This window comes from Streptomyces sp. NPDC007084, assembly GCF_040703595.1.
In the GTDB taxonomy this organism is placed as follows: domain Bacteria; phylum Actinomycetota; class Actinomycetes; order Streptomycetales; family Streptomycetaceae; genus Streptomyces.
Genome location: NZ_JBEYFY010000029.1, coordinates 44,561 through 99,230, shown reverse-complemented (window position 1 = coordinate 99,230; position 54,670 = coordinate 44,561). Strand labels below are relative to the sequence as shown.

At 73.0% G+C, this 54,670-nt stretch carries 49 protein-coding genes and 1 riboswitch; of the genes, 22 read left to right on the top strand and 27 right to left on the bottom strand.

What is annotated here, in order from left to right:
- Positions 1–93: 93 nt before the first annotated feature.
- Positions 94–651, bottom strand: a complete 558-nt coding sequence (locus AB0912_RS22875) for a hypothetical protein (protein WP_366702581.1) — start codon at positions 649–651, stop codon at positions 94–96.
- Positions 652–673: 22 nt separating this feature from the next.
- Entirely contained in the window at positions 674–1,678 is a 1,005-nt protein-coding gene (gene rsmH, locus AB0912_RS22870; protein ID WP_366702579.1) for a 16S rRNA (cytosine(1402)-N(4))-methyltransferase RsmH, read from the bottom strand.
- Between the two features lie 425 nt (positions 1,679–2,103).
- On the opposite strand from rsmH, the gene AB0912_RS22865 reads away from it, so the two are divergent.
- The 4 genes from AB0912_RS22865 to AB0912_RS22850 all read left to right on the top strand — a co-directional run bounded on the left by AB0912_RS22865 (position 2,104) and on the right by AB0912_RS22850 (position 7,765).
- Positions 2,104–2,652, top strand: a complete 549-nt coding sequence (locus AB0912_RS22865; protein WP_366702577.1) for a carbonic anhydrase — start codon at positions 2,104–2,106, stop codon at positions 2,650–2,652.
- A 324-nt stretch (positions 2,653–2,976) separates the two neighbouring features.
- Complete coding sequence (locus AB0912_RS22860) at positions 2,977–4,014, top strand: MoxR family ATPase (RefSeq protein ID WP_366702575.1); 1,038 nt, start codon at positions 2,977–2,979, stop codon at positions 4,012–4,014.
- Positions 4,014–5,378, top strand: a complete 1,365-nt coding sequence (locus AB0912_RS22855; RefSeq protein ID WP_366702573.1) for a DUF58 domain-containing protein — start codon at positions 4,014–4,016, stop codon at positions 5,376–5,378. The genes AB0912_RS22860 and AB0912_RS22855 overlap by 1 nt, the downstream gene beginning before the upstream one ends.
- Positions 5,375–7,765, top strand: a complete 2,391-nt coding sequence (locus AB0912_RS22850) for a DUF3488 and transglutaminase-like domain-containing protein (RefSeq protein ID WP_366702571.1) — start codon at positions 5,375–5,377, stop codon at positions 7,763–7,765. Before AB0912_RS22855 ends, AB0912_RS22850 begins: the two co-directional genes overlap by 4 nt.
- A 200-nt stretch (positions 7,766–7,965) precedes the next feature.
- On the opposite strand, the gene AB0912_RS22845 is transcribed toward AB0912_RS22850, so the two are convergent.
- The 3 genes from AB0912_RS22845 to AB0912_RS22835 all read right to left on the bottom strand — a co-directional run bounded on the left by AB0912_RS22845 (position 7,966) and on the right by AB0912_RS22835 (position 10,186).
- Positions 7,966–8,364 (bottom strand): DUF3040 domain-containing protein, encoded by a 399-nt coding sequence (locus AB0912_RS22845; RefSeq protein ID WP_366702569.1) that lies wholly within the window; start codon positions 8,362–8,364, stop codon positions 7,966–7,968.
- A gap of 274 nt (positions 8,365–8,638) precedes the next feature.
- On the bottom strand, positions 8,639–9,409 hold the full coding sequence (locus tag AB0912_RS22840; RefSeq protein ID WP_366702567.1) for a methyltransferase: 771 nt from the start codon (positions 9,407–9,409) through the stop codon (positions 8,639–8,641).
- Between the two features lie 219 nt (positions 9,410–9,628).
- Positions 9,629–10,186, bottom strand: a complete 558-nt coding sequence (locus AB0912_RS22835; protein ID WP_366702565.1) for an SAV_6107 family HEPN domain-containing protein — start codon at positions 10,184–10,186, stop codon at positions 9,629–9,631.
- A gap of 173 nt (positions 10,187–10,359) precedes the next feature.
- Between AB0912_RS22835 and AB0912_RS22830 the strand changes: the two genes are divergently transcribed.
- The 5 genes from AB0912_RS22830 (at position 10,360) to AB0912_RS22810 (ending at position 16,512) form a co-directional block, all read left to right on the top strand.
- A complete protein-coding gene (locus tag AB0912_RS22830; RefSeq protein WP_366702563.1) occupies positions 10,360–11,199 on the top strand; it encodes an ATP-binding cassette domain-containing protein in 840 nt (279 codons plus the stop codon).
- Positions 11,171–13,255, top strand: a complete 2,085-nt coding sequence (locus AB0912_RS22825; RefSeq protein ID WP_366702561.1) for a YhgE/Pip domain-containing protein — start codon at positions 11,171–11,173, stop codon at positions 13,253–13,255. Before AB0912_RS22830 ends, AB0912_RS22825 begins: the two co-directional genes overlap by 29 nt.
- Before the next feature lie 35 nt (positions 13,256–13,290).
- Positions 13,291–13,917: a TetR/AcrR family transcriptional regulator gene (locus AB0912_RS22820; RefSeq protein ID WP_366702559.1), complete on the top strand. Its 627-nt coding sequence runs from the start codon at positions 13,291–13,293 to the stop codon at positions 13,915–13,917.
- A gap of 358 nt (positions 13,918–14,275) precedes the next feature.
- Complete coding sequence (locus AB0912_RS22815) at positions 14,276–14,914, top strand: DUF4126 domain-containing protein (RefSeq protein WP_366702557.1); 639 nt, start codon at positions 14,276–14,278, stop codon at positions 14,912–14,914.
- 86 nt (positions 14,915–15,000) lie between these two features.
- On the top strand, positions 15,001–16,512 hold the full coding sequence (locus AB0912_RS22810) for an NAD(P)/FAD-dependent oxidoreductase (RefSeq protein WP_366702555.1): 1,512 nt from the start codon (positions 15,001–15,003) through the stop codon (positions 16,510–16,512).
- Between the two features lie 190 nt (positions 16,513–16,702).
- Here the strand turns inward: AB0912_RS22810 and AB0912_RS22805 are convergent, their stop codons facing one another.
- The 5 genes from AB0912_RS22805 to AB0912_RS22785 form a co-directional block, all read right to left on the bottom strand.
- Positions 16,703–17,713: a hypothetical protein gene (locus AB0912_RS22805; RefSeq protein ID WP_366702553.1), complete on the bottom strand. Its 1,011-nt coding sequence runs from the start codon at positions 17,711–17,713 to the stop codon at positions 16,703–16,705.
- A 55-nt stretch (positions 17,714–17,768) separates the two neighbouring features.
- The gene (metF, locus tag AB0912_RS22800; protein ID WP_366702551.1) at positions 17,769–18,692 is read right to left on the bottom strand and encodes a methylenetetrahydrofolate reductase [NAD(P)H]; all 924 of its coding nucleotides are present in this window, start codon (positions 18,690–18,692) and stop codon (positions 17,769–17,771) included.
- Between the two features lie 801 nt (positions 18,693–19,493).
- Positions 19,494–20,153 carry a thiamine phosphate synthase gene (thiE, locus tag AB0912_RS22795; protein WP_366702549.1) on the bottom strand — a complete coding sequence of 220 codons (660 nt, stop codon included), beginning with the start codon at positions 20,151–20,153 and terminating at the stop codon, positions 19,494–19,496.
- Between the two features lie 90 nt (positions 20,154–20,243).
- On the bottom strand, positions 20,244–20,615 hold the full coding sequence (locus AB0912_RS22790) for an Rv2175c family DNA-binding protein (RefSeq protein WP_366702547.1): 372 nt from the start codon (positions 20,613–20,615) through the stop codon (positions 20,244–20,246).
- Between the two features lie 76 nt (positions 20,616–20,691).
- Positions 20,692–21,924: an FAD-dependent oxidoreductase gene (locus tag AB0912_RS22785; RefSeq protein WP_366702545.1), complete on the bottom strand. Its 1,233-nt coding sequence runs from the start codon at positions 21,922–21,924 to the stop codon at positions 20,692–20,694.
- A gap of 188 nt (positions 21,925–22,112) precedes the next feature.
- Positions 22,113–22,225, top strand: a riboswitch (TPP riboswitch).
- Here AB0912_RS22785 and thiO point away from each other — a divergent pair.
- The 5 genes from thiO (at position 22,223) to AB0912_RS22760 (ending at position 27,432) form a co-directional block, all read left to right on the top strand.
- Positions 22,223–23,389 carry a glycine oxidase ThiO gene (gene thiO / locus AB0912_RS22780; RefSeq protein ID WP_366702543.1) on the top strand — a complete coding sequence of 389 codons (1,167 nt, stop codon included), beginning with the start codon at positions 22,223–22,225 and terminating at the stop codon, positions 23,387–23,389. Its footprint overlaps the riboswitch before it by 3 nt.
- The gene (thiS, locus tag AB0912_RS22775; protein WP_366702541.1) at positions 23,386–23,586 is read left to right on the top strand and encodes a sulfur carrier protein ThiS; all 201 of its coding nucleotides are present in this window, start codon (positions 23,386–23,388) and stop codon (positions 23,584–23,586) included. Before thiO ends, thiS begins: the two co-directional genes overlap by 4 nt.
- Before the next feature lie 2 nt (positions 23,587–23,588).
- Positions 23,589–24,383: a thiazole synthase gene (locus tag AB0912_RS22770; RefSeq protein ID WP_366702539.1), complete on the top strand. Its 795-nt coding sequence runs from the start codon at positions 23,589–23,591 to the stop codon at positions 24,381–24,383.
- A gap of 137 nt (positions 24,384–24,520) precedes the next feature.
- Positions 24,521–26,461 (top strand): Stk1 family PASTA domain-containing Ser/Thr kinase, encoded by a 1,941-nt coding sequence (gene pknB, locus AB0912_RS22765; RefSeq protein WP_366702537.1) that lies wholly within the window; start codon positions 24,521–24,523, stop codon positions 26,459–26,461.
- A 101-nt stretch (positions 26,462–26,562) separates the two neighbouring features.
- The gene (locus AB0912_RS22760; RefSeq protein ID WP_366702535.1) at positions 26,563–27,432 is read left to right on the top strand and encodes a deoxyribonuclease IV; all 870 of its coding nucleotides are present in this window, start codon (positions 26,563–26,565) and stop codon (positions 27,430–27,432) included.
- 2 nt (positions 27,433–27,434) lie between these two features.
- On the opposite strand, the gene AB0912_RS22755 is transcribed toward AB0912_RS22760, so the two are convergent.
- Positions 27,435–28,067, bottom strand: a complete 633-nt coding sequence (locus AB0912_RS22755) for a sulfite oxidase-like oxidoreductase (protein WP_366702533.1) — start codon at positions 28,065–28,067, stop codon at positions 27,435–27,437.
- Positions 28,068–28,224: 157 nt separating this feature from the next.
- Here AB0912_RS22755 and bfr point away from each other — a divergent pair, with 157 nt between their 5' ends.
- The gene (bfr, locus tag AB0912_RS22750) at positions 28,225–28,704 is read left to right on the top strand and encodes a bacterioferritin (protein WP_366702531.1); all 480 of its coding nucleotides are present in this window, start codon (positions 28,225–28,227) and stop codon (positions 28,702–28,704) included.
- A gap of 33 nt (positions 28,705–28,737) precedes the next feature.
- On the opposite strand, the gene AB0912_RS22745 is transcribed toward bfr, so the two are convergent.
- The 3 genes from AB0912_RS22745 to AB0912_RS22735 all read right to left on the bottom strand — a co-directional run bounded on the left by AB0912_RS22745 (position 28,738) and on the right by AB0912_RS22735 (position 31,963).
- Complete coding sequence (locus AB0912_RS22745; protein ID WP_366702529.1) at positions 28,738–29,055, bottom strand: (2Fe-2S)-binding protein; 318 nt, start codon at positions 29,053–29,055, stop codon at positions 28,738–28,740.
- A 187-nt stretch (positions 29,056–29,242) separates the two neighbouring features.
- Positions 29,243–30,595 (bottom strand): class II 3-deoxy-7-phosphoheptulonate synthase, encoded by a 1,353-nt coding sequence (locus tag AB0912_RS22740; RefSeq protein WP_366702527.1) that lies wholly within the window; start codon positions 30,593–30,595, stop codon positions 29,243–29,245.
- Between the two features lie 153 nt (positions 30,596–30,748).
- On the bottom strand, positions 30,749–31,963 hold the full coding sequence (locus AB0912_RS22735) for a glycoside hydrolase domain-containing protein (protein WP_366702525.1): 1,215 nt from the start codon (positions 31,961–31,963) through the stop codon (positions 30,749–30,751).
- Between the two features lie 224 nt (positions 31,964–32,187).
- Between AB0912_RS22735 and AB0912_RS22730 the strand changes: the two genes are divergently transcribed.
- Both AB0912_RS22730 and AB0912_RS22725 read left to right on the top strand, forming a co-directional pair.
- The gene (locus AB0912_RS22730) at positions 32,188–32,244 is read left to right on the top strand and encodes a trp operon leader peptide (protein ID WP_366702591.1); all 57 of its coding nucleotides are present in this window, start codon (positions 32,188–32,190) and stop codon (positions 32,242–32,244) included.
- A gap of 108 nt (positions 32,245–32,352) precedes the next feature.
- Positions 32,353–34,329: an anthranilate synthase family protein gene (locus AB0912_RS22725; RefSeq protein WP_366702523.1), complete on the top strand. Its 1,977-nt coding sequence runs from the start codon at positions 32,353–32,355 to the stop codon at positions 34,327–34,329.
- On the opposite strand, the gene AB0912_RS22720 is transcribed toward AB0912_RS22725, so the two are convergent.
- The 5 genes from AB0912_RS22720 to AB0912_RS22700 form a co-directional block, all read right to left on the bottom strand.
- Positions 34,281–35,276: a 2-hydroxyacid dehydrogenase gene (locus AB0912_RS22720; RefSeq protein WP_366702521.1), complete on the bottom strand. Its 996-nt coding sequence runs from the start codon at positions 35,274–35,276 to the stop codon at positions 34,281–34,283. The genes AB0912_RS22725 and AB0912_RS22720 overlap by 49 nt on opposite strands.
- A gap of 219 nt (positions 35,277–35,495) precedes the next feature.
- Positions 35,496–36,524: a 6-phosphofructokinase gene (locus tag AB0912_RS22715; RefSeq protein WP_366702519.1), complete on the bottom strand. Its 1,029-nt coding sequence runs from the start codon at positions 36,522–36,524 to the stop codon at positions 35,496–35,498.
- Positions 36,525–36,675: 151 nt separating this feature from the next.
- Complete coding sequence (locus tag AB0912_RS22710; RefSeq protein WP_366702589.1) at positions 36,676–37,323, bottom strand: response regulator transcription factor; 648 nt, start codon at positions 37,321–37,323, stop codon at positions 36,676–36,678.
- A 145-nt stretch (positions 37,324–37,468) separates the two neighbouring features.
- Positions 37,469–38,692: a DUF5931 domain-containing protein gene (locus AB0912_RS22705; RefSeq protein ID WP_366702517.1), complete on the bottom strand. Its 1,224-nt coding sequence runs from the start codon at positions 38,690–38,692 to the stop codon at positions 37,469–37,471.
- Positions 38,693–38,918: 226 nt separating this feature from the next.
- Positions 38,919–39,839 carry a 1-acyl-sn-glycerol-3-phosphate acyltransferase gene (locus AB0912_RS22700; protein ID WP_366702515.1) on the bottom strand — a complete coding sequence of 307 codons (921 nt, stop codon included), beginning with the start codon at positions 39,837–39,839 and terminating at the stop codon, positions 38,919–38,921.
- Between the two features lie 156 nt (positions 39,840–39,995).
- Here AB0912_RS22700 and AB0912_RS22695 point away from each other — a divergent pair, with 156 nt between their 5' ends.
- Positions 39,996–40,805 (top strand): alpha/beta fold hydrolase, encoded by an 810-nt coding sequence (locus tag AB0912_RS22695; protein ID WP_366702513.1) that lies wholly within the window; start codon positions 39,996–39,998, stop codon positions 40,803–40,805.
- A gap of 184 nt (positions 40,806–40,989) precedes the next feature.
- Positions 40,990–41,607 (top strand): hypothetical protein, encoded by a 618-nt coding sequence (locus AB0912_RS22690; RefSeq protein WP_366702587.1) that lies wholly within the window; start codon positions 40,990–40,992, stop codon positions 41,605–41,607.
- Between the two features lie 331 nt (positions 41,608–41,938).
- On the opposite strand, the gene AB0912_RS22685 is transcribed toward AB0912_RS22690, so the two are convergent.
- The 6 genes from AB0912_RS22685 to AB0912_RS22660 form a co-directional block, all read right to left on the bottom strand.
- A complete protein-coding gene (locus tag AB0912_RS22685) occupies positions 41,939–42,703 on the bottom strand; it encodes an endonuclease/exonuclease/phosphatase family protein (protein ID WP_366702511.1) in 765 nt (254 codons plus the stop codon).
- A gap of 234 nt (positions 42,704–42,937) precedes the next feature.
- Positions 42,938–43,891, bottom strand: a complete 954-nt coding sequence (locus tag AB0912_RS22680; protein WP_366702509.1) for an ROK family glucokinase — start codon at positions 43,889–43,891, stop codon at positions 42,938–42,940.
- A gap of 54 nt (positions 43,892–43,945) precedes the next feature.
- The gene (locus AB0912_RS22675) at positions 43,946–44,431 is read right to left on the bottom strand and encodes a DUF5304 domain-containing protein (RefSeq protein WP_366702507.1); all 486 of its coding nucleotides are present in this window, start codon (positions 44,429–44,431) and stop codon (positions 43,946–43,948) included.
- A gap of 122 nt (positions 44,432–44,553) precedes the next feature.
- Positions 44,554–45,723, bottom strand: a complete 1,170-nt coding sequence (locus AB0912_RS22670) for an ArsA-related P-loop ATPase (protein ID WP_366702505.1) — start codon at positions 45,721–45,723, stop codon at positions 44,554–44,556.
- Positions 45,724–46,120: 397 nt separating this feature from the next.
- The gene (locus tag AB0912_RS22665; RefSeq protein ID WP_366702503.1) at positions 46,121–46,561 is read right to left on the bottom strand and encodes an SRPBCC family protein; all 441 of its coding nucleotides are present in this window, start codon (positions 46,559–46,561) and stop codon (positions 46,121–46,123) included.
- Positions 46,562–46,684: 123 nt separating this feature from the next.
- A complete protein-coding gene (locus tag AB0912_RS22660; protein WP_366702501.1) occupies positions 46,685–47,521 on the bottom strand; it encodes a metallophosphoesterase in 837 nt (278 codons plus the stop codon).
- A 296-nt stretch (positions 47,522–47,817) separates the two neighbouring features.
- Here AB0912_RS22660 and AB0912_RS22655 point away from each other — a divergent pair, with 296 nt between their 5' ends.
- Complete coding sequence (locus AB0912_RS22655; protein WP_366702499.1) at positions 47,818–49,614, top strand: AMP-dependent synthetase/ligase; 1,797 nt, start codon at positions 47,818–47,820, stop codon at positions 49,612–49,614.
- A gap of 476 nt (positions 49,615–50,090) precedes the next feature.
- Here AB0912_RS22655 and AB0912_RS22650 read toward each other — a convergent pair whose 3' ends face one another.
- Positions 50,091–51,233: a glycosyltransferase family 4 protein gene (locus AB0912_RS22650; RefSeq protein WP_366702497.1), complete on the bottom strand. Its 1,143-nt coding sequence runs from the start codon at positions 51,231–51,233 to the stop codon at positions 50,091–50,093.
- A 116-nt stretch (positions 51,234–51,349) separates the two neighbouring features.
- On the opposite strand from AB0912_RS22650, the gene AB0912_RS22645 reads away from it, so the two are divergent.
- Complete coding sequence (locus AB0912_RS22645; RefSeq protein WP_366702495.1) at positions 51,350–52,555, top strand: glycosyltransferase family 87 protein; 1,206 nt, start codon at positions 51,350–51,352, stop codon at positions 52,553–52,555.
- Here AB0912_RS22645 and AB0912_RS22640 read toward each other — a convergent pair.
- Positions 52,516–53,835 (bottom strand): MATE family efflux transporter, encoded by a 1,320-nt coding sequence (locus tag AB0912_RS22640; RefSeq protein WP_366702493.1) that lies wholly within the window; start codon positions 53,833–53,835, stop codon positions 52,516–52,518. The genes AB0912_RS22645 and AB0912_RS22640 overlap by 40 nt on opposite strands.
- A 170-nt stretch (positions 53,836–54,005) precedes the next feature.
- Between AB0912_RS22640 and AB0912_RS22635 the strand changes: the two genes are divergently transcribed.
- On the top strand, positions 54,006–54,530 hold the full coding sequence (locus AB0912_RS22635; protein WP_366702491.1) for a PadR family transcriptional regulator: 525 nt from the start codon (positions 54,006–54,008) through the stop codon (positions 54,528–54,530).
- The last annotated feature ends 140 nt before the right edge of the window (positions 54,531–54,670 follow it).

Sequence of the window (54,670 nt, the reverse complement as noted above, 5' to 3'; positions counted from 1 at the left end):
CGCCGGGGCCCGGCCGGCGCCGGTCACCGGGGCGCACGGGCCGGGCGGGGCCGGGCACCCGGCGGCGGGGCGGTTCCCTGTCGGACACTTCCGTCACCTGCCGGGGGTCGTGGAGGGCTCTGTGGACGGGGAGGGGGCCTCGGTGGCGAGGGCGCCCGGGGAGGGCCGCCCGGCGTCGGGCGGCGCGGCGGAGCCCGTCGACGCGGCCGGATCGGGGCTCGGGCCGGCCGGGACCGGGGCGAGGACCTCGGGCGGCGGGGCCGCCGGGGTGCGGGCGGCGGACTGCCGGGCGGCGGACCCGGGGACGCCCAGGACCGTGCCGTCGGGGTTGAGGAAGGCCGGGTCGCCGCCGGGGACCATGCCGAGTTCCCGGGCGCGGCGCTGGAGGGCGTCGGGGGCGGAGTAGGCGTCCACGTCGCGCTGGAGCGCCTGCTCCTCGTCGGTCAGGCTCTTGGTGTCCTTCTGGAGGTCGTCGAGGCGGAAGGCGCCCTCGCTGAGGGCGGAGTTCAGGACCAGGAGCCCGATCAGGCCGCCGCCGAGCAGCAGGACGACCAGCAGGACGAAGGGGGTGCGGGCCGCCTGTCCGGAACCGGCCGGCAGGAGCCGCGCGAGCCGGGCGGCCCGCCCCCTGAGTTCGGGTTTCCCGCTCACTCGCCCTCCTTCTCCCCGCGCCTCACTCGGCGGCGTCCTCACGGATGCGTTGCGCTCCCCGCAGCCGGGCGGGTGCCGCTCGCCGGTTCTCGGCGACCTCTTCCTCGGTGGGAAGTTCGGCACCCCGGGTGAGGAGCTTGAGCCGGGGCTGGTACCGCTCGGGGACGACGGGCAGTCCGGGCGGCGCGGTGGTGGCGGCGCCGGCCGCGAACACCTGCTTCACCAGCCGGTCCTCCAGCGAGTGGTACGACAGCACGGCGATACGGCCGCCGACGGCCAGCGCCTTGACGGCCGCGGGCACGGCCCGCTCCAGGACGCTCAGCTCGCCGTTGACCTCGATGCGCAGCGCCTGGAAGGTCCGCTTGGCGGGGTTGCCGCCGGTGCGCTTGGCGGCCTGGGGCAGCGCGTCGCGGATCAGCTCCACGAGCCGGGCGCTGTTGGTGAACGGCTCCTTCTCGCGTTCGCGCACGACGGCGGAGACGATCCGCTTGGCCTGCTTCTCCTCGCCGTACGCGCGCAGGATCCGTACGAGTTCGCCGGGCGGGTAGGTGTTGAGGACCTCGGCGGCGCTCATGCCGGTCGTCTGGTCCATGCGCATGTCGAGCGGGGCGTCCTGCGCGTACGCGAAACCGCGGTCCGCCTCGTCGAGCTGCATGGAGGAGACGCCGAGGTCGAACAGGACGCCCTGGACGCGCGCGATGTCCAGGCGCTCCAGCACCTCGGGGAGTTCGTCGTAGACGGCGTGCACGAGGGTGGCCCGTTCGCCGAAGGGGGCCAGGCGCTCTCCGGAGAGGCGCAGCGCCTCCTTGTCGCGGTCCAGGGCGACGAGCCGTACGCCGGGGAACCGGGTGAGCAGTGCCTCGCTGTGCCCGCCGAGGCCGAGGGTGCAGTCGACGACCACGGCGCCGGGCTCGGCGAGGGCCGGGGCGAGCATGTCCAGGCACCGCCGGAGCATGACCGGGACGTGCCGCCGCCCCTCCGGTCGCTCGCTGCCGTCCTCGGTCGGAAGCGCTTCGCGCCCTTGCATTCCGGGCCCTCTCAGGTCCGGCGCGGCCATACGCACCGCCGGGTCCCCACCCGCTCGGGAAGGGGAGGCCCGCTGGCGCCGGATGAATGGCGTCAGCCGACCGGGAGCGGGAGGAGGCCGAGCCGTACGTACGCGCCGCGCACGTGGGGAGACGCCGGAAAGTCGCCGGGTCTCCAGGGAAAACAGTCCAGCGGGGAGAGCCTCGCCTCCCGCTTCGCGTCACTTTAGTCCACGGTGTCGCGCGGTCAATCAACCGGCATGCGCGTCGCGGGCGCCGCTCGGAGCGAAGCCGCGTACCGGCCGGAATCACCCGAACGGCCCGGCCGTCACCGCCCGTGTGGATTACCTCACAACAAGGCACGATGGCATTCTTTGTCCCCTCCCACAGCAGGACTACTCCCCGCGTGACCAGTAACGTCATGGCTATGACGACTTCTGCCTCCGTTCCCGTCGAACCCGAAGGCGCCATAGCCGCGGACCGCACCGTCACCGACCGCCTCGTCGGGGCGAACGAGCGGTACGCCGCCGCGTTCACCGACCCGGGGATGGACGCGCGCCCCGTACTGCACGTCGCCGTGGTCGCGTGCATGGACGCCCGTCTCGACCTGCACGCCGCGCTCGGCCTGGAACTCGGCGACTGCCACACCATCCGCAACGCCGGCGGTGTGGTCACCGACGACGTGATCCGCTCCCTGACCATCAGCCAGCGGGCGCTCGGCACCCGCAGCGTGGTCCTCATCCACCACACCGGCTGCGGCCTGGAGTCCCTCACCGAGGAGTTCCGGCACGAGCTGGAGATGGAGGTCGGCCAGCGCCCGGCGTGGGCGGTCGAGGCCTTCCGCGACGTCGACCAGGACGTACGGCAGTCGATGCAGCGGGTGCGCACCTCGCCGTTCCTGCTGCACACCGAGGACGTGCGCGGCTTCGTCTTCGACGTCACCACGGGTCTGCTCCGCGAGATCGACCCCGCCTGACCGGGTTCCGGCCCGGGGCCGGCGCGGGTCCCGCCCGCGTCCGGTCCGGGCCGGTGATCGCGCGCGGGAAGCCCCAGGTCGCCCCGGTCCTCGGCGCGTGGGACCCTCTCCTCACGAAAAACCCCGGCCGTACGGTGCCCAAAGGACCGTAAGAGCTGACATATCGCAGCCAGTTGTCCACAGGCGAGTGACACGAACCGGTAACGGCAACAAGAATGCGGATGTGGCGTCACGCGGAACTGTTCGCGCGTGGTGTCCGTGTTTCGGGGTGGGTGGGCCGGTCCGCACAGGGCGTCGGCCCGAGAAAGGGCCGAGGAGGGCCGGGTGACGACCTATGACGATCGAGCGAGCCTCACTGATCTGACCGCCACTGCGGAGCGTGTCCGCAGTTCGGTGGAAGGAGTGATCGAAGGCAAGCCTGAGGTCGTACGGCTTTCGCTGACCGTGCTGCTCGCCGAGGGGCATCTTCTGATCGAGGATGTCCCCGGCGTCGGCAAGACCATGCTGGCCAAGGCGCTGGCGCGGTCCATCGACTGCTCGGTGCGGCGTATTCAGTTCACCCCCGACCTGCTCCCCTCGGACATCACCGGTGTCTCCATCTGGGACCAGCAGCGGCGGGACTTCGAGTTCAAGCCGGGCGCGATCTTCGCCCAGATCGTGATCGGCGACGAGATCAACCGCGCCTCGCCGAAGACCCAGTCCGCGCTCCTGGAGTCGATGGAGGAGCGGCAGGTCACCATCGACGGGCAGACCTACGAGCTGCCCAGCCCGTTCATGGTCGTCGCGACCCAGAACCCGGTCGAGATGGAGGGCACCTACCCGCTGCCGGAGGCCCAGCGCGACCGCTTCATGGCCCGGGTCTCCATCGGCTACCCGAGCGCCGAGGCCGAACTCCAGATGCTGGACGTGCACGGCGGGGTGAACCCGCTGGACGACCTCCAGCCGGTCGCCCACGCGCACGACATCGTAAAGCTGATCGACGCGGTGCGCACGGTCCACGTCGCCGACTCCGTCCGCCGGTACGCGGTGGACCTGGTCGCCGCCACCCGCACCCACCCCGACCTCAGACTCGGCGCCTCCCCGCGCGCGACGCTGCACCTGCTGCGCGCCGCGAAGGCGTCCGCCGCCCTGAGCGGCCGTGACTTCGCCCTGCCGGACGACGTGCAGTCCCTCGCCGTCGCGGTCCTCGCGCACCGCCTGCTGCCCACGGCCCAGGCGCAGCTCAACCGGCGCACCGCCGAGCAGGTCGTCCAGGAGATCCTCCAGCACACCGCCGTGCCCGCCGCGCCCCACCAGCAGTCCGGCCTCACGCTGGGCCGGGGCGCGCCCGCCTTCGGCCAGCAGCCGCCCCGGAGGCTGTGATGAGCCACGGCGGCACGGAGCACACCGCCGAGGAGGACAAGGGCGGCCTGCGCACCGCGCTCGCCGGGCTCACCACCCGCGGGCGGTCGTTCCTGGCCGCCGGTGTGGCCGCCGCGATCTGCGCCTACGTCCTCGGGCAGAGCGACCTGCTGCGCGTGGGACTGCTCCTCGCGGTGCTGCCGCTGGTCTGCGCGACCGTGCTGTACCGCACCCGCTACCGGGTCGCGGGCAGCCGCAGGCTCTCCCCCGGCCGGGTGCCGGCGGGCTCGGAGGCCCGCGTCCACCTGCGCATGGACAACGTCTCGCGGCTCCCCACGGGCCTGCTGATGCTCCAGGACCGCGTGCCGTACGTGCTCGGCCCGCGCCCCCGGTTCGTGCTGGACCGGGTGGAGGCGGGGGGCCGCCGCGAGGTGTCCTACCGGGTCCGCTCCGACCTGCGCGGCCGCTACCCGCTGGGCCCGCTGCAGCTCCGGCTGACCGACCCGTTCGGGATGTGCGAGCTGACCCGCTCCTTCTCCACGTACGACACCCTGACGGTCATCCCGCGCGTGGAGGCGCTGCCGCCGGTGCGGCTGACCGGCGAGGCCAAGGGGTACGGCGACGGGCGGCAGCGGTCGCTGGCGCTCGCGGGCGAGGACGACATCATCCCGCGCGGCTACCGCTACGGCGACGACCTGCGCCGTGTGCACTGGCGGCTGACCGCGCGCTACGGCGAGCTGATGGTCCGTCGCGAGGAGCAGCCCCAGCGTTCCCGCTGCACCGTGCTGCTCGACACCCGGGGGGTCGCCTTCCGGGGCGCGGGCCCCGACTCGGCCTTCGAGTGGGCCGTCTCCGGTGCCGCGTCCACGCTGGTGCACATGCTCGAACGGGGCTTCTCGGTGCGGCTGCTGACGGACACCGGCAGTTCGGTACCCGGCGAGGGGGCGGACGGGTTCACCGGCGCGAACCAGGAGTCCGCGGACGCTGCCGGGCTGATGATGGACACGCTCGCCGTGATCGACCACTCGGACGGCGTGGGCCTGTCTCCCGCCTACGACGTGCTGCGCGGCGGGAACGAGGGGCTGCTGATCGCCTTCCTCGGGGATCTCGACGAGGAACAGGCCGCGGTGCTGGGCAAGATGCGCCAGCGCAGCGGCGGGGCGGTCGCGTTCCTCGTGGACAGTGAAGCGTGGGTGCGGGAACCGGGCGACCTGTCCGGCCCGTTGGACAGGAGCGAGGACAAGCTGCGCCTGCTGCGCGAGGCCGGCTGGACCGCCGTCACGGTGCCGCGGGGGGCGACCCTCGCCGGGCTGTGGCGGGAGGCGGACCGGCTGCGCACGCACGCGGCGTCGACGGGGACCAGCGCGGGGGGTGAGGGCCGATGAGCGGGCGAGCCCGGCTGACACTGTGCGCGACCGCGGCCACGCTGATGGCCGCCTGCGCGCTGCTGCCGCTGGTGGATCCGGCGACCTGGCTCTTCCAGGCCGCCTTCCTGTTGGCGGTGCAGAGCGGCGTGGGCGCGCTGACCCGGCGGGTCCCGCTGGCCCGGCCGCTGACCGTGGCCGCGCAGGCGCTGGTGACGCTGATGCTGCTGACCCTGGTCTTCGCCCGGCACCAGGCCGTCGCGCTGATCGTGCCGGGCCCGGAGGTCTTCCGGCACTTCGGCGACCTGCTCCAGGCGGGCACCGACGACGTCGGCAGATACTCGATCCCGGCCCCGCTCTCCGACGGCATCCGGCTGATGCTGGTCGGCGGTGTGCTGCTGATCGGGCTCGCGGTGGACGCGCTCGCGGTGACCTACCGCAGCGCCGCGCCCGCCGGCCTGCCGCTCCTCGCGCTGTACTCGGTCGCCGCGGGCCTCGCCGGCGGGGGCGCGGCCTGGCTGTGGTTCCTGCTGGCCGCCGCCGGCTATCTGATGCTGCTGCTGGCCGAGGGCCGCGACCGGCTCTCGCAGTGGGGCCGCGTCTTCGGCGGCGCCTCCCGGGCGCCCGGCCCCGAGCCGTCCACCGGCGCCGTCGCGCCCGTCAGGACCGGCCGCCGGATCGGCGCGGTCGCGCTGGGCATCGCCCTGGTCGTGCCGCTCGCCCTGCCGTCCCTGGACGGCGGTCTGCTGGACGGCGCGGGGCGGGGCATGGGCAAGGGCCCGGGAGGCGGCGGCACCATCTCCGCGGTGAACCCGCTGGTCTCGCTCCGCGACAGCCTGAACGTGGACGAGGACCGCACGGTCATGACGTACCGCACCAACACGAACGAGACGCAGGACCTGTATCTGCGGATCGTCGCGCTGGACGACTTCGACGGCACGGCCTGGAAACCGGCCCAGCGGCGCATCGAGGACGTGCCGAAGACGTTCCCGACGCCGATCGGACTCGGCGGCGACGTCCGGCGGTCCGCGATCCAGACCCGTATCTCGGCCGCCGAGTGGTACGGGCAGGACTGGCTGCCGATGCCCTACCCGGCCAGCAGGGTCGACATCAGCGGCTCCTGGCGGTACGAGCCGGTGGGGCGCACGCTCGTCGGCGACCACGGCCAGAACACCCGCGGTGTGCAGTACCAGGTGACGAGCCTGATGGTGCGGCCGACGGCGCAGCAGCTCGCGGAGGCTCCGGAGCCGCCGGCCGCGCTGAGGCGCGAGTTCACGAAGGTGCCCGAGTCGCTGCCCCCGGTCGTCGCGCGGACGGCCCGCAAGGTCACCGAGGGCTCGGACAACGCCTACGAGCAGGCGGTCAAGCTCCAGGACTACTTCGCCGTCAGCGGCAACTTCCGGTACGACACCCAGGTGCAGGCCGGCAGCGGCTCCGCCGCGATCGCCCGCTTCCTGAAGGAAAAGGAGGGCTTCTGCGTCCACTTCTCCTTCGCGATGGCGGCGATGGCGCGGACGCTGGGCATCCCGGCCCGGGTGGCGGTCGGCTTCACGCCGGGCACCCCGCAGGCGGACGGATCGATGTCGGTGGGCCTGCGGGACGCGCACGCCTGGCCCGAGCTGTACTTCGAGGGCGTGGGCTGGACCCGCTTCGAGCCGACCCCGAGCCGGGGCACGGCCCCGGAGTACACGCAGTCGGACACGCCGGGCAACGACCTGCCGGTGGTGCCGAGGCCCTCCGACTCGGCCTCCTCGGCGCCCTCCGCGGCTCCGTCGGCCAGCGAGAGCTGCTCGCCCCAGATGCGCAAGCTGCAGGCCTGCCCGGACCAGTCGACGGTGGCGCCGGTCGGCCCGTCCGACGACGACTGGCCCTGGTTCAAGATCCTCGGACTCACCCTGGCCGGACTCCTGGTCCTGGTCGTGCCGCTGCTGCCGACGCTGTGGCGCAGGAGGGTCCGGGCGGTCCGGCTCGGCGGTCACGGCCACAGCGAGACGGACGTGGCGGCGTACACGCTGGGTGCCTGGCTGGAGGTGACGGACACGGCGTGGGACTACGGGATCGCGCCGGAGGAGTCGCAGACCCCGAGAAGGGCCGCCGAGCGGATCGCGCGGCTCGGCGAGCTGGACCCGGAGGCCTCGGCCTCGGCGCACCGGCTGGCGATGGCGGTGGAGCAGGTGCTCTACGCTCCGCGTCCGCGCCCGGTGACGGGACTCGCGGACGACGCCCGGCGGATCGAGGCGGCCCTGCGTGCCTCGGCGACCCGCGCCGCCCGCCTCCGCGCACTCCTCGCCCCCCGTTCAGCCATCCGGGTGGCCTGGTCGACGAGAACGAGGTGGGCCGCCTTCACATCCGCATGGTCGACCCGGCTGGACACGGTCCTCCGCCGCCCGACGAGCCAGAACCCCTGAGCGACCGAAGGACATCACCGTGCGGGCGCAGCCGGGTCTCCCGGCTGCGCCGGCGTGCTGTGCGGGCGTGCTGTGCGGGCGCGGTGAACCCGGTGAAGGCGCCCCCGCCAGAAAAAAGCGCGTGAGGAGGCGTCCACCCACGAGGTGGACGCCTCCTCACGCGGAGGTCTCGCAGAGACCGTCGACTAGGACACCGGAGGTCAGTGACCGCCCTGTTCGTCGCGACGGCGCTGCCAGCGCTGCTCGATCCGATCCATCACGGAACGGCGCTGCCGGCCCTGACGACGAGCGGCGGGCGAGCCCGCCGCGGCCGGCTGTTCGCCCGGCTTGGGAGCCTTGCGCCAGCCGGTGACGGCAAGCACCGCGCAACCCAGCATGACGAGGAAGCCCACCACGCTCAGCCAGATCTGAACCGCGACCATTCCAGCCATGAGGAGCGCGATACCCACCAGGAAGCCCGCGACCGCCTGGTAGACCCGTCGCCGGGTGTACGTACGCAGCCCGCTTCCCTCAAGCGCTGTCGCGAACTTGGGATCTTCGGCGTACAGCGCTCGCTCCATCTGCTCGAGCATTCGCTGCTCGTGCTCCGAGAGCGGCACGGAGTCCTCCTCATCGTGCAGTCGCCGGGGCGACCGGGGGTCCCCTTCAGGATAGGCAGGGAATCGCCCCCGTGAAACCCGCCCCTCTACGCCAATTCGCCAACCGGAACCCGCCATGGCACCCCGATCCACTGAGGCGTGCATTCCCCAGTGAACGGCCCGTCATGCCGGACGGTCTCCCTCGATCATACGGCGCCGAGCACCCGATCGGGTGGTCTGTGGCGTACTCCATCTGACGCCAAGCCCCTGATCAGCGGCGCACCACGGCAGGCACTCAGCCCCCGGCGGTCCCGCGGGCCTCACCGAGCACATGGAGCTGTGTGGCCACGGAGTGGAAGGCGGCGAGTTCGGCCGCCGCCGCCTCCAGCTTCAGCAGGGCCTCCAGCGCGCCCGGCTCGGTGTCCACGAGGACTCCCGGCACCAGGTCCGCGAAGACCCGGACCCCGTGTACGGCGGCCACCCGCAGGCCCGCGCCGGTGACCAGGGAGGTGAGCTGGTCGGCGGTGAAGCGGTGCGGAACAGGATCACCCTCGCCCCAGCGTCCGTCCGGGTCATCGAGGGCGTGCCGGGCCTCCTTGAAGTGCCCGGCGAGGGCGCGGGAGAGCACGGCGCCGCCGAGCCCGGCGGCGAGGAGGCTGAGGACGCCCTCGGGCCGCAGCGCGTCCACCACGTTGCGGACGCCTTCGGCCGGGTTGTCCACGTACTCCAGGACTCCGTGGCACAGCACGACGTCGTAGCCGCCGCGCTCGACCACGTCGAAGAGGCCGTGCGCGTCGCCCTGGACTCCCTTCACCCGGTCGTCCACGCCGGCCTCGGCGGCGCGGCGCTCCAGCGCGAAGAGCGCGTTCGGGCTGGGGTCGACGACGGTGACCCGGTGGCCGAGGCGGGCGACGGGCACGGCGAAGTTGCCGCTGCCGCCTCCGGTGTCCAGGACGTCGAGCGACTCCCGTCCGGCGGCCTTGACCCGGCGGTCGAGGGCGTCCTTGAGGACCTCCCAGACCACGGCGGTACGGAGAGAAGCGCGGGGGCGCATCGGGTCCGACACGGCAGTTGACTCCTCGGCGCGGCACCGCCACATCTACGGCGGAGCGATCTTCGGGCCTCCCGGCAGGAGCGGGAGGCGGCAGGCGCCTCCACCCTATTGCCTCAGCCGCCGTGACCGGTCCCCCGTCTCACGCGGCCCGGCGCTCCCGGGCCCCGCTCCCCCGCCCGGCTCAGCCCGCGTCCGGAACCGGCCGGTCGGCCCGCCGCCGGAGCCGGCCTTTCACCCCGCGTCCGGGACCCGGCCTTCGCGGTCCGCCTCCGCGTCCTGGTCCTGGCGGGGCTGAGGCAGCACGGGCTGGAGCACGAGCAGGCGCTCGACGAGCCGCAGGAACATCGCGACGTCGCGTATCAGGTCGTCGGCGTCGCGGGTGCCGGCCGCTCCCCGGATGCCCGCCTCGGCGCGGGCGCGGCGGTCCGCCCCCGAGGCGAACAGCGCGCTCCACTCGGTCAGTTCGGGCGCGATCTCCGGGAGGACCTCCCAGGCGCTGCGGATACGGGCCCGGCGGCGGGAGGTGGGTTCCGGCCGGCCCCGGGCGGCGAGTACGGCCGCGGCTGTTCGAAGTGCCGCCAAGTGGGCAGTCGCATAGCGCTCGTTCGGTGTCTCCAGCGCCGCCGCCTCGTCGAGGCCGGCGCGGGCCTGGGCGAGCAGGTCGAGAGCGGCGGGCGGTGCGGTGGCCCGGCGGAGCACGGGGTGCACGTCGCCGGCGGGACCGGTCAGTGAGGGGGCAGGGCCGGTGGCGCGGCGCCGACGGGCGGCGGCTGCGGACGAGCTGGCCATGACGAACCTCCTGTCGTCGTGTGACGGCACTGTGGCCGTATGTGCCCATCGTGCGGTATGCCACTGACAATCCGTTCTGACCTGCGGTTTTGCTTCGATCGAAGGTTCGGAGTACTTTTTGAACTGACCAGTCAGTTCAAAAAGTTCGCGTTCGACATGGGGATGGGGAAGCTGTGGACGGTCCGCACGGACTGGGCGTCGCGGCCGAGGAGTTCGGGCTCGAAGGGCCACGCGGCTGGGCGTTCCGCGGCGTCCGGTTCGAGGCGGAGCCCGGATCGCTGGTGGCGGTCCAGGGGCCGTCCGGCTCCGGCCGCACCTGCCTGCTGCTCGCTCTCACGGGCCGGATGAAGGCCACCGAGGGGACGGCGGTGGTGGGCGCGTGGCGGCTGCCGAAGCAGTTGGGCGCGGTGCGCCGGGTGAGCGCGGTCGCGCACGTGCCCGGCGTCACGGACCTCGACCCGGCCCTGACCGTCGGGGAGCACCTGCGCGAACGGGCCCTGCTGCAGCGCCGGTTCGGCGGCTCGCTGCGCTCCCTGCTGCGCCCGCGCGGTGAGCGGGCGCGCGAGGCGAGGCTGCGGATCGACAGCGCGCTGACCGCCGCCGGGCTCGACCGGGAGACGCTCCCCAAGGGGTCCAGGACGGCCGTACGGGATCTGGAACGGCTCGAACTGCTGCGGCTCGACATCGCGCTGGCCCTGATCGGCCGCCCCCGGCTGCTCGGCGTCGACGACACCGACCTGAAGCTCTCGGACGCCGAACGCGCGGAGGCCTGGGCCCTGTTGGCCTCGCTCGCCGACTCCGGCATCACCGTCCTCGCGGTGTGCAGCGAGGCCCCCGAGGGCGTCACCGTCGTATCCACCACGGCCGCACCGGCGGACAGCGAGAACGACAGCCCCGGCCCCGACTCCACCGACACGGACACCCACACGGACACGGACACCGCCACCGACAGCGACAGCGGAGACGACGACAAGGAGGCGGCCGATGCGCTCGCCGAAACTGGCCGCTCTTGAACTCCGCCGCTTCGGCCGGGGCAAGCTCCCCCGGGCCGCGCTGGTCGCCCTCCTGCTGCTGCCCCTGCTCTACGGCGCCCTCTACCTGTGGTCGTTCTGGGACCCGTACGGCCGGCTCGACCGGATACCCGTGGCCCTGGTGAACGACGACAAGGGGGCGACGGCCGCCGGCAAGAGGATCGAGGTCGGCGACGACATCACCGAGGGGCTGCGCGACAGCGACACCTTCGAGTGGCACGAGGTGACCGCGGCCGAGGCGCGGCGGGGCATCGAGGACGGCACGTACTACCTGTCGCTGACCATGCCGGGCGACTTCAGCGAGCGGATCGCGTCCAGTTCGGGGAGTTCTCCCGAGACGAGCGCCCTCCAGGTGCGCACCAACGACGCGAACAACTACATCGTCGGGCAGATCTCCCGGACGGTGTTCAGCGAGGTGCGTACGGCGGCGTCCACGAAGGCCTCGCGCTCGTTCCTGGACAAGATCTTCATCTCGTTCTCGGACATCCACGGCAAGACCGTCCAGGCGGCCGAGGGGGCCGACGAGCTGAACGGCGGTCTCGGCAAGGCGAAGAAGGGCTCCAAGAACCTGGCGGACGGCCTGGGCGAGGCCAAGAAGGGCAGCGGGAAGCTCGCCGGCGGGCTGAGGAAGCTCAATACGGGCGCCGGTGACCTGGAGGACGGTTCGCGCCAGGTCGCGGACGGCACCCAGCGGCTGGCGGACAAGGTCAACGGGGTGGCGGGCGAGGTGGGCCCGTTCCTGAAGGACAACGAGAAGTCGATCGGGGACACCGCCCAGCTCGTCGCGGACTCGACGGCGGGGATCCGCCGCAATCTGAACACGCTGGTGAAGACGGCTCCACTGGCCGCCAAGGGGGCGCACAAGGCGTCCGACGCGCTGGACGCCGTCTATCACGCGCGGTGCGAGACCCTGCCGGTCCCCGACCCGGCGTGCCCCGAGCTGAAGAAGGCCAGGAAGGCGGCCTCCGACGTCGTCACGGTCGCCGACGACGTCAACACGCTGATCGACGACCAGGACGGCGACCTCGCCGCCATGGACCGGAACCTGAAGACGCTGGGGAAGCAGGCGCAGGCGCTCGCCGACCGTTCGCCGCATCTCTCCGAGGACCTGGACGACGCCGTCTCCAAGATCAACAAGTTGAACGAGGGTGCCGCGAAGGTCGCCAAGGGGGCGAAGCGGCTGCACTCCGGGCTCGGCACCGCGAAGACCGGCGCCACCGACCTCGACGGCGGCCTCGGCCGCCTGACGTCGGGCGCGAACAAACTCGACGGCGGTCTCTACAAGCTCGTCGGCGGCTCCGACAAGCTGGCCGGCGGACTGCACGACGGTGCCCGGAAGATCCCCGACTACGACAAGCACGACCGCGACCAGCGGACCCACGTCATGGCCGACCCGGTCCAACTGGCCTCCAGGGATCTGCACAAGGCACCCAACTACGGCACCGGATTCGCCCCGTACTTCATCCCGCTGTCCCTGTGGGTGGGCGCGATGGTGGCGTACATGCTGATCCAGCCGCTGAACCGGCGCGCGCTCGCGGCGGGCGCCTCGGCGTGGCGGATCGCGCTCGCGGGCTGGCTGCCGGTGGCCGCCGTCGGTGTCCTCCAGACCGCCGCCCTGATGGCGGTGCTGCACTGGGCGATCGGCCTCCAGATGGTCCGCGCGGCCGGCACGGTCGGCTTCCTGTTCCTGGTCGCCGCCTGCTTCGCGGCGATCGTGCAGTGGCTGAACGCCCGCTTCGGCGCGGCCGGCCGGATCCTCGTCCTCGCGCTCCTGATGCTCCAGCTCACCTCGGCGGGCGGCACGTATCCCGTCGAGACCAGCCCGGGGTTCTTCAACGCGATCCACCCCTTCCTGCCGATGAGTTACGTGGTCGAGGCCCTGCGCCGGCTGATCACCGGAGGCGGCCTGGGGCCGGTCTGGCTGGCCTGCGCCGTCCTGTCGGCGTTCACCGCGGCGGCCCTCGCGCTGACCGCCCTGTCGGCCCACCGCCGGCAGGTGTGGACCCTCGACCGGCTGCACCCGGAGCTGAGCCTGTGACCGCGCGCGCGGGCGCTCCTGTGAGAATCGGGGCCATGGACAGCAGCAGCACCACGGCGGGCGGCGGCCGGCGCGAGGCCACCCGGCAGAAGCTCTACGAGGCGGCCGTCACCCTGATCGCCGAACAGGGTTTCTCCGCCACCACGGTCGACGAGATCGCGGAACGCGCGGGCGTCGCGAAGGGCACCGTCTACTACAACTTCGCGAGCAAGTCGGTCCTCTTCGAGGAGCTGCTGCGGCACGGCGTGGGCCTCCTCACCGCCTCGCTGCGGGAGGCGGCCGAGGGCACCGCGCGGGACGGCGGCAGCAGGATCGACGCGCTGGACTCGATGATCCGGGCCGGTCTCGTCTTCATCGACCGCTACCCCGCCTTCACCCAGCTCTACGTGGCCGAACTGTGGCGCACCAACCGGGCCTGGCAGTCCACGCTGATGGTGGTCCGGCAGCAGGCGGTGGCGGTCGTCGAGGGCGTGCTGCGCGACGCGGTCGCCGAGGGCGAACTCAGCGACGAGATCGACATCCCGCTGACGGCGGCGGCGCTGGTCGGGATGGTCCTGGTGGCGGCGCTGGACTGGCAGGCGTTCCAGCCGGAGCGCTCCCTGGACGACGTCCACGCGGCGCTCTCCCTGCTCCTCCAGGGACGGGTCGGCGGCCACCGCTGAACACACGAGAGCGCCGGTCCGCGGTGGCCGCGTCCCCCGCGGGCCATGCGAACCGGCGCTCCGTCGTGCTCCCCCGTGCGGTCCTGGTCGAGACCCCGTTCGGTCGTCCGCCAGGGTTCCCCCGTGCCTCGCTTCCGCCGAGCCCGTCGGCGGAAGGAGCGGCCAAGGGCGCGTCCTCCGTTCCGCCGCCCCGTGTCGGCGGTGCCGGAGCCGCGCCCCTCTCCGTGCCCCCACTCTCTCGTTCCCGCAGGTCGGGCCCCATCCGTGCGCGTACTCATCTGCGTGTCTAGGTACGGATACTCAGGCCTGCGCACGGATGCCCAGGACGGGCGCGCGCCGAGTGGCTACGATCGCGTCCGTGTCCGTACTCCCCCTGGTCTTCACCAGCGGCTGGGCCAGCGGCATCAACGCGTACGCGGTGGTGCTGCTCCTCGGCGTCTTCGGCGCGACCGGGCTGACCGACGAGGTCCCGGAGACACTGCAGCGCCCCGAGATCCTGATCACCGTCGGTGTGCTGTTCCTCCTCGAAGCGGTCGCGGACAAGATCCCGTACGTCGACTCGGTGTGGGACTCCGTGCACACCGTGATCCGGCCCGCCGCGGGCGCCTGGGTCGGGGCGCTCCTCGCCGGGCAGAGCGGTTCCGTCTCGGACCTGTGGGCCGGTGTGCTCGGCGGTTCGACGGCGCTGGCCAGCCACACGGTCAAGGCCGGGGCCCGGATGGCGATCAACACCTCGCCGGAGCCGTTCAGCAACCTGGTGATGAGCACCGCCGAGGATCTCGGGGTCGCGGGCATCCTCACGTTCGCCATGTTCCATCCGGAGGCGGCGGCGGTCATCGCCGCCGTGCTGCTGGCCGTCGGCCTGGCGATGGTCTACTTCCTCGTCTCGCGCATCCGGCGGTTCATGCGCCGCCGGGCGCAGCGCCGCGAGGAGAGACGCCTCGCGCGGGCCGCCGGTCCGCCGCCCGACCGGACCGGGCCCGTGCACCGCGACTGACCTGGGCGGCCGTCGGCGCCTCGGGCGGACGGGTCCGGGCCGCCCTCCGGACGGGACTGTCGGTGGGGGCCGATAAAGTCGCCGGCATGGGACGGATTGCGGTGATCGGCGCCGGGATGGGCGCGATGGCGGCCGCCGCCCGGCTGGCCGTCGCGGGCCACCGGGTGGTGGTGTTCGAGCGGGCGGGGACGTACGGCGGTTCGGTGGGCCGCTTCGAGCGGGACGGCTTCGCCTTCGACACGGGCCCCGCCCTGCTGCCGCTGCCGGCGGTGTACCGCGATCTGTTCGTCAAGACGGGCAAGGAGCCGCTGGAGGAGTGCGTCGGCCTGGTGCAGGTCGACCCGTCGGCCCGGCACCTGTTCGCCGACGGCACCGAGGTCTCTCTGCCGAACGCCTCGCGCGCGGGGGTGCTCTCCGCGCTGGACGAAGCGCTCGGCGCGGGTGCGGGGGCGCGCTGGGGCGACTTCCTGGTGCGGGCCCGCGAGGCATGGGACCGCGCGCGCAGACCGCTGCTGGAGGAGCCCCTGTGGCCCAACTGGCGGGTGCTGGCCGAGCGCGACCCCTATCCGTCGGTGCCGCACAAGAGGCTGCTGCGCACCCGCCGGGCCGGCACGCTCGCCGAGGTCGCCGCCTGGGAGCTGCGGGACGCCCGTCTGGCGGCCCTCCTGGAGAGCCACGCCCTCGCCTACGGCCTCGACCCGCGCGTCACGCCCGCGAGCGCCGCGGTGCTGCCGTACATGGAGCACGCCTTCGGCATCTGGTACGTGCGCGGCGGTGTCCGGGAGCTGGCGCGCGCGGTGTACGAGCGGTGCGTGGCCCGCGGGGTCGAGTTCCGGTTCGGGACGCCGGTCGGGCGGATCGTGGAGAAGGACGGGCGGGCCGTCGGCGTCGAGGTGTCCACGGGCGGCGCCGGGACGGGCGGCTCGTTCGAGGAGGCGGACTTCGTGGTCGCCGGGGTGGCCCCGGGAATCCTGGACGGTCTCCTTCAGGGGGCGGCGGTCCGCGGCGGCGACGACGTGCAGACCGGGCCGGCCGGCGCCGCCCGGCTGACCGTCCTGCTCGCGCTGCGCGGCGGCCGGCCCACGGACGCCGTACACCGGACGGTCGTCCACAGCGCCGACCGGGACGGAGAGCTGGACCGGGTCTTCGGTGAGCGGCCGGGGGTGCCCGAGGCGCCGACCGTCGTGGTCTGCCGCCCGGACGACCCGGCCCTGATGCCCGACGGGGACCACGAGGCGGTCACGCTGACCGTGACGGTGCCCTCGGGGGCGCCGGTGTCCGATGCGGACGTGGAGCGGGTCCTCGACACCGCCGGGCGGGCCCTGCCGGAGCTGCGGGAGCGGCTGCTGTGGCACGAGGTGCGCAGACCCGCCGACATCGCGGAGGCGACCGGCGCCCCGGGAGGCGCGGTGCCCGCCCCGGCGCTCGCCGCGGCGGACGGGCGGCTGCTGCGCCCGGCCAACAGCACCCGGCTGCCCGGGCTGTTCACGGCCGGGGGCTGGGCGCATCCCGGCGGCGGCCTGCCGCACGCGGGCATGTCGGGCGCGCTGGTGGCGGGACTGATCGTGGAGGGACCGGACTTCCGGGGCTCGCAGTGACCTCGGTGACCGGGCTTCCAGGGCTCACCGTGGCCTCCGTGACCGCGGTCGCCGGGCCGGGCCTCGGTGCCGGGAGGCGCCCGCGCGCGCCGGGTGCCGGGCGGTACGGGTGCCGGGGCCGGTACGGGTGCGGGTGTCGGAGCCGGTACGGGTGCCGGTGTCGGAGCCGGAGCCGGTACGGGTACCGCGGTCAGTACCGGTACTGCTCGTCGTAGCCCGTGCCCGCGTTGCCGTTCCCGTTGCCCTGGTAGGGGTACTGCTGCTGCTCCGGCGGGAGTTCGCCGCCGTAGGTCTCGTCGGTGTCGCGCTGCTGCGGCACCCAGACACCGCCGGCCGGGGTCTCGCCGCCGTACGTGCCGTTGCCGTACTGCTCCTGGCCGTACCCCTGCTGCGCGTACTGCTGGTCGCCGTAGCCCGTGGTGTCGTACGAGGCACCGGTGTAGGTCTGGGTGCCGATGTACGGGTCGGAGTAGGCGGCGTACTGCTGCTGGCCGGTGTCGTAGCCGTACTGCTGCTGGTCGTAGCCCGTGTAGCCGTCGTAGGCGTAGGCCTGCTGGTCCTGGGGCTGGGCCGTCGCCGCGTACGCCTGCTGGTCCTGGGGGGCGCCGGTGTAGGACTGGTCGGCGGCGGCCGCGTAGGCGCCCGCGTCGTACACGCCGTAGGAGCCGGTGTCCTCGGGCAGCGGCTGCGGCTCGTAGACCGCGGTGGACTCGGCGGCCGTGGGCTCGCCGGCGCCCGGGGGCATGAACCGGTCGGACTGGGCGGGGGTGAACACGTCGTCCTCGGCGGCGTACGGGTCGTCGAGCCCGTAGGACGCCTCGCCGGTCGCGTCGGGTCCGGCGGCCTCCTGCGACGGGTCCGACGGGTTCGACGGGTCATCGGAGTCCTGCTCGCCGCGGCGGCGCTTGCTGGGCTTCGCGGGCTTGCCCGGACCGTCCTGCGTGGGGCGGCCGTTGATGGCCCAGCCCTGCGCGAAGCCCTTGCGGAAGGAGAGGGTCACATACGTCTGGCCGACGGTGAACGCGATCGCGCCCAGGCCGATGACCACGACGGAGTGCATCAGGACACCGAGCACGACCCCCAGGAAGCCGACGAAGGCGAGCAGCCGGAACCGCAGCCGCGCCTTGTACTGCAACAGCACCTCGCCGAGCAGCCACAGTGCGACGATGCCGAAGGCAAGATAGAGGACCGTCAAGCCCATGTACGCCCCTCTCCCAGTGGCCGCACGCAGTCTGTCGTACGCGGGTGCGACCGGTCTAGGCCCGCTGTGGGTGGTGCAGGCCCAGGTTCTCGTAGATTTCCAGCGTCGCCGTGGAGTTGTTCAGGGTGATGAAGTGCAGTCCGGGGACTCCCTCGTCCAACAGCCTGGCACAGAACTCCGTCGCGAAGTCGATGCCAATGGAGCGTACAGCCGCGGGATCGTCTTTGACTGTGAGGATCCGCTCTTTCAGGGCGTCCGGGAACGAGGCGTTCGAGAGCTTCGGGAGCCGCTCCAGCATGCGCACGCTCGTCACCGGCATGATCTCGGGGATGACCGGGGTCGCGCAGCCGGCCGCGGCGACGCGGTCGCGCAGGCGCAGGTAGGACTCCGGCTGGAAGAACATCTGGGTGATGGCGTAGTCGGCGCCCGCGCGGCACTTGTCGACGAAGTGGGAGACGTCGAGGTCCCACTCCGTGGAGCGGGGGTGCATCTCCGGGAAGGCGGCGACACCGACGCAGAAATCGCCCGACTCCTTGATGAGGCGCACGAGTTCGGCGGCGTAGGTCAGGCCCTCGGGGTGCGGCACCCAGTCGCCCATCGGGTCGCCCGGCGGGTCGCCGCGCACGGCCAGCATGTTGCGGATGCCGGCGTCCGCGTACTGCCCGATGATGTTGCGCAGTTCCGCGACCGAGTGGTTGACGGCGGTGAGGTGGGCGACCGGGGTGAGGGTCGTGTCGAGCACGATCTGCTCGGTCTCCCTGACCGTGCCGGCCCGGGTGGAGCCGCCGGCTCCGTAGGTCACCGAGACGAAGTCGGGGGCCACGGCCTCGACCCGTCGGAGGGCGTTCCACAGGTTCCGCTCACCCTTGGGGGTTTTGGGGGCGGAGAACTCGAAGGAAAACGTCTGTTTGCCGGTCGCGAGCATGTCGCGCACGGTGCGTGCGCGGTCAGTCCTGGTGGAGGCAGATCCGAGGGCCATAGTCGCAGGTTAGCCAGCGGGGGGCCGGGGCCCAACCGAAGCGGGGGAATTGTCTTGTCTGCCGGGTTCTTGTCCACCCCTCGGACAGGGGTGGGGGGCGTTCCCGGGCTTCGCCCGCCGGGTCCCTCGGGGTTCCGGGGCTGCGCCCCCTGACCTGCGCTCGGTTGTTGGATTGCCGTCCCGGTGTGGGGGCTGGCCGCGCCCCTGGAAGGGCCCCCGGGGTTCCGGGGCTGCGCCCCCCGGCCTGCTCACGGTTGCTGGGTTGCCGTCCCGCCGTGGGGGCTGGGCGCGCCGTTCCCCGCGCCCCTGGAAGGGCCCCGGGGTTCCGGGGCTGCGCCCCCGGCCTGCTCGCGGTTGCTGGATTGCCGTCCCGGTGTGGGGGCTGGGCGCGCAGTTCCCCGCGCCCCTGGGAGGGCCCCGGGGTTCCGGGGCTGCGCCCCCCGGCCTGCTCACGGTTGCTGGATTGCCGTCCCGGTGTGGGGGCTGGGCGCGCAGTTCCCCGCGCCCCTGGAAGGCCCCCGGGGTTCCGGGGCTGCGCCCCCCGGCCTGCTCACGGTTGCTGGATTGCCGTCCCGGTGTGGGGGCTGGGCGCGCCGTTCCCCGCGCCCCTGGGGCTGCGCCCCCCGGCCTGCTCACGGTTGTTGGATTGCCGTCCCGGTGTGGGGGCTGGGCGCGCCGTTCCCCGCGCCCCTGGGAGGGCCCCGGGGTTCCGGGACTGCGCCCCCCGGCCTGCTCGCGGTTGCTGGATTGCCGTCTGCCGGTGGGGGCTGGGCGCGCCGTTCCCCGCGCCCCTGGGGAGGGCTATGCCTCCTTTAGGCGCTTGGCGAATTCTGATGCCGCTGACGCGGGGTCGGGGGAGTCGGTGATGGCTCGGACTACCACCACCCTGCGGGCGCCTGCCGTCAGGACCTCGTCGAGGTGGGGGAGGTCGATGCCGCCGATGGCGAACCAGGGACGGGTGGTGCCTAGGGCGGCGGTGTGGCGGACCAGGTCGAGGCCGGGGGCGTGGCGGCCGGGCTTGGTGGGGGTGGGCCAGCAGGGGCCGGTGCAGAAGTAGTCCACGCCGTCCTGCGCGGCGGCGGCCTCGGCCTCCGCGGCGGAGTGGGTGGAGCGGCCGATCAGCACGTCGGCGCCGAGGATGGCGCGGGCGGCGGGAACCGGCAGGTCGCCCTGGCCCAGGTGCAGCACGTCGGCGCCGATCGCGTGGGCGACGTCGGCCCGGTCGTTGACCGCGAGGAGCTTGCCGTGCCGGGCGCAGGCGTCCGCGACGACCTGGAGGTGCTCCAGCTCCTCCGCCGCCTCCATGCCCTTGTCCCGCAACTGCACGATGTCCACCCCGTTGGCCAGGACCGCGTCGAGGAAGTCGGCGAGGTCGCCCTGGCGCCTGCGGGCGTCGGTGCAGAGGTAGAGGCGGGCGTCGGCGAGCCGGGCGCGCGCGGACGTGGCGGCTGTTTCGGGCATGCGTGGGTCCCCCCGTGATCGGTGCGCGGGCCGCGGCGGGCCGGGGTGGTCCCGGCCGCCGCGGCCCGTGCGCCGGACTGTCTGGTCAGGTCAGACGGCGAGCGCCTGGGCGCGGCGCTTCACCTCCGTGCCGCGATTCTCGCTCAGCGCCTGCGCGGGGGTGCCGGGCAGGCTCGGGTCGGGGGTGAAGAGCCATTCGAGGGCCTCTTCGTCGGAGAAGCCGTCGTCCCTCAGGAGCGTCAGGGTGCCGGCCAGGCCCTTGACGACCTTCTGCTCGTTCCCGTCGATGAAGGCGGCGGGGACGTGCAGCGCGCGGTTCTCACCACGGCGTACGGCGATGAGCTGGCCGTCCTTGACCAGCTGCCGGACACGCGTCACCTCGACGCCGAACTGCTCGGCGATGTCGGGGAGGGTGAGCCACTCGGGGACGAGAGCATCGATCTTTGCGTCAATCTCGGTCACGGGACAAGCCTGCCATCTTGGACCGACAGTCGGAAGCCACGGGCGTCCGACCTGGGGAGACGGACGCCCGCGGGACCTAGAGGGTGGCCGTCTTCAGCGGCCTCGACGGGTCCGCGAGCAGCAGCGGGTCCATGCCCGCGCCCGCCTCGATGAGCCGGCGGCCCTGGGCGAGATCCCTCGGGCGGCCCACGGCCAGGAGGGCGACCAGGCGTGTCTCGCGCAGCCAGCACACCGACCAGGAGCTGCCCGCGGGATCGCCGCGCCAGACCAGGGTGTCGGCGGGCGTGTGGTGGCCGACGTACTGCACGAAGCGGCCGAACTGCTCGGACCAGAAGTACGGCACCGGGTCGTAGGCGGCGGGCGCCTGTCCGACGATGTTCGCGGCGACCGTGCGGGGGCCCTGGAGGGCGTTGTCCCAGTGGTGGACGAGGAGGCGGTCCTCGTAGCGGCCGGAGGGGAAGGAGGCGCAGTCGCCGACGGCGTAGACGTCCGGCAGGGAGGTGCGCAGGTGGTCGTCGGCGAGGATCTCGCGGTCGGCGCCGAGGGCGATGCCGGAGCCGGCGATCCAGTCGGTCGCGGGCCGCGCGCCGATGCCGACGACCACCGCGCCGGCCGGGACCCGGGAGCCGTCGTCCAGGACGACGGCGCCGTCCTCGACGCGCTCCACGCGCGTGCGCGTGCGCAGGGTGGCGCCGCTGTCGGCGTACCAGGCGGCCATCGGGGCGGCCACCTCGGCGGGCAGCGCGGCGGCGAGCGGCCGGTCGGCGGCCTCGACGACGGTCACCGCGCAGCCCGCCTCGCGCGCGGCGGTGGCGAACTCGGCGCCGATCCAGCCGGCGCCGACGACCACGATGTCGTGCTGCGCGAGGAGCACGGGCCGCAGCCGGTCGGCGTCGTCCAGGGTGCGCAGCAGGTGCACGCCGGGCACGCCCTCGGCGCCGGGCAGCCGGATCGGTTCGGCGCCGGTGGCGACGACCAGGACGTCGTACGGGACGGGCCCGGCGGCGGTGTCGAGTTCGTGGTCCCCGGCGCGCAGGCCGAGCGCCTCAAGGCCGAGCCGCAGTTCGATGTCCAGGGCCGTGAAGTCGACGTCGAAGGCGGAGCCCTCGGCCTTGCCGAGCAGGACGGCCTTGGACAGCGGTGGCCGGTCGTAGGGCTGATGGGGCTCCGCGCCGATCAGCGTGACGGTGCCCGTGAAGCCCTGTTCGCGCAGGGCGACCGCGGTCTGCACCCCGGCCATGCCCGCGCCCACCACGACGGCCCGCCGCGCGGTGGACCCCTGTGCCTTCGCCTGCGTCTGCTCGCTCACCTGATCACCATAGACACCTGACAAACCGTCAGTCAGCGGACGTGCTCGGTGATCTGCTGCACAGCCGCGGGGTCGGGCCGTGCGCGGCCACCCCGGCACCCCGCGTCCGTCCCCGGCTCCCCGGGGGCGGGTGCGTCGGCGGAGGCTCCCTTACGGGCCGCTGTGGGGGCGGGCTAGGGTGGCGACCGTAAAGCACTCGCGGGAGCCCGGACGCACCGGGCTGAGAGGGAGGCTGGGCGGCCTCCGACCGTACGAACCTGATCCGGGTCATGCCGGCGAAGGGAGGGGCTGGACGCCCATGTCGCCTACACGTCCGTCCGACGTCCTCGTCATCGGGGGCGGGATCATCGGCCTGGTCACCGCCTGGCGGGCCGCGCAGCGCGGGTTCACCACCACGCTCGTCGACCCCGAGCCCGGTGGCGGGGCCGCGCAGGTCGCGGCCGGGATGCTCGCGGCCGTCACCGAGCTGCACTACGGCGAGGAGACCCTGCTCGGCCTCAACCTCGCCTCCGCGCGCCGCTATCCGGACTTCGTGGCCGAACTCACCGAGGCGGCCGGCCACGACCTGGGCTATCGCCGGTGCGGCACGCTGGCCGTCGCGCTGGACGCCGACGACCGCGCCCATCTGCGGGAACTGCACGCGCTGCAGAGCCGTTCGGGACTCGAGTCGCAGTGGCTGACCGGCCGGGAGTGCCGCCGTCTGGAGCCGATGCTGGCCCCCGGCGTGCGCGGCGGCCTGCGGGTCGACGGCGACCACCAGATCGACCCCCGGCGCCTGGCCGCCGCCCTGGTCACGGCGTGCGAGCGGGCCGGGGTGAGCGTCCACCGGAGCTGGGCGCAGCGCCTGACCGTCGTACGGGACCGGGCCACCGGTGTGGTCACGGCGGACGGCACCGGACTCGGCGCGGGCCAGGTGGTGCTGGCCGGGGGCAGCCTCAGCGGGCGGCTCGCGGGCGTCCCCGACGAGGTCCTGCCGCCGGTGCGCCCGGTGAAGGGACAGGTGCTGCGGCTGACCGTGCCGAAGCGGTACGCGCCGTTCCTGAGCCGCACGGTGCGGGCCGTGGTGCGCGGCGGCCACCTTTACCTGGTGCCCCGCGAGAACGGCGAACTCGTCGTCGGCGCGACCAGCGAGGAGCTGGGCTGGGACACCACGGTGACGGCGGGCGGCGTGTACGAGCTGCTGCGCGACGCGCACGAGCTGGTGCCCGGCATCACCGAGCTGCCGCTCACCGAGACCCGCGCGGGACTGCGCCCCGGTTCGCCCGACAATGCCCCGCTGCTCGGCCCGACCGCCCTGGACGGGCTGCTGCTGGCCACCGGCCACTTCCGCAACGGCGTGCTCCTCACCCCGGTCACCGGCGACGCCATGGCGCATGTCCTGACCACCGGCGAACTGCCCGAGGAAGCCCGCCCCTTCTCCCCCAGGCGGTTCGCCGCCACCGCCCGCACGGAGCAGCCCGTATGAACATCGTCGTCAACGGAGAGCGGAAGGCGATCGCCGCCGGTACCGCTCTCGGCACCCTCGTCGCGGCCCTCACCCCGGCTCCCTCCGGGGTGGCCGCCGCGCTGAACGAGACCGTCGTCCCGCGCGGTCAGTGGGCGTCCACCCCGCTGGCCGAGGGCGACCGCGTCGAGGTCCTCACCGCCGTACAAGGAGGCTGACCATGGCCGACGACCCCTTCGTCCTCGGGGGGACGACCTACACCTCCCGGCTGATCATGGGCACGGGCGGGGCGCCCAGTCTCGACACCCTGGAGCGCTCCCTGGTGGCGTCCGGCACGGAGCTGACGACGGTCGCGATGCGGCGGGTGAACGCGTCGGTGCACGGCTCGGTGCTGTCGGTGCTCGACCGCCTCGGCATCCGGGTGCTGCCGAACACGGCCGGCTGCTACACCGCCGGCGAGGCCGTCCTGACGGCCCGGCTCGCCCGCGAGGCGCTCGGCACCGACCTGGTCAAGCTGGAGGTCATCGCCGACGAGCGCACCCTGCTGCCCGACCCGGTCGAGCTGCTGGACGCCGCCGAGACCCTGGTGGACGACGGCTTCACCGTGCTGCCGTACACGAACGACGACCCGGTCCTCGCCCGCAAGCTGGAGGACGTCGGCTGCGCGGCCGTCATGCCGCTCGGCTCGCCCATCGGCTCGGGGCTCGGCATCCGCAACCCGCACAACTTCCAGCTCATCGTGGAGCACGCGCGCGTGCCGGTGATCCTGGACGCCGGGGCCGGTACGGCGTCGGACGCGGCCCTGGCGATGGAGCTGGGCTGCGCGGGGGTGATGCTCGCCTCGGCGGTGACCCGGGCGCAGGAGCCGGTGCTGATGGCGGAGGCCATGCGGCACGCGGTGGAGGCCGGACGCCTGGCCCGGCGGGCGGGGCGCATCCCGCGCCGGCACTTCGCCGAGGCCTCCTCCCCCACCGAGGGCATGGCGGCCCTGGACCCGGAGCGGCCGGCCTTCTGACCGGCCGTCCGGGCCGGCCTTCCGACCGGCCCGGACGACGTCCGCGCGGCCGGTGCGCGTCACAGGTCGGTCGCAGTCGTGCCCCGGTATCGGCCGAACGGGACGGTCCGACAGTGGCGGCTCGTAGACTCACCTGCGTGGATACGACCCTTCAGGACCCGCTTGTCGGACACGTGCTCGACGGCCGCTACCGCGTGGACGCACGGATCGCGGTCGGCGGGATGGCCACGGTCTACCGGGCCCTGGACATCCGCCTCGACCGGGTGGTCGCGCTCAAGGTGATGCACCCGGCGCTGGCCGCCGACGGGTCCTTCGTCGACCGCTTCATCCGCGAGGCCAAGTCGGTGGCCCGGCTGGCGCACCCCAACGTGGTGCAGGTCTTCGACCAGGGGACGGACGGGTCGTACGTCTACCTGGCCATGGAGTACATCGCCGGCTGCACCCTGCGTGACGTGCTGCGCGAGCGCGGCGCGCTCCAGCCGAGGGCCGCGCTCGACATCCTGGAGCCGGTGCTCGCCGCGCTCGGCGCCGCGCACCGCGCCGGGTTCGTGCACCGCGACATGAAGCCGGAGAACGTCCTCATAGGGGACGACGGCCGGGTCAAGGTCGCCGACTTCGGACTCGTGCGCGGGGTGGACACGGTGACGAGCACCACGGGCGCCGTCCTCGGCACCGTCTCGTACCTGGCGCCGGAACAGATCGAGCACGGCACCGCCGATCCCCGCGTCGACGTGTACGCGTGCGGGGTCGTCCTCCACGAGATGCTCACCGGCGCCAAGCCGCACACCGGGGACTCCCCCGCCCAGGTCCTCTACCAGCACCTCCACGCGGACGTGCCGCCCCCGTCGGCCACGGTGCCGGGAATGGCGTACGAGCTGGACGAGCTGGTCACCACCTCCACCGCCCGCGACCCCGAGGCGCGCCCCGCCGACGCGGTGGCGCTGCTGGGCCGGGTCCTCGAAGCCCGCGCGGCCCTCACCGCCGAGCAGCTCGACGCCGTGCCGCCGGGCGCGCTCGCGGTGGGCCACGACAACGCCCACGACCGTACGAGCGTGATCCCGCGTTCGCTGTCGATGCAGCGCCCGCTGCCGGTGAACGAGGACGAGGCGGGCGTCAACCGGACCGCCCGGTTCGAGAGCACCGGCTACCTCCAGGCCCCGCCGGACGCGCCGGCCCGGCCGCCGGGCCGGCGTCCGCGGCGCGGGATGCTGTTCGTCATCGCCGCGGTCGTGCTGGTGCTCGGGGTGGGCTCCGGTGTCTGGTACATCAACTCGGGCCAGTTCACCAAGGTCCCGCCGGTCCTCACGCAGACCGAGCAGCAGGCCAGAGACCGGCTCAAGGGCGCCGGGCTGGACGTCGGGCAGGTCAAGCACGCCTACAGCGACACCGTGAAGCGGGGCAGCGTCATCGGCACCGACCCGGGGGTCGGCGAGCGGATCAGGAACAACGACTCCGTGACGCTGACCGTGTCGGACGGCCCGGAGACGGTGAAGGTGCCCGACCTGTCGGGTGTCGCGCTCGACAAGGCGAAGGCCGAGCTGAAGGACGCCGGGCTCGCCGCGGGCATGGTCACCAAGGAGTTCAGCGACGACGTCCCGCGCGGCTCCGTGATCGGCACCGACCCGGACACGGGCACTTCGCGGCGGGCCGGTTCGGCGATCGCGCTGGTCGTCAGCAAGGGCAGCCCGGTGGAGGTGCCCGACGTCACCGGCTCGTCCGTCGAGGACGCCACCGCGGACCTGGAGGACGCCGGCCTGAAGGTGAAGATCGCCCAGACGCAGGTCAACTCCGAGTTCGACAAGGGCCAGGTCGCCCGGCAGTCGCCGGACTCCGGACGCGAGGCCGCCACGGGCGACACGGTGACGCTGACGGTCTCCAAGGGACCCGAGATGGTCGAGGTCCCCGACGTGGTGGGCGACAGCGTGGACGACGCCAAGCGGAAGCTGAAGGACGCCGGGTTCGAGGTGGACGAGGACCGCGGTCTCCTCGGCCTCTTCGGCGACACGGTCAAGGGCCAGTCGGTGGACGGCGGCGACACCGCCCCGAAGGGCTCGACGATCACCATCCGGATCCGCTGAGCCCGGAGCCGACCGGCTCAACCAGGCGGCGGTCCCCCGGCCGGCCGGAGGACCCGAGACCGCCCTCGGGGCGGTTCGGGGCGCGTGACACCCTGGTGGGCGTGACCAGCAAGCAGCTCCGCAACCCCGTCGGCGGCCATGTCCCGGTGGCCGGCGGCCTCAGTTCCGTCGGCCTGTCCTACGCCCGTGACCTCGCGGCCGAGACCGTGCAGGTCTTCGTCGCCAATCCGCGCGGCTGGGCGACCCCCGCCGGGAACCCGAAGCAGGACGAGGAGTTCCGCGCCGCCTGCGCGGCCGAGTCGATCCCCGCCTACGTGCACGCCCCGTATCTGATCAACTTCGGGTCGCACACCGAGGCCACCGTGGAGAGGTCGGTGGAGTCGCTGCGGCACTCGCTGCGCCGGGGCCGGGAGATCGGCGCGCTCGGCGTCGTCGTGCACACCGGGAGCGCCACCGGCGGCCGGGAGCGGTCCGTCGCCCTGCGCCAGGTGCGGGCGCGTCTGCTGCCGCTGCTGGACGAGCTGACCCACGACGACGACCCGTACCTGCTGCTGGAGTCGACCGCCGGCCAGGGCGCCTCCCTGTGCTCGCGCACCTGGGACTTCGGGCCGTACTTCGAAGCGCTGGACGCCCATCCCAAGCTGGGCGTCTGCCTGGACACCTGCCACATCTTCGCGGCGGGCCACGACCTGACCGGCCCGGCCGGCATGCACCAGACCCTCGATCTGCTGGTCGACACCGTCGGCGAGGGACGGCTCAGGCTGATCCACGCCAACGACTCGAAGGACGTCGTCGGCGCGCACAAGGACCGGCACGAGAACATCGGCTCCGGTCACATCGGCGAGGACCCGTTCCGGGCGCTGATGACGCACCCCGCCACCGAGGGCGTCCCGCTGATCATCGAGACGCCCGGCGGCAAGGAGGGGCACGCGGCGGACGTCGAGCGGCTGAAGAAGCTCCGGGACGGCTGACCTCAGAGCTCGGGGCCGTCCCCGGGTTCCTCCTGGTAGGAGTAGCGCTGCTCGCGCCAGGGGTCACCGACGTTGTGGTAGCCCCGCTCCTCCCAGAAACCCCGCCGGTCGGCCGTCATGTACTCGACGCCGCGGACCCACTTGGGGCCCTTCCACGCGTAGAGCTGCGGGACGACCAGGCGCAGCGGGAAGCCGTGTTCGGCCGTGAGCAGTTCGCCGTCCTTGTGGGTGGCGAAGATGGTGCGCTCGGCGGCGAAGTCCGCGAGGCGCAGATTCGAACTGAAGCCGTACTCGGCCCACACCATGACGTGGGTGACGGCGGGCGCCGGCGGGGCGATCTCCAGGATCGTCCGGGCGGGGACGCCGCCCCATTCGGCCCCGAGCATGCTGAACTTCGTGACGCAGTGCAGGTCGGCGACGACGGAGGCGTACGGGAGGGCGGTGAACTCCTCGTGGGTCCAGCAGTGCTTCTCGCCGTCGGCGGTGGCCCCGAAGACACGGAATTCCCAGCGTTCGGGGCGGAACTTGGGGACGGGACCGTAGTGGGTGACCGGCCATCCGCGCTGGAGTCGCTGTCCGGGCGGAAGCTCCGACAGTGCCGTTTCTCCCGTTTCTCTCTTTGCCGGCTGACCCATGCCTCCATCCTGACAGACCGGGGACGGTGCCCATGACCAGCCGACGGGGGATTCGGGCAACTGCTACTAAGCGTGCACTTACTGGACGGTTTTCGGTGGCCGGTGCAAAGATGCGGCGCAACCTGCCCAGTCCCCCCGCTTGGAAGGAGCCTCTGCGATGCAGGGCGACCCCGAGGTCATCGAATTCCTGAACGAGCAGTTGACCGGCGAGCTGACGGCGATCAACCAGTACTTCCTGCACGCGAAGATGCAGGAGAACTTCGGCTGGACGAAGCTCGCCAAGTACACGCGGCACGAGTCCTTCGACGAGATGAAGCACGCGGAGGTGCTCACCGACCGCATTCTCTTCCTGGACGGCCTGCCGAACTATCAGCGGCTCTTCCACGTGCGGGTGGGGCAGACCGTCACGGAGATGTTCCAGGCCGACCGTCAGGTGGAGGTCGAGGCGATCGACCGGCTGCGGCGCGGGATCGAGGTGATGCGGGCGAAGGGCGACATCACGTCCGCGAACATCTTCGAGTCGATCCTGGAGGACGAGGAGCACCACATCGACTATCTCGACACCCAGCTCGAACTGATCGAGAAGCTCGGTGAGGCGCTCTACATCGCGCAGCTCATCGAGCAGCCGGAGAGCTAGCCGGAGCACCGCCGGGCGAGCGGGAGGACCGGGTTACGCGGCCTCGCGGCCCGCGGTCTCGTGCGCGGCGCTCTCCTGGAGGACGGCCTCGTGCAGGGCGGCTTCGCGCTGCGCCGTCCCGTCCGCGGCGCGGACCTCGGCGAGCACCGGCATGCCCTGGTCGGCGAGCTGACGGCGCGGGCAGGTGCCCCGGCCGAGCAGTGCCTGGATCTGGCGGACGCACGACCCGCAGTCCGTGCCCGCCTTGGAGGCGGACGCTATCTGGCGGGGAGTGCAGGCGCCGTCCGCCGCGTGCTTCTTGACCTGCTGTTCGGTGATCCCGAAGCAACTGCAGACGTACACGCGGTTCACCTCCCGCCGAAATGGATGGGGCACGCCGTCCCGTTAATCGGTGAGGCTAACCTAACCTTACCCGGCGCTCCGGAGCCATAAAAGTGGGGTGGGGCGCGGATCGTATGTGATCCGCGCCCCACCCTTCGCGCTGGTAACAGGCGCCTCGGACGCCGGTCTGTTACCGGCGCCGGTACCGTCCGGCCCGCTACTGGTCGCGGTACATCTCGGCGACGAGGAAGGCCAGGTCCAGGGACTGGCTGCGGTTCAGGCGCGGGTCGCAGGCCGTCTCGTAGCGCTGGTGGAGGTCGTCGACGAAGATCTCGTCGCCGCCGCCCACGCACTCGGTGACGTCGTCACCGGTGAGTTCGACGTGGATGCCGCCCGGGTGCGTGCCGAGTCCCTTGTGGACCTCGAAGAAGCCCTTGACCTCGTCCAGCACGTCGTCGAAGCGGCGGGTCTTGTGGCCCGAGGCCGCCTCGAAGGTGTTGCCGTGCATCGGGTCGGTCACCCAGGCCACGGTCGCGCCGGAGGCGGTGACCTTCTCGACCAGCTCGGGCAGCTTGTCGCGGACCTTGTCGGCGCCCATCCGGACGATGAAGGTCAGCCGGCCCGGCTCACGGTCGGGGTCGAGCCGCTCGATGTACTGGAGCGCCTCCTCGGCCGTCGTCGTCGGGCCCAGCTTGATGCCGATCGGGTTGCGGATCTTCGAGGCGAACTCGATGTGCGCCCCGTCGAGCTGCCGGGTGCGCTCGCCGATCCACACCATGTGACCCGACACGTCGTACAGGTGTCCGGTACGGGAGTCGACGCGGGTCAGCGCCGACTCGTAGTCGAGGAGCAGCGCCTCGTGGGAGGCGTAGAACTCGACGGTCTTGAACTCCTCCGGGTCCGTGCCGCAGGCCCGCATGAAGTTCATCGCGTTGTCGATCTCGCGGGCGAGCTGCTCGTAGCGCTGGCCCGAGGGGGACGACTTCACGAAGTCCTGGTTCCAGGCGTGCACCTGGCGCAGGTCGGCGTAGCCGCCGGTGGCGAAGGCGCGCACCAGGTTGAGCGTGGAGGCGGACGCGTTGTACATCCGCTTCAGGCGTTCGGGGTCCGGGACGCGGGCCTTCTCGTTGAACTCGAAGCCGTTGACCGAGTCGCCGCGGTAGGTCGGCAGGGTCACGCCGTCGCGGGTCTCGGTGCCCTTGGAGCGCGGCTTGGAGTACTGGCCGGCGATCCGGCCGACCTTCACGACCGGCACGGAGGCCGCGTACGTGAGGACGGCGCCCATCTGGAGCAGGGTCTTGAGCTTGTTGCGGATCTGGTCGGCCGACACGGCGTCGAAGGCCTCGGCGCAGTCGCCGCCCTGGAGAAGGAACGCCTCTCCCTTGGCGACGGACGCCATCCGGGCGCGCAGCAGGTCACACTCGCCCGCGAAGACGAGCGGCGGATACGACTCGAGGTCCGCGATCACATCGCGCAGAGCCTCGGCATCGGGGTACTCGGGCTGCTGCGCCGCGGGCAGGTCTCGCCAGGTGTTGCCAGCGCTCGCGCTGGACTTAGCGTTCACGGTCACCCCGACAACATTACGGGGTCGTGTCGGGCGCCCTTTCACATGCTCATCAATTGAGACGAACCCCGCTCGATCGACGCGGCTCCGGGCGGCCGTACGACACTCGCCGCGGCCCCCGGAACCGGGCGGACCCGCCACATGATCCAAACGACTGCCCTAGTCGACGTCGAGGCGGTCGCGGTCGATGGAGATGGTCACGCCGCCGTGGGTCTCGGTGGTGTCGCCCACGTACTGGTGGATGCGCTGGTGCTTGGCCCACAGGGTGGCGGGGATCGACGCGTCGGAGGTGGTCGAGGTGCCGTTCCAGCGCGCGAAGTGGATCACGTCGGGCAGGGTGATCTCGCCGCGGTGCGCGATCAGGTCGGCGACCAGGGACGAGGTGTTGCCGTAGGCGCCGGCGCGATAGCCCAGCGTGTGCAGGCGCTCGGTGTAGGCGTTGATGTAGCCGAGCACCTGGGCGGTGACCGTCTTGCCGGGCTCGTAGTGCTCCAGGTCGTTGTAGAGCACCGTGCCCTTGCCGAAGCCGAGCGCCGCGGCCTGTGCCGCCGCGTCGTCGGCGGCTGCCGTGCCCTGGGACACCGGGCTGGTGATGGCCGCGCAGCCGCCCCCGCAGCTCCCGCCGTCCGAGGAGGGCTGGCGGCCGACGTAGAGCGGGATGAAGCGCCAGCCGCGGTTGTACTGGGTGCGCACCCAGTCGGCGGTCAGGCGCTGCTGGGCGCAGGCCCGGTTGAGGCCGCCGATGTACACGCCGACGGCCCCGTAGACGGAGTTGTCGCGCCAGGCGTCCATCGCGGACTGGCTCGGGGCGGTGCAGGCGTCGAAGCCCTCGCCGCGGAAGGAGGTCGCGTCGGCGGGCAGCGCGGTGACGGCGGGCCGCTCGGCGGGGGCACCGGGCGTCGCGGTGACGGGCAGGCCGGCGCCGCGCAGGATGTCCTGGATACGGCCGCGGTCGTAGCCGTAGGCAGCGGTGACGGTGATCTGGCCGGCGGTGGCCCGGTAGGTGCGGGCGGTGGGGTTCTCGGTGACGGCGCGGTCCGTGGCCTCGGCGGGCTGGACCAGCAGGGCTTCGGTACGGCCGCTGGCACGCGCCGGACAGTTCTGGTTGGCGCCGGGGGTGCCGAGGTAGAGGGCGTGCCGGTCGAAGCGGACGCAGGCGTCGGGATGTTTCTCCAGGTCCACGATCTGCCAGGAGGCGGGGATGGTGAAGGCGTGACCGCGGTAGGCGACCTGGGTGACGTCCTCGGAGTCGGTGGGGAACGGGGCCGATCGCGCGGTGCCGAGCGGCCCGGCGGCGAGGGTGGCCGCCGCGAGGAAGACGGTCAGGGTGCGGGCGGCGGTGCGGCGGGTCCGCGGTGAGCGGGCTGGGGGCATGCGGGGCGCTCCTCGGTCTGTTCGGTGGGTTCGGTCGGTTCGGTGGGTTCGGCCGGCTCGGCCGGCTCGGTGGGTTCGGCCGGCTCGGCCGGTTCGCTTGGCTCGGCCGGTTCGGTCTGTTCGGTCCGTCTGGCCATCCATGGCCGGTGACCGGCTCCGCGGAACGCCACGCGGAGGTGGTTCACGCTGTTGCCCGCCCCGGATCGTCGGGTAGGGTGCGGCGCATGTTCGCGCCTATGAACCAGAACTGGTGGTGGACCGCTCATCCGGCGGCCCACTGACTGCGCGTTCCACACACGTCGCGAAGGCCGCCCGAGGGGCGGCCTTCGGTGTTCGCGGACCCGGGTCGTTCCTCTCCGAATCGCACGCATCCGAGAGAAGGACCACCCGTGAAGCTGTCCGACCTGCTGGACGATCCCCGCCCCTTCGCCCTGCTGCGCCGCCGCACCCCCGGCCGCGACCACGAGGTCGTGGAACTGCTGCTGGGCCCGGTCCGCGAGGTGGAGCACCTCGCCGGCCTCCCCGGCGAATGTCTCGCGCTGATCCCGTTCCGGCAGATCCGCGAGCGCGGTTTCGACGTCCGCGACGACGGCACGCCGCTCGCCGTGCTGGTCCCCGAGGAGCGCCACGAACTGCCGCTCGGGCAGGCGCTGGAGGAGCTGCCCGCGCACGAGGTGCGGGTCGAGGGCGGCGGCTTCGACGTCGGTGACGAGGAGTACGCCGAGATCGTCGGACGGGTGCTGCGCGAGGAGATCGGGCGCGGCGAGGGCGCGAACTTCGTGATCCGGCGGACCTACGAGGGCCGCATCCCGGGGTTCGGGCGGGCCGACGCGCTGGCGCTGTTCCGCCGGCTGCTGGTCGGCGAGCGGGGCGCGTACTGGACGTTCGTCGTGCACACCGGGGAGCGCACGCTGGTCGGGGCGAGCCCGGAGGTGCACGTCCGGATGTCCGGCGGGACGGTGGTGATGAACCCGATCAGCGGGACGTACCGCTACCCGGCCGGCGGGCCGAGCGCCGAGGACCTGCTCGCGTTCCTCTCCGACGGCAAGGAGATCGAGGAACTCTCGATGGTCGTCGACGAGGAACTGAAGATGATGTGCACCGTCGGCGACAGGGGCGGGGTGGTGGTCGGGCCGCGGCTCAAGGAGATGGCCCATCTCGCCCACACCGAGTACGAGTTGCGGGGCCGGTCCTCGCTGGACGTGCGCGAGGTGCTGCGGGAGACCATGTTCGCGGCGACGGTCACCGGCTCGCCCGTGCAGAACGCCTGCCGGGTCATCGAGCGGCACGAGGTCGGCGGGCGCGGCTACTACGCCGGTGCGCTGGCCCTGCTCGGACGGGACGGGGGCGACGGCGGTTCCGGCGGCGCGGACGGCTCCGGTGGGGCGGGCGGCTCCGCCGGGGCGGGCAGCGTGGGCGGCGCCCGTGGAACGGGCGGCTCGGGTGGGGCGCAGACCCTCGACTCCCCCATCCTCATCCGGACCGCCGACATCGACGCGGACGGACGGCTGCGGGTGCCGGTCGGCGCCACCCTCGTCCGCGGGTCGGACCCGGCGGGCGAGGTGGCCGAGACACACGCGAAGGCGGCCGGGGTCCTGACGGCACTCGGGGTGCGCCCCCGCGCCGGGCGCTCGGACGGCGAGCCGCCGCGGCTCGGCGACGATCCCCGGGTCCGGGCCTCGCTGGACGGCCGGCGGGCCGCGCTGGCGCCGTTCTGGCTGCGGATGCAGGAGCGGTCGGCGGAACTGACCGGGCACGCGCTGATGGTGGACGCCGAGGACACCTTCACCGCGATGCTGGCGCATGTGCTGCGGTCGGCCGGGCTGGAGGTGACGGTGCGCCGCTACGACGAGCCGGGGCTGCGGGAGACCGTCCTCGCGCACCGGGGACCGGTGGTCCTCGGGCCCGGCCCCGGCGACCCCTCCGACCTCACGGACCCCAAGATGCGGTTCCTGCGGGCGCTCACCGCCGAGGTGATCCGGGACCACCGGGACGGCGTCCTCGGCGTCTGCCTCGGACACGAGCTGATCGCGGCCGAGCTGGGCCTTGAGATCGCCCGCAAGGACGTGCCGTACCAAGGGGCGCAGACCGTCGTCGACCTGTTCGGGCGGGCGGAGACCGTCGGCTTCTACAACAGCTTCACGGCGCGCTGCGACGACGAGGCGCTGGTGGAACTGTCGGCGCACGGCGTCGAGGTCAGCCGGGCGGCGAACGGCGAGGTGCACGCGCTGCGCGGTCCCGGTTTCGCCGGTGTGCAGTTCCACCCGGAGTCGGTGCTGAGCCTGAACGGCGCGGCGGTCGTCCGGGAGCTGGTGGGTCAGCTCCGGGGCACCAGCACGTTCTCCGAGCGGCGGCCCTCGGTGTAGTCCACGACGTTGCGGACGGTGGCGTCGACGATCTGGCCGACGGCGTCGGCGGTGTAGTACGCCTGGTGCGAGGTGACCAGGACGTTCGGGAAGGTGACCAGGCGGGCCAGGGTGTCGTCCTCGATGGCTTCGAGGGACTTGTCGAGGAAGAACAGCCCGGCCTCCGCCTCGTAGACGTCGAGGCCCACGCCGGTGAAGCGGCCCTCGCGGAGCTGGTCGACGAGGGCCAGGCTGTCGATGAGGCCGCCGCGGCTGGAGTTCACCAGGACGGCGTCGTCCTTCATCGTGCGCAGGGCCTCGGCGTCGATCAGGTGCCGGGTCTGCGGCATCAGCGGGACGTGCAGGCTGACCAGGTCGGACTCGGCGAGAAGGCGCTCCTTGGTGACGTACTCCATGCCGAGTCCGACGCAGGCGGGGTTCTCGGCGACGTCCCAGCCGAGCAGCCGCATGCCGAAGCCGTGGGCGATCCGGGTGAAGGCCTCGCCGATCTTCCCGGTGCCGAGGACGCCCGCGGTGCGGCCGTGCATGTCCCGGCCCATCAGGCCGTCGAGCCGGAAGTCGAAGTCGCGGGTGCGGTTCGCCGCCCGGACGACCCGGCGGTTGACGGCCATGCCGAGGGTCCAGGCGAACTCGGCGACCGAGTAGGGCGAGTAGTACGAGACGCGGGCGACGGTCATGCCGAGGCGCTCGGCCACGTCGAGGTCGATGTTGTTGAACCCGGTGGAGCGCTGGGCGACGAGCTGGGTGCCGCCGGCCGCCAGGGTCTGCAGGACCCGGTTGCCCAGGCCGCAGTTGACGCTGGTGGAGATCACCTCGTGGCCCGCCGCGATGGGCGCGGTGTCCTCGGTGAGGAAGACGTCGAGGCAGCGGACCTCGTGGCGTCCGGCGAAGGCCTTCTCGATCAGGGGCTTCTCGTCGGACTGGACGCCGAACGCCAGGATCTCCACCGGCTGCTCCCGTTCTGGAGGGTGATGGGCCGAAGCCCGAATATACGGCCCATACCCCCAGGTCGCAGCGGCGGACGGGTGCCGCCGCGAAGCCGCGGACGGGACGGATGTCCCGCTGGAGTCGGCGGACGAGTCCCGCTGTAAGACAGCGGACGGGACGAATGTCCCGGTGGAGTCGGCGGACGGGTGCCGCCGCGCAGACAGCGGAGGGTGCCGCCGTCAGCCGAAGAAGACGCCGACCTCCTCGTACAGCTTGGGGTCGACCGTCTTCAGGCGGGCGGTGGCCTCGGCGATGGGGACGCGGACGATGTCCGTGCCGCGCAGGGCGACCATCGAGCCGAAGGCGCCGTCCCGGACGGCCTCGATGGCGTGCAGGCCGAAGCGGGTGGCGAGCCAGCGGTCGAAGGCGCTGGGCGTGCCGCCGCGCTGGACGTGCCCGAGGACGGTGGTGCGGGCCTCCTTGCCGGTGCGCCGCTCGATCTCCTTGGCCAGCCACTCGCCGACCCCGGAGAGCCGCACATGCCCGAAGGAGTCCAGGGTGCCGTCCTTGAGGACCATGTCGCCGTCCTTGGGCATCGCGCCCTCCGCGACGACCACGATCGGCGCGTACGACGCCTTGAAGCGCGAGGTCACCCAGGCGCAGACCTGCTCGACGTCGAAGCGCTGCTCGGGGATGAGGATGACGTTCGCGCCGCCGGCCAAGCCCGAGTGGATGGCGATCCAGCCGGCGTGGCGGCCCATCACCTCGCAGACCAGGACGCGCATATGGGACTCGGCGGTGGTGTGCAGCCGGTCGATGGCCTCCGTCGCGATGCCGACCGCCGTGTCGAACCCGAAGGTGTAGTCGGTGGCGGACAGGTCGTTGTCTATGGTCTTCGGCACGCCGACGATGTCGATGCCGTACTCGTCGCCGAGCCGGGCCGCGACGCCGAGCGTGTCCTCGCCGCCGATCACGATGAGCGCGTCGACGTCCTGCTTGGCCAGGGTCTCCTTGATCCGGCGGATGCCGTTCTCCTGCTTGAGGGGGTTGGTGCGCGAGGAGCCGAGGATGGTGCCGCCGCGCGGCAGGATGCCCCGGACGGCGGGGATGTCCAGCCGGACCGTGTCGTCCTCCAGCGGCCCCCGCCATCCGTCCCGGAAGCCGACGAAGTCATAGCCGTACTCCTGTACGCCCTTGCGGACGATGCCCCGGATGACGGCGTTGAGCCCGGGGCAGTCGCCGCCTCCGGTCAGTACTCCGACCCGCATGGAAAGTCCCTTCGCCGATGGGCTGATGGACTCACGCTAAAGGTGACCCACGTCACTCCGGGATGGTGCGGATGGTCAATTCCGGTGCATTGTCCGGTGATTGATCAGTACTGATCACCCGAAGGAGCGCATCGGGTGGATATCGGGCGGTTTACGCGTCGTCCAGGCCGCGTTCGATGGCGTAGCGGACCAGCTCGACCCGGTTGTGGAGCTGGAGCTTGCCCAGGGTGTTCTGCACGTGGTTCTGGACCGTGCGGTGCGAGATGACCAGACGCTCGGCGATCTGCTTGTAGCTCAGGCCCTTGGCGACCAGCCGCAGCACCTCGGTCTCGCGATCGGTGAGCTGTGGGGCACGCGGCTCGTCGGGTCCCGCCGCGGTGACCGGCTCGGTGGCCAGCCTGCGGTACTCGCCGAGCACCAGGCCCGCGAGGCCGGGGGTGAACACCGGGTCCCCGACGGCCGTCCGGCGCACCGCGTCGGTCAGCTCCTCGGTGGACGCCGACTTGAGGAGGTAGCCGGTCGCGCCGGACTTCACCGCCTCCAGGACGTCGGCGTGCTCGCCGCTGGCCGACAGGACGAGGACCCGCAGGGAGGGGTCGGCGCCGACCAGTTCCCGGCAGACCTGGACGCCGGGCTTGGCGGGCAGGTTCAGGTCGAGGACCAGGACGTCGGGTGCCGCGGCCAGCGCGCGGCGCACGGCCTGCTCGCCGTCGCCCGCGGTGGCGACCACGTCGAACCCGGCGGCCTCCAGGTCCCGGGCGACGGCGTCCCGCCACATCGGGTGGTCGTCCACCACCATGACCTTCACGGGCCCCTCGCCCGTCCGCCGCTCCTCGCCCGTCCGCCGCCCCTCGCCCGTCCGCCGCCCCTCGCCCGTCCGCCGCCCCTCGCCCGTCCGCCGCTCCTCGGCCGTGCCGCCCGTCATCGCCGTCCCCTCGTGTCCGTCATCGTGTGCTCGCCTTTCCCCGTGAGACCTTCGGTACCTTCAGCTCGACCTCGGTGCCCTGCCCCGGGACCGACACCAGCTCCGCCGTGCCGCCCAGGTCGCGCAGCCGTCCGCGGATCGACAGCGCCACCCCGAGCCGGCCCTCGCCCTCGGCCTGGGCGAGCCGGCCCTCCGGGATGCCGGGCCCGTCGTCGCGTACGGTCACGACCACCTCGTCCGGCTCGTCCTCGACCAGGATCCAGGCCCGGGCGTCCCCGCCGACGTGCCGGCGGACGTTGTCCAGCGCGGCGCCGACGGCCGCGGCCAGCTCGCGGGCGGCTGCGGGGTCGAGCGGCACCGGGGCGCCGGGTTCGGAGAAGGTGACGCGCGCGGTGGCGTACGGGGCGAGCAGGGAGCGCAGGTCGACGGGGCCCGCGGAGTCCTCCGTGTCGGGTTCGTCCACGGCCCGGACCAGCGCGCCGAGGGCGGCGTCCTCCGACACCCGGGAGACGGGCACCATGCCGCCCGACACCAGCGTGCGCAGCGCGACCTCCTGCTCGCCCGCCATCCGGCCCAGCTCGGCCGCCTCGCCGCCGAGCGCGCTGCCGCGCCGCTGCACCATCGCGAGGACCTGGAGCACGCCGTCGTGGATGTCCCGGGCGAGCCGCTCGCGTTCGCGGGTGGCGGCCTCGATCTCCAGGGCGCGGGCGAGGGTGCGCTCGGAGGCGCGGGCCACCTCGACGACGTAGCCGATGGCGATGGAGGCGACCCAGACGAGGATCACGTTGTGCACGGTGTCGCGGGTGGGGGCGCCGCGCTCGGCGAGGTTGGCCACCGCGACGAGCGTGGAGGCGAACGCGGCCCAGCGCCAGCCGCCCTTGATCGCGAACGCCAGCACGGCGCCGGCCGTCCATATCGACGGCAGCGTAGGACCGCCCGCGTCGATGCGCGCTCCGGCGTCGGCGACGCGGGTGAGCATGATGCCGGCGAGCGCCACGGTGAGGTCGGCGGCGAGGAACGGCTTGGTGCAGTGGACCGCGCCGGAGACCCTCGGGAGGGTGGCCAGGGTCCAGACGAACAGCACGGCGAAGTAGGTGACGGCCACCCAGGGGCGCTCGAACTCGTCGTACGCGGTGGCGAACAGGCCGACCGCGTAGAACATGGTGAGCACCCGGTAGGCGGTCAGGGCACGCCACAGCGGCTGCTCGACCGACATCCTCATGACTCTCTCGCGCTTGGCCATGCTCCCCCACCCCACACTGCCGACGTCCAGACGGACGCTTCCGGCGGCCGGAACGTTCCCACCACGCCGGTCCGCCTGGCCTACCGCCGCCCGCCGGAGGACCGCCGGAGGCCAACGGAGGCCGCCGGAGGTCCGCCGGGCGGCGGGCCCGCCGCCCTACGCCCTCCCGCCGGGCGCCCTCGCGACCGCCACCGCCGGGCGCCCTCGCTCGACGCCCTCGCGGTCGCTACCGCTGGGCGCCCTTGTGCTCGCTGTCCTCCGCGGTCTCCCGCTCGGGGGCCGGATCGCCGGCGGGCTGCTCCTCGGACGGCTGCTGCTCGGGGGCCGGCTGCTCGGCGGGCTGCTGCTCGGGGGCCGGCTGCTCGGCGGGCTGCTGCTCCTCGGGCCGCGCCGCGGCTTCCGCCGCCTGCTTCTCGGCCTGCGCGAGCGCAGCCTTCTCCGCCTTCTCGGCCTTCTCCGCTTCCTTCTCGGCCTTGGCCGCTTCCGCGATCTGCCGCTTGGCGGCCGTCGCGTAGATGTCGACGTACTCCTGGCCGGAGAGCTTCATGATCTCGTACATGACCTCGTCGGTCACCGCGCGGAGTACGAAACGGTCGTGCTCCATGCCGTTGTACCGGCTGAAGTCCAGCGGCTTGCCGATGCGGATGCCCGGACGCATCAGCTTGGGCATCACCTTCCCCGGCGGCTGGATCTTCTCGGTGTCGATCATCGCGACGGGGATGACGGGCGCGCCGGTGGCGAGGGCCACGCGCGCGAGGCCGCCGGGCTTGCCCCGGTAGAGCCGGCCGTCGGGCGAGCGGGTGCCCTCCGGGTAGATGCCGAACAGCTCGCCGCGCTCGATCACGTCGATGCCGCTCTTGACGGCCGCCTCACCCGCGCCGCGGGCGCCCGAGCGGTCCACCGGGAGCTGGCCGACGCCCTTGAAGAAGGCGGCGGTCATCCGCCCCTTGAGGCCGGGCGTCGTGAAGTACTCGGCCTTCGCGATGAAGGTGACCTTGCGGTCGAGGACCGCGGGGAGGAAGAAGGAGTCCGAGAACGACAGGTGATTGCTCGCCAGAATGGCGGCCCCCTCGGCAGGGATGTTCTCGAGGCCTTCCACCCAGGGCCTGAAGGCGAGCTTCAGTGACCCTCCGATGGAAAACTTCATTGCGCCGTAGATCACCCGTGTGCCTCCTGTGTCGTGGATCAGACCTTAACCCGGAGCACTGTCAAAGGCCCCGACGACCCTGGTCGGTGTCAGGACCGTCGCGTACGGTGAAGGCCCCGGAGTCGTTCCCGCCCTTCTCATGAACAGGAGACCGAGGTGCCGGTCCTTCCTGGAGCCGAGCCGTTCCGCCACGAGGGCGGAGAGGTCGGCGTCCTCCTCTGCCACGGTTTCACGGGCTCCCCGCAGTCGCTGCGCCCCTGGGCGCAGTACCTGGCGGAGCGCGGCCTCACCGTCGCGCTGCCCCTGCTGCCCGGGCACGGCACCCGCTGGGAGGACATGCAGCTCACCGGCTGGCAGGACTGGTACGCGGAGGTCGACCGCGAGCTGCGCGCCCTGCGTGAGCGGTGCTCTCGGGTCTTCGTGTTCGGGCTCTCCATGGGCGGCGCGCTGGCCCTGCGGCTCGCCGCGCGGCACGGCGACGAGATCAGCGGCGTCGTGGTCGTCAACCCGCTGAACAAGGTGCACGGTCTGGCGGCGCGCGCCCTGCCGGTGATCCGTCATCTCGTGCCCTCCACGAAGGGCATCGCGAGCGACATCGCGAAGGAGGGCTCCGAGGAACTGGGGTACACGCGCGTGCCGCTGCACGCCGCCCACTCGATGCGGAAGCTGTGCGCCGTCGTGGACGCGGAGCTGCCGCAGGTCACCCAGCCGCTCCTGCTGCTGCACAGCCTCCGGGACCATGTGGTCTCCCCCGCCGACTCCGCCCGCATCCTCAGCCGGGTGTCGTCCACGGACGTGACCGAGTCGGTCCTGGAACAGAGCTACCACGTCGCGACGTTGGACCACGACGCGGACCGGATCTTCGAGGAGAGCTACGCCTTCGTCACCCGGCTCGCTCCCGGAGCGGGCAAGGACGCCGGCCCGGGTCAGGTGGGTCGGCAGGAAGGGACGGCAGCCGGTGGCTGAGCAGGACGCGGACCGCGGCGATTCCGAGGAGAAGGGCGTACCCGTGGGCGAGCCCCTCGACGGGGCGCTCGGGGAGGGGCTCGGGGAGTCCCGCGCCGAACCGCTCGGCGAGCCGCTCGGTGACGCCCGCGCGGAGGCCCCGGGTGACGGCGCGCGCGAGGAGACCCCCGGCGGTGAGCAGGGCGTGCCGTTCGACGAGGAGGCCGCCTGGAAGTCCATCGTCGAGGGATACGGCGAGGAGCCGCCGGACCCGCCCGGCGCGAAGCCGTTCAAGTCCGTGGAGGACCTGGCGCTGCTCGAACCGGAGACGAACGACGGCCCCGACGATCCCGACGGCGCCGCCGGTGCCGGGCGCGGCAAGCGGGACGCGGACGGTACGGGCGAGGGGGACGCCGGCGAGGACGAGGCCGCCGCGTCCGGGCCGGACACCGCCACCGGCGACAAGCCGCCGTCCGTCAAGCCGCTGGGCGGCTCGGTCGCCTTCGCACCCGGTGTGGGGGGCCTCGCGGGACCGCGGGACCACACGCCCGCCGAGCCGTCCGACGAGGACGACGAGGGCCACTTCGTACCGCCCGAGCCGCCCCCGCTGCCGGCCGGGGACACGACGGCCAAGTTCGCCTGGCTCGGCGTGCTCGGCGGCCCCGTCCTGCTGCTGCTCGCCGTGCTGCTCGGCTGGGACATGACGTGGTGGCTCAGCACCCTCGGCATCGGCGGCTTCGTCGGCGGTTTCGCGACGCTGGTGATGCGGATGCAGAGCGACGACGACGACCTGGACGACCCGGGCCGCGGCGCGGTGGTCTGAACCCGGGCCCCGCCGCCACCCTGCTCCTGGAACAGGGCGTCGAACTCGTCGCCATCGAGGAACTCCTCCGCCACGCCCACACCAGCGTCTACGCCCACGTCCGACTCCGCTCCAGCGCCAGGCCGTCGACGTCCTCGGCAACGCGGCGAGCACCGAGACGGCAAACAGCGTCGGCCTGGCGTCCGCTGTGCGGGCGTGTCCGGCTTCCCCTGCGTTTCCGGTCGTCCGCCGCGCTGTCTGTGCGCGGCCTGGTCACTGGCCGATCCGCGGAACCGGGAGCGGGCCGGGTGGGCGGCCGTGGCGCGCGCGGCCCGCCGGCTGTGCGGAGAGACTAGGACGCGGGCACTCTGAGGGCGGCGAGTACGGGGAGGTGGTCCGTCGCTGTTCTCAGGTCCGTCCCGGTGATGCCGGGCAGGTCGAGCGGTACGCCGCAGCCGAGGACCTCGACGCCGGGGGTGGCGAAGATCGCGTCGATACGGCGGTGCGGCTCGGTCCGTGTCCAGGTGTGCTCGCCGCCCCACGGCCGGGTCACCCAGCAGTCCTGGAGGGCGGCGGCGAGGCGGCGGAAGGTCGGGCCGTTCGGACGTTCGTTGATGTCACCGCCCGCGACGGCGTACGGGGTGCCCAGGTCGGCCAGTCGGTCGACCAGCAGGGCTCCGTGCGCCGCTCGCTCGTCCTTGTGCAGCGACAGGTGGCAGCTCAGCACGCCGAGCCGCGCTCCCCCGAAACGGACCACCGCGGTGGCGAAGCCGCGCCGGTGCCGGCCCGGCATCCTCGGGAGCAGCACGTCCTCGGTGCGCTCGACGGTGGCCCGCAGCGAGCACAGCAGCGCCGGCCCCGAGGTGGTGGCGCCCCCGGCCAGTACGACCTGCCCGGAGGCCGCGGCCAGACGCGCGAGCTTCTTGCGCCAGCGGAAGAAGCGCGGCGCCTCCTGGATCAGGACGAGATCCGGCGCGCAGGCGGTGATCACCCGGGCGAGGGCCGCGGTGTCGTCGCGCATCGAGCGGATGTTGTAGCTGAGCACCCGGATCACGGCCGAACCGTCGGGTTCGGTACGGGAGACGGGCAGCGGACTGGCGGTGGGGCTGGTCGGCATGGCGATCAAGATACGCGCTGTGACCGCGCGGTCCGGTGGAAAGTCCGACACCGAGGTGGACTGGGAGGGGTGCCGGCAAGGCACCCGCCGGGGCAGGCCGGTCGGCAGGCGGACGCCGGGGGGGGGAGTCGGTCGGCGGACGGCGAGGTGGTCGGGCGGGTCGGGTCCCCGCGCGGGAATGACGGCGCCCGCCGGGTCCTGGGACTCGGCGGGCGGCGTGTGTGCTGGGGGGTGCTACATGATCGGGTCGGGCTCGCGGGCGAGGTCGGCCGCGCCCACCAGGCCCGCCTTGTTGCCGAGCTGGGCGGCGATCACGTCGGCCACCGGGCGCCAGTTGCCGCCCACCAGCCAGCGCTTGTACGACTTGCGGATCGGGTCGAGGACCAGCTCGCCCTCGTCCGAGAGGCCGCCGCCGACGATGAAGGCGGACGGGTCGAACAGCGAGGCGAGGTCGGCGAGACCCGCGCCGGCCCAGCGGGCCAGCTCACGGTAGGAGTCCACCGCCACCGGGTCGCCCTGCCGGGCCGCCATCGAGATGTGCTTGCCCTCGATGCCGTCGGGGGTGCCGTCGCCGAGGCCCAGCAGGACCTCCGCCGCCTCCGGGGTGGCGTTGGCCCGCTGCTTGGCGTAGCGGACGAGGGCGCGCCCGGACGCGTACTGCTCCCAGCAGCCCTGCGAACCGCAGCCGCACAGCAGGCCGTCCGGGACCATCCGGATGTGGCCGAACTCGGCGGCCACCCCGAAGTGCCCTCGGCGCAGCTTGTTGCCGATGATGATGCCGCCGCCGAGGCCGGTGCCCAGGGTGATGCAGATGACGTTGCGGTGCCCCTTGCCCGCACCGAACTTGTACTCGCCCCAGGCCGCCGCGTTCGCGTCGTTCTCCACGACGACGGGCAGGCCGACGCGCTGCTCGACCTCGGCCTTGAGCGGCTCCTGACGCCAGTCGATGTTCGGCGCGAAGTACACCGTCGAGCGCTGGCGGTTCACGTATCCGGCGGCGCCGATGCCGACGCCTACGATGTCGTGACCGGCGCGCGCGCCCTCCACGGCCGAGGCGATGGCGTCCACGATGGCCTGCGGCGTGCTGGGAGTCGGCACCTTGTGCGTCGAGAGGATGTTGCCTTCCTCGTCGACCACACCGGCCGCGATCTTCGTGCCGCCGATATCGACGCCGATGGTGAGTCCCATGAATCCCTCAGTTTCGGTCGAGCCCCGCTACGGCCAACCGTACCCGAGGGGCCTTTAGTCCAAGTCGATGTGTTCCCCCGGACCGGGCTCCTCGTCGCGGGTTCCCGTGCCCCGGGCGGTCCAGCGGCGCTCCTGGGTCTCGACGGCCGAACGGTAGGCGGCGAGCAGTTCGGAGCCGGCGGCGGCGAGATGGTCGAAGACGTCCGGATTGCGCTCCAGTACCGGTTCCACGGCCGCCCTGGCCTGCTGGACGACCTGGCTGACCATCTGCTGGGCGGTGCCGGAGGCGACCGCGCCGAACAGCGGCGACTGGATCCCGGAGAGCCTGTCTGCGACGGCGTCGACGAGTCTGCGCAGTTCCTCGGCGGCGGAGCCGGGGGGCGGGCCGTGCTGGGTGCGGCGGCGGGCCTGCTCCGCCGCGAGGTCCTCGGCGCACGCCGTCGCCCAGGCGTCGTCGTCCGTCGCGGGCGCCTCGTCGACGCGCACCTCGTCGGCCGTCTCCTCCTGAGCGGCGTCGGATGGGGGGCGCTCTTCGCTCATGGCGGACTCCTGCCTACGTGTTCGTGCCTTCGACGTTACCCGAACGGCGGTACGCCGTTCACGGTCGCGGCGTCGCGGATCGGGCCGGGGCGCGTCTCCCGGCCACCTCGTCGCCCGCCCGGTCACCTCCCGCTCGGCCACAGGCCGGGGTCCGGGGCGAAGCGGATGCGCAGTTCGCCCTCGCGCAGGGCGGCGCCCGCCACGGTGCACCGGCGCAGCGCGGACGGCAGCGGCACGATCCGGCGGAACGCGCCGACGCTGACGACGAGTTCGTCGCCGCGCCGGATGAGGTCCAGCTCGTCGCGTATCGCGCCGGGCAGCGGGATGTGCCAGACGAGGACGCCGTCGTCGGCGAGGTGGTCGGTCACCGGCCACTCGACGGGGATGGGCGCCGTGTTGACGCCCGGGACGGGGAGCGCGGCGAGGTCGTGGGTGCCGCGCGGGTCGTGGCCGGCGTGCGGGACCTCGTGGAGGCCGTACGTGTCCCGCCACTCGTCCAGGGTCTTGCGCTGCTGGGCGGCGAGGGCCGCGAGCCAGGTGTCGTTCGTGGCGCCCGGCAGCACCCGGTTCGCCACCACCGTGTCGACCGGCAGTCCGCGCAGCGCGAGGGCGGTGGCCGCGGTGCGGACGGCGTCGGCGCCCGCCGGACCGGGCTCGGCGACCAGCCGTACGGTCGTGGCGCGGTCCTCGACGACGGCCTGCGCGGCGGCCAGCTCGACGTCCCAGCGCGCGGCCGTCTCGTACAGCCACTCGGCGGGCATCGGGAGGCCGGCGAGCCGGCCGAGGACGGGGCGCAGGGCGCGGGCGGCCTGGCGTTCGGGCGGGAGCAGGCGGCGCAGGTAGCGGCGGAGTTCCTCGGGCAGGGCGAGGAGGGCGAGGGCCTGGGGGGCGGGCGGGAGGTCCACCACGAGGAGGCCGTACGCGTCGGAGAGCGCGGCGTCGCGCAGCGCCCTGAGCAGGGCCAGCTCCTCGGCGCCGGGCAGCGGGGTGACCTCCTCGGCGTCCAGGCGGGAGGCGCCGAGCAGGTCGAGGGCGGTGGTGGCGCGCTGCTGGAAGGCGGTGAGGTCCTCGCGGAAACGGGCGGCGGCGTCGGGGCGCCAGGCGGTGAGGCCGGGGGCGGCTTCCACCGGGTCCGGGCCGGTGGGGACGCCGAGGACGGCGCCGAGGGTGTCGGTGCGGTCGGCGGTGAGCACCAGGGTGCGGGTGCCCTCGCGGGCCGCGTGCAGCGCGGTGGCCGCGGCGACGGTGGTACGGCCGGTGCCGCCTTGGCCGGTGAACAGGATGGTGCGCATGGGGGTGAACGCTACCGGTACCTGGCCTGGGGCCGATCTGGGACGAGGTGGGTGGGCGGGGTCCGTGCCGGATGCCGGGTGCGGGCAGAGTCGTTCGGCCCCTCCGGCGTCTGAGGAGGGGGGTCTGGGGCGGAGCCCCGGGTAGACGGAGCCCCGGTAGGCGGAGCCCCGGGTAGGCGGAGCCCCGGTAGGCGGAGCCCCAGGTAAGCGGAGCCCCGGGTAGGCGGAGCCCCGGTAGGCGGAGCCCCAGGTAAGCGGAGCCCCGGGTAGGCGGAGCCCCGGGTACGGGACGGGTAGGGGCGGAGGGGGGGTGAAGAAAGCTGGGGCCTCTCCGGCGGGGGCTCGCGCAGGGGCCGGGGCGGAGGGGGTGGCCGGGAACGCGGGCGCTCTTGGGCGGCTAGGGAGTTTCCTCGACGCGCTTCTTCAGGCCGGCCAGGGCACGGTCGATGATGACCTTCTCGGCCTTGCGCTTGATCATCCCGAGCATCGGGATCTTGACGTCGACGGTGAGCCGGTAGGTGACCTCGGTCGCCCCCGCCCCCGCGGCCCGCAGAAGATACGACCCGTCGAGGGACCGCAGCATCTGGGACTTGACCAGGGTCCAGGAGACCTCGTGATCGCCGGTCCAGGTGTATCCGAGCGTCTGGTCGTCCTTGATCGCCCCGGCGTCCATGACGAGCCGCACCTGTTCGGCCCGCCCCCGCGCGTCCGTGGCCAGCACCTCGGCCTCCTTCACCTCACCCGTCCAGTCCGGATACCGGGCGAAGTCGGCGATCACCGCCATGACCTCCTCCGGTGCCGCCTGGATCGTGATGCTCGAACTGGTGTGTTCCGCCATCGCGGTGGCTCCTCCAGATGCGGTCCGGTGAGGGAGGGTGGTGCGCACGTCTGTGCAGCGTGAAGGCTACCGCGCACAGCCACGGCCGCCGTCACCCCGCCCGGCGTTCCCCACCGGCGCGGCTCACCACTCCAGCACCCAGGGCCGCCCCGAACTCGCGAAGTGCCCGACGTTCACGCACTCCGTGGCCCCGACGCGCATCCGCCGGGCGAGCGGCTGGTGGACGTGGCCGAAGAGCGCGTAACGGGGGCGGGTGCGCCGGATCGCGTCCAGCAGCGCGCGCGAGCCCCGCTCGAAACGGCGCGCCACGGTGTCGTAGAGCAGCTCCGGGACCTCCGGCGGGATGTGCGTGCAGAGCACGTCGACCTCGCCGACCGCCTCGATCTTGGCCGCGTACTCCTCGTCGCTGATCTCGTACGGCAGGGGGGTCCCCCCTGCTCGAACGGAGCTGCCAGCAGGGGGGAGCATCAGTGTCCGCAGGCCGCCGCCGACGAAGCCGAACACCCGGCCCCCGATCTCCACGCGCTCGCCGTCGAGGACGGTCGTGCCGGGTCCGGCGTACTCCGGCCACAGGTTCGGCATGTCGACATTGCCGTAGGTGGCGTACGTCGGCATGGGGAACGCGGCGAACAGCTCGGCGTACTGCTTGCGCACCGCCTTCTCGATGGCGGTGGCCCGCTCGGTGCCGATGCCCACCCACAGCCGGGCGCCGAACTCGCGGGCCTCCTCGAAGCGGCGGGCGGTACGCAGTTCGACGATGCGGTCGGCGTTCTCCACGCCGAAGAGGTCCGGGAAGATGCCGCGGGAGTGGTCCGCGTAGTCCAGGAAGAGGACCAGGTCACCGAGGCAGACCAGCGCGTCGGCGCCGTCGCCGGCCCGGGCCAGGTCCCGCGCGTTGCCGTGCACGTCGCTGACCACATGTACGCGTGTCCTCGGGTTTCCGGACGGTGTGGGTGCCATGACGATCAAGCGTAGGCGTGTGCGGCAAACGTGAACAGAGGCGGCCGGACCTGCGATTACTGGCTAGTCGGGAAAGGCGTGGACTACTGTGCGCGAAGGAACGCCAGCACGTGTGACGCATGGAACATCTCGCTGGACCCCCCTGTCGAAGAGGCCATACCGACGGGTAACGTCCGGGCAGTCCAGTCGTACTCAGGATTTCAACCAGTGATCTCCGGAGTACCTGCCCGAGCCTTGGACCGCACCGTCGCATCACACAGAGTCGTGGCGTCGGCGCCCTATGAGGAGCAGCAGTCTTGCGCGAGTTCAGCCTTCCGGCTTTGTACGAGGTCCCTGCGGACGGAAATCTCACCGACATCGTCCGCAGAAACGCCGCGCAGCATCCCGACGTCGCCGTCATCGCCCGCAAGGTCGGCGGAACGTGGACGGACGTCAGCGCCACCACCTTCCTCGCCGAGGTGCGCGCCGTGGCCAAGGGCCTGATCGCCTCGGGCGTGGGCCCCGGTGACCGGGTCGGCCTGATGTCCCGCACCCGCTACGAGTGGACGCTGCTCGACTTCGCGATCTGGAGCGCCGGCGCGGTCACCGTGCCGGTGTACGAGACCAGCTCCGCCGAGCAGGTGCAGTGGATCCTCGGCGACTCGGGCGCCACCGCCTGCATCGTGGAGCTGCCGACGCACGCCGCCTCCGTGGAGTCGGTGCGCGACCATCTGCCCGCCCTCAAGCACGTCTGGCAGATCGAGGCCGGCGGGGTCGAGGAGCTGGGGCGGCTCGGGCAGGACGTCAGCGACGCGACCGTCGAGGAGCGCAGCTCGCTCGCCAAGGCCGACGACCCGGCGACCATCGTCTACACGTCCGGGACGACGGGCCGTCCCAAGGGCTGTGTTCTCACCCACCGCGCGTTCTTCGCCGAGTGCGGCAACATCGTGGAGCGGCTGCGCCCGCTGTTCCGTACCGGCGAGTGCTCGGTGCTGCTCTTCCTGCCGCTGGCCCATGTCTTCGGGCGGCTCGTGCAGGTCGCGCCGATGATGGCGCCGATCAAGCTGGGCTGTGTCCCGGACATCAAGAACCTCACCGACGAGCTGGCCGCGTTCCGGCCCACGCTGATCCTCGGTGTGCCGCGCGTCTTCGAGAAGGTCTACAACTCGGCGCGCGCCAAGGCCCAGGCGGACGGCAAGGGCAAGATCTTCGACAAGGCCGCGGACACGGCGATCGCCTACAGCCGGGCGCTGGACACCCCCTCGGGGCCGTCGCTCGGCCTGAGGATCAAGTACAAGACGTTCGACAAGCTCGTCTACAGCAAGCTGCGGGCGGTCCTCGGCGGGCGCGGCGAGTACGCGATCTCGGGCGGCGCCCCGCTGGGCGAGCGGCTCGGCCACTTCTTCCGGGGCATCGGCTTCACGGTCCTGGAGGGCTACGGTCTCACCGAGTCCTGCGCGGCCACCGCGTTCAACCCCTGGGACCGTACGAAGATCGGCACCGTCGGCCAGCCGCTGCCCGGCTCCGTGATCCGGATCGCCGACGACGGCGAGGTGCTGCTGCACGGCGAGCACCTGTTCAAGGAGTACTGGAACAACGAGGGCGCGACCGCCGAGGCGCTCGCCGACGGCTGGTTCCACACCGGTGACATCGGCACCCTCGACGAGGACGGTTACCTCCGGATCACCGGCCGCAAGAAGGAGATCATCGTCACCGCCGGCGGCAAGAACGTCGCTCCGGCCGTGATCGAGGACCGTATCCGCGCGCACGCGCTGGTCGCCGAGTGCATGGTGGTCGGCGACGGGCGTCCGTTCGTGGGCGCGCTCGTCACCGTCGACGAGGAATTCCTGGGCCGGTGGGCCGAGGAGCACGGGAAGCCGGCCGGCTCGACGGCGGCGTCGCTGCGTGAGGACCCCGATCTGGTCGCCGCCATCCAGGACGCGGTGGACGACGGCAACGCTGCGGTGTCCAAGGCGGAGTCGGTGCGCAAGTTCCGTATCCTCGCGCACCAGTTCACCGAGGAGTCGGGGCACTTGACTCCGTCGCTGAAGCTGAAGCGGAATGTTGTCGCCAAGGATTACGCGAACGAGATCGAGGCGCTTTATCGGGGCTGATGCGCTTTATCGGGGCTGATGCGCTTTATCGGGGCTGATGCCCGAGCGCAGGGTTACGGCCGCTGTCCCTTTGCGGCTGCGCCGCGAGGTTGGTGTTCGCCGACGGGCGCCGTGGGGGCGGGTGTCGTTCCCGGGCGGGCGGCTCGTTGTGGTTGCTCGCGCAGTTCCCCGCGCCCCTGAAGGGGCGCGCCGTGGAGGCCGTGTCCGCTCCCCGGCGGGCGGCTCGTTGTGGTTGCTCGCGCAGTTCCCCGCGCCCCTGAAGGGGCGCGCCGTGGAGGCCGTGTCCGCTCCCCGGCGGGCCGGTCGTTGTGGTTGCTCGCGCAGTTCCCCGCGCCCCTGAAGGGGCGCGCCGCGGGGGCCGTGTCCGTTCCCCGGCGGGCCGGTCGTTGTGGTTGCTCGCGCAGTTCCTCGCGCCCCTGAAGGGGCCGCTCCACGAAGGGGGACCCCTCTTCTTGGGCCTCTTGGGCTTCTTGGGGTCAGAGCAGCTCGCGTAGTTGCTTTGCCAGTAGGTCCCAGCGCCACTTCTCCTCGATCCAGGCTCGGCCCCGTTCGCCCATGCGGTGGCGGAGTTCGGGGTCGGCCAGGAGGGTTGTGAGGCGGTCGGCGGTCTCCTCGGGGGAGTCGCCGTGGACGACCCAGCCCGTCTCGCCGTCGAGGACCGCGTCGGGCGCCCCGCCGGAGTCGCCGGCCACCACCGGAAGGCCCGTCGCCGACGCCTCCAGGTACACGATGCCGAGCCCTTCGACGTCGAGGCCGCCCCGGCGGGTACGGCACGGCATCGCGAAGACGTCCCCGGCGCCGTAGTGCGCGGGCAGCTCCGACCAGGGCACCGGCCCGGTGAAGCGGACCGACGCGGCCACCCCGGTGTCGCGGGCTAGGGCGCGCAGGTCCTTCTCATAGGGGCCGCCGCCGACGATCAGCAGCACCGCGTCCGGGTGCTTGGCCAGTAGCCGGGGCATCGCGCGGATCAGGGTGTCCTGGCCCTTGCGCGGGACCAGCCGGGAGACGCAGACGACGACCGGGCGGTCGGTGAGGCCGAGCCGGGCGCGGACGGCGTCGCCGCCGGAACCGGGGTGGAAGGTCCCCTCGTCGACGCCGGGCGGCAACTGGACCATGCGGGCGGCGGCCTCGGGCGTCAGCGCGGAGGCGATCCGGGAGCGGGTGTACTCGCCGAGATAGGTGATCGTGTCGGTGGACTCGCCGATCCGGCGCAGCAGGGTGCGGGCCGCGGGCAGCTGGGCCCAGCCGGCCTCGTGCCCGTGTGTGGTCGCCACGATGCGGCGCGCCCCGGCCCTGCGCAGCGCCGGTGCCATCAGCCCGAGCGGGGCGGCGGCCCCGAACCACACCGACGTACAGCCGTGTTCGCGCAGCAGGCCGGCCGCGCGGCGGGTGACACGGGGGGTGGGGAGCAGCATGGTGGTGCGGTCCCGTACGACGGTGAAGGGCTGCTCGGCGTCGAACGCGGCGGTCGCCTCGGCGCCTTCCCGGCCGCGCTTCCACGTGGAGGCGTAGACGACGATCTGCCCGGGGTCCAGGCGCAGCGCCATGTTGTGCAGGAAGGCCTGGATGCCGCCGGGGCGGGGCGGGAAGTCGTTCGTCACGATCAGGGTCTTGTGCATCGTGTTCGACACTATCGAACCTATACTCACTGGTCGGCACGGCCGCGCTAGGGATTCCGGACGATGAGGGCCAGGTGGGCATGACGGGGGCTAGTCGCGCGAGGTCCGCGTCCGGGATGGCCGCGCTGCTCGGGATCTGGGCCCTGACCCGGGTGCTGCTGCTGCTCTTCGTGACCAAGGTGTACGTCTTTCCCGGCCCGGACGTCACGAGTGACGTGTCGGTGATCTACCAGGGCTGGTACGACGTCCTGCGGCACGGCTCCTTCCCCCGCGAGGACGTCACCTGGCAGTACCCGCCGGCCGCCGCCCTCGCGATCCTCTCCCCCGGCCTGCTGCCGTTCCTGGACTACGCGCACGCCTTCTTCGTGCTGGCCTTCGTCGCGGACCTGGCGGTGTTCGCGCTGCTGCTGTACGCGGCTTCACGGCCCGGCGGGACGCGGCGCGGCACCTGGGTGTGGGTGGTCGGCGTGCCGCTGCTCGGCCCGACCGTGTACGCCCGCTACGACCTGATGGTGACGGCGGTCGCGGTGGCGGCGCTGCTGGCCGGGGCCCGGCATCCGCGGGTGACGGGAGCGCTGGTGGCCGTCGGCGCGATGGTGAAGGTGTGGCCGGTGCTGCTGCTCGTCGGTGCCGTGCGGCGGCGGGCCTGGGTGTCGGCGGCCGTGACGGCGGCCGTGATCGCCGGGGTGTTCTGGCTGTCGATGCCGGGCGCGTTCGCCTTCCTGACCTTCCAGCGCGACCGGGGCACCGAGGTGGAGTCGCTCGGCTCCCTCGTCTTCCACGTGGCCCGGCACCACGGCTGGAACGGCCAGGTGCTGCTGAACTACGGCTCGGTGGAATTCCTCGGCCCGTACGTCGACCTGGTGAGCGGGGTGGCGCTGGTGCTGACCGCGCTGGCGTTCGGCTGGCTGCTGCTGTGGCGGCTGAGCGCCCGGCGGTTCCTGCCGCACACCCTGGCGGACGCCGCGTTCGTGGCGGTCCTGATGTTCACCGTGACCAGCCGGGTCATCAGCCCGCAGTACATGGTGTGGCTGGTCGGACTGGCCGCGGTCTGCCTGTGCTTCCGCGCGAGCCGGATGGCGCTGCCCGCGGCCCTGGTGCTGATCGCGTGCTTCGTGACGGTGCTGGAGTTCCCGCTCTACTTCGCCGACGTGGTGGCCAGCGACGCGCTCGGCGTCACCTTGCTCGTCGTCCGCAACGGACTGCTGGTGGCCGCCTCGCTGCTCGCCGCCCGGGTGCTGTGGCGGTCCACGGTCTCCGGGGCGGCGCCAGACCTGCCGGCTCACACGGCCCGCACCAGGGAGCCCCTGGCGTCCTCCTGACGCCGGGCCCGCACCGCCCACAGCCGCAGGGCGGCGCACTGCGCGGCCATGGACAGCGCGAGGGCGAGGCAGATGCCGGGCGCGCCGAGCCCGGACAGGGCGTAGGCGAGCGGGAGCTGGAGCGCCGTGCCGGCCAGCGTCACCCGCAGCAGGACCGGCGCTCCGCCGCTGCCCTCGTAGACCCCGCCGAGGGCGATGAAGCAGGCCGTCAGCAGCAGGTAGGGGCCGAAGCAGCGGAGGAACAGGGCGCCGTCGTGGGCGACCGCGGGGCCGGCGCCGAAGGCCCGCATGATCCAGGGGGCGAGGGCGGCCAGGAGGAGTGCGGCGAGCAGCCCGGCCGTGCCCGACAGGAGGACGGCCTGCCGACCGATCGCGTCGCGTTCGTCCCGGCCCGCGCCCCGGGTGTGCGCGGTGTGGATCGCGGCGGCCTGCCGGACCGCGTAGAAGGCCATCGTCGCGATGTACATGACCTTGTAGGCGATCGCGTAGCCGGCGACGGCCGTCGTGCCGATCCGGGCCACGATGGCGACCAGGACCAGGGCGCCGCCCTGCCGCACGGTGAAGTCGGCGGACATGGGCAGGCCGGTGGTGAGAGTGCGGCGCAGGGCGGCGCCGGTGCCCTCGGCGGGGCGGGCGGCGGCGGCCTCGGCCGGCGGGGCGCTGCGGCGCAGGACGACCAGGCCCGCCGCCAGGGCCACACACCGGCACAGCACGGTGGAGAGGGCGGCGCCCCGGACCCCGTAGGCGTGGATGAGGAAGGGGTCGACACCGAGGATCAGGCCGTTGGCCAGCAGGGCGAGGCGCATCGGGGTGCGGGTGTCGCCGGTGCCCTTCAGGATGCCGTCGACGAGGTTCTGCACGTAGAAGACGGCCATGCCGGGCAGTGAGACGGCGAAGTACTGGACGGCGAGGCCCGGGGCGGCGCCATCGCCGGCGAGGACCAGGCGGGCCAGCGGTTCGCGCAGCAGCCAGCCGCCCGCCGCGACCACCGGTGTGACCAGGGCGCACAGGGCCCAGCCGCCGCGTACGGCCGATCTGACCGCGCCGGGGTCCTCGGCGCCGCGGGCGTGCGCGACCAGGACGGTGGTGCCGGAGGCGAAGACGAGGGCGACGCCGAGCAGCACGTTCTCGGTGCCGGTCGCGACGGCCACGGCGGCGACGGCGGCCCCGCCGAGCCGGGAGACCCACACGGTGTTGATGATCCCGGCCGCGACGGAGGCGAGCAGCGAGAAGTAGACGGGACGCGCGAGCGCTGTCAGGCGCCGGCGATGGGCGTTCATGGGGACTCCCTCACGTCGCCCGGCCGGCGCCGGCCCGGAGGCGGGTCCGGCGGCACGGGCGAAGTCCTCGTGTCGAGCTACCTCGATTCGAGGTAGCTCGACAAGAGGTACCATGAGCGCCGTACGCCCGCAAGGAGCGGGAGCGCGGCGACGAGCGGAGGAGCGGGCCGGTGCTGGAGCTGTCGATCCTGGGCTTCCTGTACGAGGAACCCCTGCACGGCTACGAGCTGAAGGAGCGCATCAAGGCGCTGAGCGGCCATGTCCGCCCGGTCAGCGACGGCGCCCTCTACCCGGCGATCACCCGGCTGGTCGCCGCGGGCAAGGTCGACCAGCACACCGAGCCCGGCAGCGGCGCGGCCCCGCGGCGGGTGCTGTCGCTCACCGAGGCGGGCCGCGCGGACCTGCTGGAGCGGCTGCGCCGGCCCAAGCAGGCCGAGATCACCGACCAGGTGCGCTTCAACACCCTGCTGGCGTTCCTGCGCCACCTCCCCGGCCCCCGCGAGCAGGCGGCGGTGCTGCGCCGCCGTCTGGAGTTCCTGGAGACCCCGGCGAGCTTCTTCTACCGGGACGGCCGGCCGGTGCGCGCGGAGGAGACGGAGGACCTGTTCCGGCAGGGCATGCTGCGGGTGGCCCGGGCGACGGGCGAGGCGGAGCGGGCCTGGCTGACGGAGGCGATCAAGCACCTCGACGGCTGAACAGCCGGGCCGGTCAGCCCAGTTGCCCGCGTCGACCCCCTGAGCCGGTCAGCCCAGTTGCCCGCGTCGACCCCCTGAGCCGGTCAGCCCAGTTGCCCGCGTCGACCCCCTGAGCCGGTCAGCCCAGTTGCCCGCGTCGT

Bases quoted from the DNA above. Each gene is read 5' to 3' on its own strand.
- thiE (WP_366702549.1), bottom strand. From the start codon at position 20,153: ATGCCCGAAACAGCCGCCACGTCCGCGCGCGCCCGGCTCGCCGACGCC.
- AB0912_RS22705 (WP_366702517.1), bottom strand. From the start codon at position 38,692: ATGGCCAAGCGCGAGAGAGTCATGAGGATGTCGGTCGAGCAGCCGCTG.
- AB0912_RS22820 (WP_366702559.1), top strand. From the start codon at position 13,291: ATGGACAGCAGCAGCACCACGGCGGGCGGCGGCCGGCGCGAGGCCACC.
- AB0912_RS22755 (WP_366702533.1), bottom strand. From the start codon at position 28,067: ATGGGTCAGCCGGCAAAGAGAGAAACGGGAGAAACGGCACTGTCGGAG.
- AB0912_RS22640 (WP_366702493.1), bottom strand. From the start codon at position 53,835: ATGAACGCCCATCGCCGGCGCCTGACAGCGCTCGCGCGTCCCGTCTAC.
- AB0912_RS22670 (WP_366702505.1), bottom strand. From the start codon at position 45,723: ATGCGCACCATCCTGTTCACCGGCCAAGGCGGCACCGGCCGTACCACC.
- AB0912_RS22685 (WP_366702511.1), bottom strand. From the start codon at position 42,703: ATGCCGACCAGCCCCACCGCCAGTCCGCTGCCCGTCTCCCGTACCGAA.
- AB0912_RS22735 (WP_366702525.1), bottom strand. From the start codon at position 31,963: ATGCCCCCAGCCCGCTCACCGCGGACCCGCCGCACCGCCGCCCGCACC.
- rsmH (WP_366702579.1), bottom strand. From the start codon at position 1,678: ATGCAAGGGCGCGAAGCGCTTCCGACCGAGGACGGCAGCGAGCGACCG.
- AB0912_RS22810 (WP_366702555.1), top strand. From the start codon at position 15,001: ATGGGACGGATTGCGGTGATCGGCGCCGGGATGGGCGCGATGGCGGCC.
- AB0912_RS22660 (WP_366702501.1), bottom strand. From the start codon at position 47,521: ATGGCACCCACACCGTCCGGAAACCCGAGGACACGCGTACATGTGGTC.
- AB0912_RS22680 (WP_366702509.1), bottom strand. From the start codon at position 43,891: ATGGGACTCACCATCGGCGTCGATATCGGCGGCACGAAGATCGCGGCC.
- AB0912_RS22805 (WP_366702553.1), bottom strand. From the start codon at position 17,713: ATGGGCTTGACGGTCCTCTATCTTGCCTTCGGCATCGTCGCACTGTGG.
- bfr (WP_366702531.1), top strand. From the start codon at position 28,225: ATGCAGGGCGACCCCGAGGTCATCGAATTCCTGAACGAGCAGTTGACC.
- thiS (WP_366702541.1), top strand. From the start codon at position 23,386: ATGAACATCGTCGTCAACGGAGAGCGGAAGGCGATCGCCGCCGGTACC.
- AB0912_RS22855 (WP_366702573.1), top strand. From the start codon at position 4,014: ATGAGCCACGGCGGCACGGAGCACACCGCCGAGGAGGACAAGGGCGGC.
- AB0912_RS22715 (WP_366702519.1), bottom strand. From the start codon at position 36,524: ATGCGGGTCGGAGTACTGACCGGAGGCGGCGACTGCCCCGGGCTCAAC.
- AB0912_RS22825 (WP_366702561.1), top strand. From the start codon at position 11,171: ATGCGCTCGCCGAAACTGGCCGCTCTTGAACTCCGCCGCTTCGGCCGG.
- AB0912_RS22835 (WP_366702565.1), bottom strand. From the start codon at position 10,186: ATGGCCAGCTCGTCCGCAGCCGCCGCCCGTCGGCGCCGCGCCACCGGC.
- AB0912_RS22675 (WP_366702507.1), bottom strand. From the start codon at position 44,431: ATGAGCGAAGAGCGCCCCCCATCCGACGCCGCTCAGGAGGAGACGGCC.
- metF (WP_366702551.1), bottom strand. From the start codon at position 18,692: ATGGCCCTCGGATCTGCCTCCACCAGGACTGACCGCGCACGCACCGTG.
- AB0912_RS22865 (WP_366702577.1), top strand. From the start codon at position 2,104: ATGACGACTTCTGCCTCCGTTCCCGTCGAACCCGAAGGCGCCATAGCC.
- AB0912_RS22700 (WP_366702515.1), bottom strand. From the start codon at position 39,839: ATGAAGTTTTCCATCGGAGGGTCACTGAAGCTCGCCTTCAGGCCCTGG.
- AB0912_RS22710 (WP_366702589.1), bottom strand. From the start codon at position 37,323: ATGGTGGTGGACGACCACCCGATGTGGCGGGACGCCGTCGCCCGGGAC.
- AB0912_RS22850 (WP_366702571.1), top strand. From the start codon at position 5,375: ATGAGCGGGCGAGCCCGGCTGACACTGTGCGCGACCGCGGCCACGCTG.
- AB0912_RS22770 (WP_366702539.1), top strand. From the start codon at position 23,589: ATGGCCGACGACCCCTTCGTCCTCGGGGGGACGACCTACACCTCCCGG.
- AB0912_RS22650 (WP_366702497.1), bottom strand. From the start codon at position 51,233: ATGCACAAGACCCTGATCGTGACGAACGACTTCCCGCCCCGCCCCGGC.
- AB0912_RS22665 (WP_366702503.1), bottom strand. From the start codon at position 46,561: ATGGCGGAACACACCAGTTCGAGCATCACGATCCAGGCGGCACCGGAG.
- thiO (WP_366702543.1), top strand. From the start codon at position 22,223: ATGTCGCCTACACGTCCGTCCGACGTCCTCGTCATCGGGGGCGGGATC.
- AB0912_RS22645 (WP_366702495.1), top strand. From the start codon at position 51,350: ATGGCCGCGCTGCTCGGGATCTGGGCCCTGACCCGGGTGCTGCTGCTG.